The organism is Saccharopolyspora kobensis (assembly GCF_900108315.1).
GTDB lineage: Bacteria > Actinomycetota > Actinomycetes > Mycobacteriales > Pseudonocardiaceae > Saccharopolyspora > Saccharopolyspora kobensis.
Window position 1 is genome coordinate 677,630 of the sequence record NZ_FNVB01000003.1, and the last position, 56,528, is coordinate 734,157.

53 protein-coding genes (2 of these 53 running past the window's edge) are annotated in these 56,528 nt (G+C 71.4%); 21 read left to right on the forward strand and 32 right to left on the reverse strand.

All coding sequences use genetic code 11. The annotated features are described in order from the left end of the window. On the reverse strand, positions 1-464 hold the beginning of the coding sequence (locus C4T78_RS11650; RefSeq protein ID WP_093356817.1) for an SDR family NAD(P)-dependent oxidoreductase. The gene continues 511 nt to the left of window position 1, outside the view; the window shows 464 of its 975 coding nt (coding positions 1-464); the start codon lies at positions 462-464; its stop codon lies beyond the left edge, outside the window. Between the two features lie 78 nt (positions 465-542). Here C4T78_RS11650 and C4T78_RS11655 point away from each other — a divergent pair, with 78 nt between their 5' ends. Beyond that, the gene (locus tag C4T78_RS11655; protein WP_093356819.1) at positions 543-1,148 is read left to right on the forward strand and encodes a TetR/AcrR family transcriptional regulator; all 606 of its coding nucleotides are present in this window, start codon (positions 543-545) and stop codon (positions 1,146-1,148) included. Here the strand turns inward: C4T78_RS11655 and C4T78_RS11660 are convergent. Both C4T78_RS11660 and C4T78_RS11665 read right to left on the reverse strand, forming a co-directional pair. Continuing rightward, the gene (locus tag C4T78_RS11660) at positions 1,141-2,523 is read right to left on the reverse strand and encodes an MFS transporter (protein ID WP_093356820.1); all 1,383 of its coding nucleotides are present in this window, start codon (positions 2,521-2,523) and stop codon (positions 1,141-1,143) included. The genes C4T78_RS11655 and C4T78_RS11660 overlap by 8 nt on opposite strands. Then, positions 2,520-3,389 (reverse strand): alpha/beta fold hydrolase, encoded by an 870-nt coding sequence (locus tag C4T78_RS11665; protein WP_093356822.1) that lies wholly within the window; start codon positions 3,387-3,389, stop codon positions 2,520-2,522. The genes C4T78_RS11660 and C4T78_RS11665 overlap by 4 nt, the downstream gene beginning before the upstream one ends. A 119-nt stretch (positions 3,390-3,508) precedes the next feature. Here C4T78_RS11665 and C4T78_RS11670 point away from each other — a divergent pair, with 119 nt between their 5' ends. Continuing rightward, on the forward strand, positions 3,509-4,432 hold the full coding sequence (locus tag C4T78_RS11670) for a LysR family transcriptional regulator (protein ID WP_093356823.1): 924 nt from the start codon (positions 3,509-3,511) through the stop codon (positions 4,430-4,432). A gap of 99 nt (positions 4,433-4,531) precedes the next feature. Here C4T78_RS11670 and aztD read toward each other — a convergent pair whose 3' ends face one another. The 4 genes from aztD to aztB all read right to left on the reverse strand — a co-directional run bounded on the left by aztD (position 4,532) and on the right by aztB (position 8,715). Further along, positions 4,532-5,692 carry a zinc metallochaperone AztD gene (gene aztD, locus C4T78_RS11675; RefSeq protein ID WP_374703869.1) on the reverse strand — a complete coding sequence of 387 codons (1,161 nt, stop codon included), beginning with the start codon at positions 5,690-5,692 and terminating at the stop codon, positions 4,532-4,534. Between the two features lie 31 nt (positions 5,693-5,723). Then, positions 5,724-6,659 carry a zinc ABC transporter substrate-binding protein AztC gene (aztC, locus tag C4T78_RS11680; protein WP_093356824.1) on the reverse strand — a complete coding sequence of 312 codons (936 nt, stop codon included), beginning with the start codon at positions 6,657-6,659 and terminating at the stop codon, positions 5,724-5,726. Next, positions 6,656-7,762, reverse strand: a complete 1,107-nt coding sequence (locus C4T78_RS11685; protein WP_235863775.1) for a hypothetical protein — start codon at positions 7,760-7,762, stop codon at positions 6,656-6,658. Before C4T78_RS11685 ends, aztC begins: the two co-directional genes overlap by 4 nt. A 77-nt stretch (positions 7,763-7,839) precedes the next feature. Then, positions 7,840-8,715, reverse strand: a complete 876-nt coding sequence (gene aztB, locus C4T78_RS11690) for a zinc ABC transporter permease AztB (protein ID WP_093356910.1) — start codon at positions 8,713-8,715, stop codon at positions 7,840-7,842. Between the two features lie 76 nt (positions 8,716-8,791). Here aztB and aztA point away from each other — a divergent pair, with 76 nt between their 5' ends. Next, the gene (aztA, locus tag C4T78_RS11695; protein WP_235863776.1) at positions 8,792-9,505 is read left to right on the forward strand and encodes a zinc ABC transporter ATP-binding protein AztA; all 714 of its coding nucleotides are present in this window, start codon (positions 8,792-8,794) and stop codon (positions 9,503-9,505) included. A gap of 11 nt (positions 9,506-9,516) precedes the next feature. Here aztA and C4T78_RS11700 read toward each other — a convergent pair whose 3' ends face one another. From C4T78_RS11700 to C4T78_RS11745, 10 genes are all read right to left on the reverse strand, one after another. Beyond that, the gene (locus tag C4T78_RS11700; protein WP_093356827.1) at positions 9,517-10,485 is read right to left on the reverse strand and encodes a 3-hydroxybutyryl-CoA dehydrogenase; all 969 of its coding nucleotides are present in this window, start codon (positions 10,483-10,485) and stop codon (positions 9,517-9,519) included. Further along, positions 10,482-11,588, reverse strand: a complete 1,107-nt coding sequence (locus C4T78_RS11705) for an NAD/NADP-dependent octopine/nopaline dehydrogenase family protein (protein WP_093356828.1) — start codon at positions 11,586-11,588, stop codon at positions 10,482-10,484. Before C4T78_RS11705 ends, C4T78_RS11700 begins: the two co-directional genes overlap by 4 nt. A gap of 27 nt (positions 11,589-11,615) precedes the next feature. Further along, positions 11,616-12,986 (reverse strand): spinster family MFS transporter, encoded by a 1,371-nt coding sequence (locus C4T78_RS11710; protein ID WP_177247745.1) that lies wholly within the window; start codon positions 12,984-12,986, stop codon positions 11,616-11,618. A 594-nt stretch (positions 12,987-13,580) separates the two neighbouring features. Next, complete coding sequence (locus tag C4T78_RS11715) at positions 13,581-14,990, reverse strand: aspartate ammonia-lyase (RefSeq protein WP_093356830.1); 1,410 nt, start codon at positions 14,988-14,990, stop codon at positions 13,581-13,583. Positions 14,991-15,004: 14 nt separating this feature from the next. After that, entirely contained in the window at positions 15,005-16,138 is a 1,134-nt protein-coding gene (locus tag C4T78_RS11720; protein ID WP_093356831.1) for a M20 family metallopeptidase, read from the reverse strand. Between the two features lie 10 nt (positions 16,139-16,148). After that, positions 16,149-16,814 carry a DUF1028 domain-containing protein gene (locus tag C4T78_RS11725; protein WP_093356832.1) on the reverse strand — a complete coding sequence of 222 codons (666 nt, stop codon included), beginning with the start codon at positions 16,812-16,814 and terminating at the stop codon, positions 16,149-16,151. 172 nt (positions 16,815-16,986) lie between these two features. Beyond that, positions 16,987-17,409 carry a RidA family protein gene (locus C4T78_RS11730; protein ID WP_093146208.1) on the reverse strand — a complete coding sequence of 141 codons (423 nt, stop codon included), beginning with the start codon at positions 17,407-17,409 and terminating at the stop codon, positions 16,987-16,989. Further along, positions 17,409-18,683, reverse strand: a complete 1,275-nt coding sequence (locus C4T78_RS11735; RefSeq protein WP_093356833.1) for a flavin-containing monooxygenase — start codon at positions 18,681-18,683, stop codon at positions 17,409-17,411. The genes C4T78_RS11730 and C4T78_RS11735 overlap by 1 nt, the downstream gene beginning before the upstream one ends. A gap of 168 nt (positions 18,684-18,851) precedes the next feature. Then, a complete protein-coding gene (locus C4T78_RS11740) occupies positions 18,852-20,237 on the reverse strand; it encodes an MFS transporter (protein ID WP_093356835.1) in 1,386 nt (461 codons plus the stop codon). 185 nt (positions 20,238-20,422) lie between these two features. Continuing rightward, positions 20,423-21,361 (reverse strand): LysR family transcriptional regulator, encoded by a 939-nt coding sequence (locus tag C4T78_RS11745; protein ID WP_093356914.1) that lies wholly within the window; start codon positions 21,359-21,361, stop codon positions 20,423-20,425. Between the two features lie 245 nt (positions 21,362-21,606). On the opposite strand from C4T78_RS11745, the gene C4T78_RS11750 reads away from it, so the two are divergent. Then, entirely contained in the window at positions 21,607-23,463 is a 1,857-nt protein-coding gene (locus C4T78_RS11750) for an eCIS core domain-containing protein (protein ID WP_093356836.1), read from the forward strand. Between the two features lie 45 nt (positions 23,464-23,508). Here the strand turns inward: C4T78_RS11750 and C4T78_RS11755 are convergent, their stop codons facing one another. Further along, positions 23,509-24,498 carry a GlxA family transcriptional regulator gene (locus C4T78_RS11755; RefSeq protein WP_093356837.1) on the reverse strand — a complete coding sequence of 330 codons (990 nt, stop codon included), beginning with the start codon at positions 24,496-24,498 and terminating at the stop codon, positions 23,509-23,511. An 89-nt stretch (positions 24,499-24,587) separates the two neighbouring features. Between C4T78_RS11755 and C4T78_RS11760 the strand changes: the two genes are divergently transcribed. Together C4T78_RS11760 and C4T78_RS11765 are read left to right on the forward strand one after the other, a co-directional pair. Beyond that, positions 24,588-25,841, forward strand: coding sequence for an MFS transporter (locus tag C4T78_RS11760; protein ID WP_103908111.1), 1,254 nt, complete (start codon positions 24,588-24,590; stop codon positions 25,839-25,841). 56 nt (positions 25,842-25,897) lie between these two features. Further along, entirely contained in the window at positions 25,898-26,449 is a 552-nt protein-coding gene (locus C4T78_RS11765) for a hypothetical protein (RefSeq protein WP_143185993.1), read from the forward strand. 44 nt (positions 26,450-26,493) lie between these two features. On the opposite strand, the gene C4T78_RS11770 is transcribed toward C4T78_RS11765, so the two are convergent. Further along, positions 26,494-27,417, reverse strand: coding sequence for an NAD-dependent epimerase/dehydratase family protein (locus C4T78_RS11770; protein ID WP_093356841.1), 924 nt, complete (start codon positions 27,415-27,417; stop codon positions 26,494-26,496). Between the two features lie 14 nt (positions 27,418-27,431). Beyond that, the gene (locus C4T78_RS11775) at positions 27,432-27,851 is read right to left on the reverse strand and encodes a hypothetical protein (protein ID WP_258958340.1); all 420 of its coding nucleotides are present in this window, start codon (positions 27,849-27,851) and stop codon (positions 27,432-27,434) included. Between the two features lie 149 nt (positions 27,852-28,000). Between C4T78_RS11775 and C4T78_RS11780 the strand changes: the two genes are divergently transcribed. Continuing rightward, positions 28,001-28,714, forward strand: coding sequence for a DJ-1/PfpI family protein (locus tag C4T78_RS11780; protein ID WP_093356842.1), 714 nt, complete (start codon positions 28,001-28,003; stop codon positions 28,712-28,714). On the opposite strand, the gene C4T78_RS11785 is transcribed toward C4T78_RS11780, so the two are convergent. Beyond that, positions 28,703-29,998, reverse strand: coding sequence for a hypothetical protein (locus C4T78_RS11785; RefSeq protein WP_093356844.1), 1,296 nt, complete (start codon positions 29,996-29,998; stop codon positions 28,703-28,705). The genes C4T78_RS11780 and C4T78_RS11785 overlap by 12 nt on opposite strands. Before the next feature lie 86 nt (positions 29,999-30,084). Continuing rightward, entirely contained in the window at positions 30,085-30,705 is a 621-nt protein-coding gene (locus tag C4T78_RS11790) for a TetR/AcrR family transcriptional regulator (RefSeq protein WP_093356845.1), read from the reverse strand. A 108-nt stretch (positions 30,706-30,813) separates the two neighbouring features. On the opposite strand from C4T78_RS11790, the gene C4T78_RS11795 reads away from it, so the two are divergent. The 4 genes from C4T78_RS11795 (at position 30,814) to C4T78_RS11810 (ending at position 33,788) form a co-directional block, all read left to right on the forward strand. Further along, positions 30,814-31,818: an LLM class oxidoreductase gene (locus C4T78_RS11795; RefSeq protein WP_093356846.1), complete on the forward strand. Its 1,005-nt coding sequence runs from the start codon at positions 30,814-30,816 to the stop codon at positions 31,816-31,818. Beyond that, complete coding sequence (locus C4T78_RS11800) at positions 31,815-32,318, forward strand: flavin reductase family protein (RefSeq protein WP_103908112.1); 504 nt, start codon at positions 31,815-31,817, stop codon at positions 32,316-32,318. The genes C4T78_RS11795 and C4T78_RS11800 overlap by 4 nt, the downstream gene beginning before the upstream one ends. A gap of 382 nt (positions 32,319-32,700) precedes the next feature. After that, positions 32,701-32,967: a hypothetical protein gene (locus C4T78_RS11805; protein WP_093356849.1), complete on the forward strand. Its 267-nt coding sequence runs from the start codon at positions 32,701-32,703 to the stop codon at positions 32,965-32,967. Between the two features lie 71 nt (positions 32,968-33,038). Then, positions 33,039-33,788 carry an enoyl-CoA hydratase-related protein gene (locus tag C4T78_RS11810; RefSeq protein ID WP_093356916.1) on the forward strand — a complete coding sequence of 250 codons (750 nt, stop codon included), beginning with the start codon at positions 33,039-33,041 and terminating at the stop codon, positions 33,786-33,788. A 14-nt stretch (positions 33,789-33,802) separates the two neighbouring features. Here the strand turns inward: C4T78_RS11810 and C4T78_RS11815 are convergent, their stop codons facing one another. Continuing rightward, complete coding sequence (locus C4T78_RS11815) at positions 33,803-35,197, reverse strand: MFS transporter (protein ID WP_093356850.1); 1,395 nt, start codon at positions 35,195-35,197, stop codon at positions 33,803-33,805. 419 nt (positions 35,198-35,616) lie between these two features. Here C4T78_RS11815 and C4T78_RS11820 point away from each other — a divergent pair, with 419 nt between their 5' ends. From C4T78_RS11820 to C4T78_RS11845, 7 genes are read left to right on the forward strand one after another with little or no spacing between them, the layout of a single operon-like run. Then, positions 35,617-36,753 carry a protein phosphatase 2C domain-containing protein gene (locus C4T78_RS11820; protein ID WP_181138257.1) on the forward strand — a complete coding sequence of 379 codons (1,137 nt, stop codon included), beginning with the start codon at positions 35,617-35,619 and terminating at the stop codon, positions 36,751-36,753. Then, on the forward strand, positions 36,750-37,829 hold the full coding sequence (locus C4T78_RS11825; RefSeq protein ID WP_093356853.1) for a hypothetical protein: 1,080 nt from the start codon (positions 36,750-36,752) through the stop codon (positions 37,827-37,829). The genes C4T78_RS11820 and C4T78_RS11825 overlap by 4 nt, the downstream gene beginning before the upstream one ends. Before the next feature lie 12 nt (positions 37,830-37,841). Further along, positions 37,842-38,513, forward strand: coding sequence for a vWA domain-containing protein (locus C4T78_RS11830; RefSeq protein WP_093356855.1), 672 nt, complete (start codon positions 37,842-37,844; stop codon positions 38,511-38,513). Between the two features lie 5 nt (positions 38,514-38,518). After that, positions 38,519-38,689 (forward strand): hypothetical protein, encoded by a 171-nt coding sequence (locus C4T78_RS36370; RefSeq protein WP_177247747.1) that lies wholly within the window; start codon positions 38,519-38,521, stop codon positions 38,687-38,689. Further along, positions 38,686-40,251 carry an AbeC-like domain-containing protein gene (locus C4T78_RS11835; protein ID WP_093356856.1) on the forward strand — a complete coding sequence of 522 codons (1,566 nt, stop codon included), beginning with the start codon at positions 38,686-38,688 and terminating at the stop codon, positions 40,249-40,251. The genes C4T78_RS36370 and C4T78_RS11835 overlap by 4 nt, the downstream gene beginning before the upstream one ends. 3 nt (positions 40,252-40,254) lie before the next feature. After that, positions 40,255-40,605 carry a hypothetical protein gene (locus C4T78_RS11840; RefSeq protein WP_093356857.1) on the forward strand — a complete coding sequence of 117 codons (351 nt, stop codon included), beginning with the start codon at positions 40,255-40,257 and terminating at the stop codon, positions 40,603-40,605. A gap of 15 nt (positions 40,606-40,620) precedes the next feature. Beyond that, the gene (locus tag C4T78_RS11845; RefSeq protein ID WP_093356858.1) at positions 40,621-42,078 is read left to right on the forward strand and encodes a protein kinase domain-containing protein; all 1,458 of its coding nucleotides are present in this window, start codon (positions 40,621-40,623) and stop codon (positions 42,076-42,078) included. A 9-nt stretch (positions 42,079-42,087) separates the two neighbouring features. Here C4T78_RS11845 and C4T78_RS11850 read toward each other — a convergent pair whose 3' ends face one another. From C4T78_RS11850 to C4T78_RS11890, 9 genes are all read right to left on the reverse strand, one after another. Continuing rightward, positions 42,088-42,543: a carboxymuconolactone decarboxylase family protein gene (locus C4T78_RS11850; protein ID WP_093356859.1), complete on the reverse strand. Its 456-nt coding sequence runs from the start codon at positions 42,541-42,543 to the stop codon at positions 42,088-42,090. Further along, positions 42,540-44,129, reverse strand: coding sequence for a class I adenylate-forming enzyme family protein (locus C4T78_RS11855; RefSeq protein WP_093356861.1), 1,590 nt, complete (start codon positions 44,127-44,129; stop codon positions 42,540-42,542). The genes C4T78_RS11850 and C4T78_RS11855 overlap by 4 nt, the downstream gene beginning before the upstream one ends. Next, positions 44,126-45,772, reverse strand: a complete 1,647-nt coding sequence (locus tag C4T78_RS11860) for a CoA transferase (protein ID WP_235863778.1) — start codon at positions 45,770-45,772, stop codon at positions 44,126-44,128. The genes C4T78_RS11855 and C4T78_RS11860 overlap by 4 nt, the downstream gene beginning before the upstream one ends. Positions 45,773-45,777: 5 nt before the next feature. Beyond that, a complete protein-coding gene (locus C4T78_RS11865) occupies positions 45,778-46,587 on the reverse strand; it encodes a class I SAM-dependent methyltransferase (RefSeq protein ID WP_093356862.1) in 810 nt (269 codons plus the stop codon). 231 nt (positions 46,588-46,818) lie between these two features. Further along, positions 46,819-48,387 (reverse strand): class I adenylate-forming enzyme family protein, encoded by a 1,569-nt coding sequence (locus C4T78_RS11870; protein ID WP_093356863.1) that lies wholly within the window; start codon positions 48,385-48,387, stop codon positions 46,819-46,821. An 11-nt stretch (positions 48,388-48,398) separates the two neighbouring features. Next, positions 48,399-49,760, reverse strand: coding sequence for a protoporphyrinogen/coproporphyrinogen oxidase (locus C4T78_RS11875; RefSeq protein ID WP_235863777.1), 1,362 nt, complete (start codon positions 49,758-49,760; stop codon positions 48,399-48,401). 161 nt (positions 49,761-49,921) lie between these two features. Then, a complete protein-coding gene (locus tag C4T78_RS11880) occupies positions 49,922-50,899 on the reverse strand; it encodes a UbiA family prenyltransferase (RefSeq protein ID WP_093356865.1) in 978 nt (325 codons plus the stop codon). Next, a complete protein-coding gene (locus C4T78_RS11885; protein WP_093356866.1) occupies positions 50,889-52,034 on the reverse strand; it encodes a DegT/DnrJ/EryC1/StrS family aminotransferase in 1,146 nt (381 codons plus the stop codon). Before C4T78_RS11885 ends, C4T78_RS11880 begins: the two co-directional genes overlap by 11 nt. After that, positions 52,034-53,245 carry a DegT/DnrJ/EryC1/StrS family aminotransferase gene (locus C4T78_RS11890; protein ID WP_374703870.1) on the reverse strand — a complete coding sequence of 404 codons (1,212 nt, stop codon included), beginning with the start codon at positions 53,243-53,245 and terminating at the stop codon, positions 52,034-52,036. Before C4T78_RS11890 ends, C4T78_RS11885 begins: the two co-directional genes overlap by 1 nt. 243 nt (positions 53,246-53,488) lie before the next feature. On the opposite strand from C4T78_RS11890, the gene C4T78_RS11895 reads away from it, so the two are divergent. The 3 genes in view from C4T78_RS11895 to C4T78_RS11905 are tightly spaced (each overlapping or abutting the next) and all read left to right on the forward strand, a layout consistent with a single transcriptional unit that may run on beyond the window. Then, positions 53,489-54,490, forward strand: coding sequence for a Gfo/Idh/MocA family protein (locus tag C4T78_RS11895; protein WP_093356868.1), 1,002 nt, complete (start codon positions 53,489-53,491; stop codon positions 54,488-54,490). Then, complete coding sequence (locus C4T78_RS11900) at positions 54,480-55,343, forward strand: sugar phosphate isomerase/epimerase family protein (RefSeq protein ID WP_093356869.1); 864 nt, start codon at positions 54,480-54,482, stop codon at positions 55,341-55,343. The genes C4T78_RS11895 and C4T78_RS11900 overlap by 11 nt, the downstream gene beginning before the upstream one ends. Then, positions 55,343-56,528, forward strand: the 5' portion of a protein-coding gene (locus tag C4T78_RS11905) for a M20/M25/M40 family metallo-hydrolase (protein WP_093356871.1). 119 nt of this gene lie beyond the right edge of the window; only the first 1,186 of its 1,305 coding nucleotides appear in the window; it begins with the start codon at positions 55,343-55,345; its stop codon lies beyond the right edge, outside the window. The genes C4T78_RS11900 and C4T78_RS11905 overlap by 1 nt, the downstream gene beginning before the upstream one ends.

Consider the following 56,528-nt stretch of genomic DNA (forward strand, 5'->3'; position numbering starts at 1 on the left):
GTGTTGACGACCGACCGGTCGACGCGCGCTCCCCGCTCGTACTCGCGCCGCCAGTGCGCGGCGGCCCAGCGGGTGACCGCGAACGTGCCCTTCAGCTTGACCGCCACCACGTCGTCGAACTCGGCCTCGCCCAACCGCTCCACGCCCTTGTTCACCTCGACGGTGGCGTTGTTGACCACCGCGTGCAGGTCGCCGAACTCGGCGACGGCCAGCTCCACCATGCGCTGGGCCGCCGCCCAGTCGGCGACGCTGCCGGTGTCGGCGATCGCGCGGCCGCCCGCAGCGCGGATCTCCTCGACGACCGCGGCCGCGACGCCGTCGTCACCCCCGGAACCGTCCGCTTCGACGCCGGGATCGTTCACCACGACGTTCGCTCCGGCCGCGGCCAGGTACAGGGCTTCGGCTCGCCCGATGCCCCGGCCCGCTCCCGTCACCAGAACCGTTCGTCCCGCCAGCTCCGCCACCGCACCCTCCTCAATCAGTTCACCTGGTGCATTTTTATACCTGGTGAATTCAGGGCTCGGCAAGGTAGGGTCCGGTGCGTGGAAGCCGGCCGACGCGAACGGAAGAAGCAGCTCACCCGCCGAGCACTGGTGACAGCGGCGATCCGCCTGTTCGACGAGCGCGGCTACGACCGGACGACGGTCGCGGAGATCGCCGAGGCCGCCGACGTCAGCAAGCGCACCTTCTTCCTGCACTTCCCCACCAAGGAGGACGTGCTGCTGGCCGATGCCGAGGTCAGGACCGGGCTCGCCCTGCGGGCGATCGAGGACCGCGGCCCGGCGGCGTCCGTCCGCGAGGTGCTCGCCGCCGCGGCCGACAGCATGATCGCCAACGTCTCGGCCACCGAACTGCCCAGCGGCTTGGCGGCGCTGCGCGCCGAGCTCGTGGTCACGAACCCGGCGGTGCAGGCGCGGATGCTGCACGTGCTGTTCAGCGCCCAGACCAGGCTGGCCGACGCGCTGCACCGCGCCTACCCGGATCTGCTCGACGCGACATCGGCGGCAGCGACCGTCGGCGCGCTCATCGGAGCGATCAACGCTGCGACGATCACGAGCCTCAGCCTCGGCCAGACACCGCGGGAAACCCGCCGGGCGATGCAACGCGCAGCCGAAACGGTCCTGCGCGCAACGGAGCCCCTCAGCTGACCGACGAGCTCTTCGAGGATGTCGGCGCTGCTTCCCGTCGACAGCGGGTTCTCGCTCCGGTCAGCCTCGTGGCGCAGATCGCCGCCAGCGCGAACACCGTTGCCTCGTAAGCCATCGCGTGCCACATCGCGTTCTCCGCCGCCGAGTACGCGATGCCCGCGAGCGTGACGCCCACGGTCCCGCCCAGCTGCTGCGCCGTCGGGAGCAGGCCGGAGATCGAGGTGGCGGCTTCGGCGCCGACCCGGGTGATGATCTGGGTGAACGCCGAAGCCGTGAACACGCCGAAGCCGATTCCGCTGAGGCACAGCGCGAACCAGTACGGCCACCGCGGACCGTCGATGGTCGCCGCCACGACGATGGCCATCAGTCCCATCGCGAGCGCCGACGCGGCGAGGACCCGCGGCCCGAAGCGCCTGCCGAGGACGTTCGCGAATCCGCTGCCGACCAGTGCTCCGACCGCGTACGGGATGATGCCCAGCCCCGTCTGGAGCGGACCCCAGCCCTGCTCGCCCTGCAGGTGCATCGACAGCAGCAGGGTGAAGGACGGCACGCCCGCGTTGAAGACGAGGACGATCGCCAGCCCCCACCTCGTCGCGGGATCGGCCAGGGTGGCCGGGTGGACGAGCGGATCCGCCACCTTTCGCTGGGACACCGCGAAACCGGTCAGCAGCACCACCGCCGAGGCCAGGCTCAGCCACGTCCACATCGGCCAGCCGGCGTCCCGGCCCGCGGTCAGCGGCAGCACCAGCAGGACGAGCCCGGTCAAGCTCAGGCCCGCGCCGACCGGGTCGATGCGCTGCGCCCCGCGCGTCGGCTGGACGTGCGGCAGCACCGGCGAGAGCACCAGGGCGAGGACGCCCACCGGCACCACCAGCAACATCGCGGCCCGCCAGCCCAGCGGGTGGAGGTGCATCAGCACACCGCCCAGCACCGGGCCGGCCATGGAAGCCGCCGCCATGGTCGCGCCGAACGCGCTCAACGCGGCAGGACGGCGGCTCGCGGGCAGCGCCGACTGGATGATCGAGAGGATCTGCGGCGCCATGAGCCCGCTGCCCACGCCCTGCACGAGACGGCCCACCACCAGCAGCCAGGCGCTCGGCGCCACAGCCGCTCCGAGGGAGGCGGCGGTGAACAACGCCATGCCGGCGACGAACATCCGCCGGTAGCCGTACCGATCCCCCAGCCGTGCCGAGACGATCAGCGAGCAGGCGTAGGTGAGGGTGTACCCGGCGAGCACGAGCTGGCTCTCCCCCGCACCCGCGCCGAGGTCCCGCCGCACGTCCACCACCGCCACCTGCATCACCGTCACGCTGAACAGCTGGACGAAGGTGCCGGACAGGATGACCGGCACCAGGAGCCTGCTCGCGATCGTCACGGCAGGGTCCGCGCCAGCGCGATCTCGGTGAGCACCGCCGCCAGTTCTGCGGGCCTGGTCGCGAACGGCGAGTGACCGCCGGGCAGGGAGCGCACCTGGATCGGGTTGTCCGGCACCACCTGGTTCGCTTCGGCGATCATCAGGTCCTGCGTCACGGGCGGCAGGGCCAGGTCCTCGGTCAGCCTGATGAAGGTGCGCGGGAGCCGCCCCCAGCGTCCGGCGGTGACCGGGACCGGCGTGGTCATGCTGGAGAACGGGTGGTCCGGGTGCAGGAACTGGCGCCAGGAATCCGGGCTGGAGGCGGGCAGGTCGTTCAGGAAGGCCCGCCGGATGAGCTCGATCGCGGCCGGGTCCGGGGAGAGCGGGTTGATCCGGACCGCACCGAGCTCGGCCGGATCGCCGAGCGGCGGGATCCGGACCGCGTCGGCGTTCTCCTCCGCTTCGATGTAGTCGGCGAAGCGGGGCCGGCCCGCGGGCACGAACGCGGAGAGGTACACCAGGTGATCGAGGAGTTCCGGGGCCTGCTCGGCAGCGGCGGACGCGGCGGAACCTCCGGCGCTGTGCGCGACGAGGACCACGTTCCGGTACCGGGTGCGGGCGCCGGCCAGCGCATCGAGCACAGCGTTTGCGGAATCCTGCGTCGTCACGTCGCTGAGCGCCGACTTCTCGCTGGTCAGCCCGGGCTGGCCGGGCTGGAGGTATCCAGTGGGAACCGGTGCGTCGAGGCCACTGCCGGGCAGGTCGATGGCGATGCTGGCCAGGCCGTGGCGGGCGAGGGCGCGCTGCGTCGAGGTCCAGTGCAGCGCGTTGTGCCAGGCACCGTGCACCAGCAGGACGACGGTTTCGGAGGAGGACGGGCGGTTCACGTGGAGCCCTTCTGGAGTGGTGATCGGGTGACCTGATCAGGTCACACCCGCAGCCCGGCGTCATCCACCGCCATATCTGACGAAGCCTCCCGCGATATCTCTGAAGTATCGTCGGTGTCGTGGAAGCCCGTCATCTCCGCTATGCGCTCGCCCTCGCCGAGCATCAGCACTTCGGCCGCGCCGCCACCTCGTTGGGCATCGCGCAGCCGCCGCTGTCGACCCAGATCGCCGCCTTGGAGCGGGAGGTCGGCGAGCGGCTCTTCGACCGCACCTCGCGGGGTGTTTTCCCCACCGCCGCAGGAGAAGCGTTCCTCGCCCGGGCCCGCTCGGCGCTCGCGGAGATGAACCGGGCGCGCGTCGACGCGAGCCGGGCGGCGCGCGGTGAGACCGGGCGGCTGCGGATCGGGTTCATCGGCTCCGCGCTGCTCCAGCCGCTGCCGGGAGTGCTCGGCCGCTTCCGCCGGACGCACCCGGACGTCCGGCTCGCGCTGCAGGAACTGGACAGCCCCACCTCCGCGGCCGCGCTGCTCGCGGGCGAACTGGACGTCGCGGTCGGCCGGGGCGGCCCTCGCGGCGCCGGAGCGGAGAACCTGATCATCGTGCCGATCGGTGCGGACCACCTGGTGGCCGTGGCCTCGAAGGCGCACCCCTTCGCCGGGCGCCGGTCCGTCGACGTCGAGCAGCTGGTCCAGGAACCGCTGATCGCCAGCGCGGACGCCGCGAGCTCCTACCTGAGACCGCTGTTCGAGCAGGCCCCGGACGCCCTCGACGGCGCCGCGATGGCCCGCGACGTGCACACCATCGCCGGACTCGCCGCCTGCTGCGCCGGAGTGGGCCTCGGCCCCGACCGGATGCGGCTCATCGCCCGCGACGACATCTGGTTCTGCGACGTCACGCCCCGCTTCCGGCTGCCGGACCTGCAGATGTCGTTCCGCGCCACCGATTCCTCACCGGTGCTCGCGGCATTCCTCTCGGTGGTGCGCCAGAACTGCGCGGACGTCGGCACCCGCCTGGACGGCCTGCTCGCCCGCCACTCCTCGTGATCCCGCCCGGCGGCAGCCACCGGGCGGGATCGACTGGGCGTCGAAGCCGCCAGTGGCACCGGCCGGAACCCGGGAGTCCGCCCGGGTTCCGGCCGGGTTTCAGTCCTGCACCCCGCTGAGTTCGTTCGGGGTGGCGGGCAGGCTCCCGGTGGCCAGGCGCTCGCCCGAGGCCAGGTCGATCGCGTGGATCTCCTTCTTGCCCGGGTCGGTGACGTAGGCGGTGCCGCCGCGGACGAAGATCGCAGGCCGCGGCTGCTGCCACTCCAGCGGTTCCTGCCAGGCGTCCAGGACCGGGATGGTGCGGGTCACCTGGGCGGTCACCGGGTCGATCTGGTGGATCCGGCCGTCGGTGCCCAGGACCAGCGCCTCGCCCGCCGCTCCTCTGGCGAGGGAGCGGAAGGTGTAGCTGGTGCCGATGTCGACCAGCCGCAGCGTGCCGTTGGTGGTGTCGATGAGCGAGACCTGCTCGGGGCGCTCGAGTTCGGCGTGCTCGTCCTGCTTGTAGTCGCCCAGCACGATCGGCGAGGCGTCGGAACCGGCCTGGTTGCCGATCCGGCCGTACTCCGTGGGGCTGGTGACCTTCGTGATCTCGCCGTCGCGGTAGATCAGCGCGCCGTTCTCGCAGCCGACCACGACGGTCTCGCCCTGCGCGGTGGCCTCACCGTGCACACCGGGGCAGTCCTCGTTGCGCGCGATCTCCTTCCGCGCCGCGTCGAGCACCGCGATGCCGCGCCGCTCCTCCTCGTTGCCCACGGTGATCACGAGTTCGCCGTTCGCCAGCTCGATCGCGACGCCGTGGTGCGGCTCCGGTGCCCGGTACACCTCGGTCGGCGGCAGGCCGTCGCCGAGCTCCGCGGGGTCGAACGTGGTGGCTTCGCCGGTGCCGTCGGCGAAGAGCACCGTCTTGCCCGCGTGCCGCACGACGTGGCCGGGCTTGGCACCGGCGAACTCGGCGTCGGTCAGCACCGCACCGGCCGCGTCGAGAACGCGGAAACCCGTTGCCGTGGACACCAGCACGTGCCGGTCGTCGCCGGCCGGGTTGAGGCGGTTGAACCCGGCCAGCGGCAGATCCTCGGCGACCTGGAGGGTCTTGCCGTCGAGGACGTAGACGCCACCGTCGTAGGTGACGGTAATGGGTTCGGCGACCACCGCGGCCCGTTCCGGCGGAGGGGCGGTGGTGCCGCAGGCCCCCAGCACGACTGCCAGGGAAGCGGCGAGGCCTCCTGCCGTGATCTTCTCGCGTGAACTGCTGCTCATCATCACCATTCCACTGTGGAGGGACAGATCGGGGTCAGCTCCGGCCGAGCCCGCGGACGATGGATTCGGTGTTGGACCGCATCATCTCCAGGTAGTCGCCCGCGCCCCGTCCCGGTCGGCTCAGCGATTCGGAGAACAGCGGCACCACCTCGACCCGCAGCCCGACCTGGTCGGCGAGGACCTGCGCGAGGCGGTCCGGCTGGGAGGAGTCGGCGAAGATCGCGGGCACACCCGCCGCGCGGATGGTGTCCGCGAGGGACTTCAGGTCCGATGCGCTGGGCGAGGCGAGCGTCGTCCCGCTGGGCACCACCGCGCCGATGACCTCGAAGCCGTACCGCTGGGCCAGGTAGCCGAACACGTGGTGGTTGGTCACCAGCTTGCGCCGCTCGGCCGGGATGCCGGCGAACCGCTGGGCCATCTCCGCGTCGAGCCGGTCGACCGCCTCCCGGTACTGCGCGGCGTTGGCGCGCACGACCTGCGGGTCCACGCCGTCGACGTGGGCGATGACCTGCTCGGCGATCACGTCGACGGCCCTGCTCACCCGCCGCGGATCGGTCCAGAAGTGCGGGTCGAGCTGCCCACCGGCGCCCGCCGCGGTGTAGCCGAGCGGATCCACCCGCTCGCCCACGGCAACGGCCGGGATCCCGGCGGATTCGGCGGCCTGGACGTTGCGCGCGATGCCCTCCTCCAGTCCCAGTCCGTTGTGGACGACGAGGCCCGCCTGCTCCAGCTTCGCGGCCTCCTGCGCCGAGATCCCGAACGAGTGCGGGTCCGCGTCGGGCTTCATCAGCACCGTCACCTCGGCTTCGCCGCCGACGATGCGCCGGGTGATGTCGCCGAGGATGTTGGTCGTGACGACCACGCCGGGCCTGTCCTGCCCTGCGGCGCTGCAGCCGGTGAGGACCAGCAGGACCGCAACACCCAGAGCGATGAGCAGTCGTCGCCCGCTGCGGTGGCCTGCCGCGCTCATCGGCCGGTCTCCACCATGTGCGCGATCCGGCCGCCGAGTTCGAAGGTGCGGGCGCGGCGGAGGGAGTCGTTGTAGTCGATCTCGTGGACGACGCCCCCGTCGTTGACGTAGGCCCGCGTGGTGTCGACCTCGATCGTCGGAGCGGCAGCGCCGGGCGTGCTCAGCAGCGGGATCGCTGCCGTTTCCGACCCGGTTCCACCGTCGAACGCGCGCAGCGCTCCGTCCGCTGTCACGGCGAGCAGCGGTCCACCGGCACCGACCGCGCTGACCGCCAGCGCCGGGCCGGTGTCGACGAACGTCCACGCGCGGTGCGCGATGTCCAGCGACCAGGCACCGGTTTCCCCGGCCTTCGCCGCCAGCACGTCGCTTCCCGGCCGGTGGTCGAACTCCCGCGCCCGCTCCGCATCGGACACCGGTCGCGGATACGGGATCTTCGCACCGCGGAACGCTCCGCCGTCCGACGTGACGAGGAGTGCGCCGTCAGCGCAGCCGAACACGACGCCTCGCCGGGTGACCGAAGCACCGGCCGGGCTCGGGCACGGCTGGTCGACGGCAGTCACCGGTCGCCCGTCCCGGCTGCGAACCTGGACCTGTCCCGGCTGCTCCACCGGCACGAGCAGGTGACCGTCGTAGGGCACCACCGCCGCGTCCGGCGCGACGTCCTCGATCGTGCCGGTTTCGGCGATCCTGCCCGCGTCGAGCTCTGCTCGGTCCAGCAGCTCGGCGCGGCCGTCGCCGAAGGACACCGCCACGACCGCGGTATCGCTGTGCGCGCCCGTCAACCCAGGGCCCGGGATCGCGCCGACCTCGCGAACGGCGGCGCGGTAGTAGTGCACGTGATCGCCGTGGTCGACCATCCAGGCCCCGCTGTCGACGATCCGCACCTCCCCGCCGGTGGCCAGGTAGGCGAACCTCCCGTCACCGGCGGACTCCTCCACGCCGGACGTCCGCCCGACGTCCGTCACCTCCCCGGTGATCAGGTCCAGCACTCGCGCGGCGCCGCTGTCCACATCGGACAACACCAGACGAGACTGCGCCTCCGCGGCTTCCTCCGCACCCTCGACGTAGCCGTGCGGTAACTCCTCGGCGGGCGGGTCCGGCACGCTGCTCGCGCATCCTCCGATGAGGACGAACACGGCCGAAACGCCCATTGCAACAACGGACTTCTTGCTGATCCGGTTCACATCAACCTTTCGATTCCGGCTTCCACCCGCCCGCGCGAGGCGGTCGAGAGGCGCTGCGCGCGGTGGCGGATCTCCGCGGCCAGCGCGGAGAGGAAGAACAGCCCGACCGCGATCGCTGAGATCGTCGCCCCGGCGGCGGTGCCCCAGTGCCACGAAGCCACCAGCCCGATGACCGTCGCGGTCGCGCCGAGCAGTGCCGCGCCGAGCATGATCGCGGGAATCCGGTCCACCCAGAGGGCGGCCGCGGCGGGTGGTGCGATCAGGAGGCTGAACACCAGCAGCGTTCCGACGACGTGGAACGAGGCGACGATCGCCAGCGTGACCAGGCCCAGCAGGCAGGCGTGCGCGAACCGGGGCCGCAGGCCGAGGGTGTGCGCCTTCCGCGGATCGAAGGCCAGCGCGACGAACGACCGGTGGCCGAGCGCGGACACCACCAGCGCGACGGCCAGCGCCGCCGCGAGGAAACCGAGGTCCTGCTGGCGCACCGCCAGCACGTCGCCGAAGAGGAACCCGGTCAGGTCGACCGCGAAGGACTGCGAGTGCGAAACCACGATCACGCCCAGCGACAGCATGCCGACGAACAGCAGCCCGATCGCGGTGTCCTGCGAGAGCCGCGAAGACCTGCTGAGCGCGGTCACGCCCAGCGTCATCACACCGGCGCTCAGCGCCGCCCCGAGCAGCAGGTTCCCGCCCAGGAGCGAGGCCAGCGCGACGCCCGGGAGCATCCCGTGGGACATCGCGTCACCGAGGAAGGCCATGCCGCGCAGGACGACCCAGGTACCGGCCAGCGCGCAGACCGACGAGACCAGCACTCCGGCCCACAGCGCCCGCGCCACGAAGGACACCTCGAACGGGACGAACAGCCAATCCATGACCGAGGACACTATCGAAAATGATTTTCGATGTCGATAAGATGGCCGTGACGTCGAACACCACGTGAGGAGTGCAGTGACGATCACCAGCGATCGAACGGAGATCACCATCCGCGACGTGACCGTCGGCTACACGCGCGAACCGGTGCTGCGCGGTCTCAGCGCGGCGCTCCCGCGCGGGCGGACGACCGCCGTCGTCGGGCCGAACGGATCCGGGAAATCGACCTTGCTCAGCGCGATCGCGGGCGTGCTCCGCCCCGCTGCGGGCGCGGTCGAAGGCGTGAGCGGCCAGCGGCCCGCGTTCGTCGCGCAGCGGAGCGCGGTGTCGGATTCGCTGCCCATCAGCGTCCGCGACACCGTCTCCATGGGACGGTGGGCGCATCGCGGGCCGTGGCGGCGGCTGACCGCCCACGACCGCGCGGTCGTCGAGGAATGCCTGGCCCGCCTGGAACTCCGCCCGCTGGCCACCCGCAGGCTCGGCTCGCTGTCAGGCGGCCAGCGGCAGCGCGCGCTGCTGGCGCAAGGACTCGCGCAGGAATCCGGGCTCCTCCTGCTCGACGAACCGGGAACCGGGCTGGACGCGGAGGCGCGAGAGCTGATCGCCGAAGCGCTGGAGCAGGCCAAAGCGCGCGGAACGACCGTGGTCCAGGTGACCCACGACTTCACCGAAGCCAGGCGCGCGGACCACTGCCTCGTGCTCAGCGCCGGGCGGCTGATCGCCGAGGGCCCTCCCGACGACGTCCTGACCCCGCAGGTGCTTCAGGAGGTCTGGGGAATCCGACCGCTCTGAGGCGTTGCCGGTCAGTCCTCCTGCTTGGTGGGCACCGGGGTTCCGTTGCGCAGGTGCGGTTCGCGGAGGCCGAAGATCGCCTCGAACTCGCGCATCCGCGCTGCCCGGTACTCCGGGACGCCATCGGGGTCGAAGTCGTAGAAGCCGGTGCCGTCCTGCAGGCCTCGGCGGCTGGTCGACATGTTCCGCTCGATCACGTCCGGGTGCTGGAAGCGCTCGCCCAGCTCGGAGGTCAGGTAGCGGGAGGCGTAGTAGAGGATGTCGCAACCGCCCCAGTCGATGAACTCCAGCGGGCCGAGCACCGAGAAGCGCGGGCCGAGGCCCGCCCGGACCGCCAGATCGATGTCGGCCGCGCTGGCCACGCCCTCCTCGACCATGCGGGCGGCTTCGTTCATCACCAGCGCCTGCAGCCGCGGCACGATGTAGCCCGCCGCCGGGCCGCACACCACCGGGACCTTGCCGATGCGCTCGAGCAGCCCGGTCAGCGCCTCGACCGCCTCCGGGTCGGTCTCGTCGCTGCGGCTGACCTCCACCAGCGGCATCAGGTCGGCGGGGTTGAGCCAGTGCGCGTTGACCACCCGGCCCGGCCGGTCGACCAGCTTCGCGATCTCGGTGACCAGGAACGTCGAGGTGGTCGAGGCGATCACGGCGGACTCGCCGACCTGGGTGCAGACCCACGCCAGCGCCTCGCGCTTGATCTCGATGACCTCGGGCACCGCCTCGAACACCACGACCGCATCGGCCAGCCGCGCCGCTTCCCGGCCGCACACCGTCAAACCGGCCAGCGCCGCGTCGTCACCGAGCTTCGCGCGCAGCTGCTCGGCCAGGCGGTCGCGGACGCGCCGGCAGTAGGCGCTGCGCTCCTCCTCGGTGCGGTCCTTGACGTCGGCCAGCACCACCGGCAGGCCTGCGGCCAGGCACGTCAGCGCGATGCCCTCGCCCATCCGGCCGGCACCGACCACCGCGATCTCGTCGGTCACGACTCGAACCCCTCCACCAGCAGCTGCGCCAACTCTTCCCGGGACAACTCCGCCAGGCCCAGGCTCTCCAGCGTGCGCCCCTCCGCGTAGAGATCGCGGCCGGTGATCGCCGAGGCGATGCTCAGCAGGCCGTGCGCCACCGGGGTCGGCACGCCCGCCCACCGGCCGACCGAGACCAGCAGGGACAGGCCCAGCCGGGTGTCCTCCAGCATGTAGCGGTGGCTGAGCAGGTCGATCTTCTCCCGCCAGTCGCCGCTGTCGGTCAGCTTCTCATGCGCGGCGCGGCCGTACATCCACTCCTCGCCGTCGGTGGCGTAGTGGTCGGCCAGCGGGAAGTGCGGGGCGCGGTAGCCGAGCGCTTCGCGCAGCGCGACGCGCTCGGCGTCCAGCGCGTCGGTGACGCGGCGGATCGACTGCTGGGTGCCCTCGTTGTGGATGTCCCAGGCGTCGAAGTGCTCCAGCGGCCCGGCGTTCATCATGATCAGCGGCGGGTGGATGATCGGCCCGGCGTTCATCAGCGCCCCGCTGAGCCCGTCCTCGGCGACCTCGACGCTCGGGTAGGCCTCGCGCAGCACGCCGAACGCCTTGTCCGCCAGCCGGCTCGGGAACACCCCGGTCGGCAGGCGCGTCGCGTAGCAGCTGATAACGATCTCGGTGTCGCCGTGCCTGCGGGCCAGGTAGGGCAGCGTGCCCGTCTCGGCGAACGCGACCTCGGCGGAGTTGCCCGCGTCGGCCATCGCCCTGCCGAACAGCACGGAGCCGAGCGTGCCCGGCGGCAGGAAGACGACCTGGCCGTCGGTGAGCAGCGGGGCCAGCCGCCCGGCCAGGTCCTGGTGGGTGGTCGAGGGCAGCGGGACGACGATCAGCGCGGCCTCGCGCACCGCCTCGGCGAGGTCGGTGACCGGCCGGATCGCGCCGTCGGCGTCGCCCACCGGCACCTGCCGGGTGCCGCGGTGGTCGCGGACGGTGACAGCACCCGCCGCGCGGAGGGCCTCGTGCGCTTCGGCGTCGCGCCGCCACCACCGCACGTCGTGACCGTGCTCGGCGAGTTCCGCTGCTGCGGCCCAGCACCCGTGCCCGCCTCCGAGGACTGCGATTCTCAACTCGTCGAACCCTTCTCGCGTCGGAACTCAGCCGGCCTGCACCGTCTCGCGCTGCTCGGTGAGCAGCCTTTCACGCGAGAGGCTCTGCCGGAAGTGCTTGCAGCCGCGCCACAGCAGCGCGATGGTCACCACCGAGGCGATCCCGTAGACGATGGACAGCGACGAGCCGACCATCTTCTCGTCCCCGAAGACCCGGTCGGTGACCAGCGCGACCAGCGTGGTGCCCAGCGCCAGGCCGATCAGGTTCGAGATCAGCAGGAACATCGCCGAGACCTGGGCACGCATCTGGTTCGGGCTGAGCACCTGCATGGCGGCGGTGGAGGCGGGCATCGGGAACGAGGCGAAGAACATCGCCACCGCCAGCAGCACCAGCGACGCCCACAGGTTCCCGACCTGCGTGAACGCGATGACCGGGACCGTCATGCCCACCGCGCCGATCACCCCGGCGCGCATCGCGGCGTCGGAGTGCCCGCGCTTGGCCAGCAGATCGATCAGCCAGCCGCCGAAGAGCACCCCGCTGCCGTTGGCCACCAGCACCACGACACCCAGCAGGTAGCCGGCCTCGGTGGAGGTCAGGCCGAAGGCGCGGATGTAGAACGCCGGGGTCCAGGCCATCATGCCCAGCAGCACCAGGGCGTAGAGCGAGAAGCCCAGGTAGTGCATGGCGAAGGTCTTGCGGTGGCTCCACAGGAAGCCGAACACGTTGCGCAGCGCGACCTTCTGCACTCCCCCGTCGGCGTCGTGCTTGAGGCCGCGGCGGCCCGGGTCGCGCACGGTCAGGAACACCAGCAGCGCCAGCAGCAGACCGGGCAGCCCGACGATCAGGAACGTCAGCTGCCAGGCGCGCACCTCACCGGCCAGCGGCAGCACGACGGCGTCCACGGAGTTGAGCAGGTTGATGACGTAGCCGCCGATGATGAACGCGGCCGCCCCGCCGATGAACGAGCCCAGCGAGTAGATCCCGTAGGCCCGCCCGAGCTTGTTCTTCGGGAACATGTCGCTGAACATCGAGTACGCCGCGGGGGACAGCGCCGCCTCGCCGACGCCCACCCCGATCCGCGCCAGGAACATGTGCACGAATCCCTTGCTGAGTCCGGAGAGCGCGGTGGCCAGGCTCCAGAACGCGATGCCGATGGAGATGATCAGCGGCCGGGAGCGCTTGTCCGCGAGGATCGCGATCGGCAGCCCCATGAACGAGTACAGCAGGGAGAAGGCCAGCCCGTTGAGCAGGCTGAACTGGGTGTCGGTGAGGCCGAGGTCGCGCTTGATCGGCTCGATCATCAGCGACAGGATCTGCCGGTCGACGAAGGAGAAGACGTAGGCGATCATGCAGACCGCCACCACGTACCACTGGTAGCGGTACGACTTCCGCGCTTCGGGGAGCATTTCGTCGGTCATCGGCAAGCGCCCTCTGCAGTTCGGTGATCTCGTCGGGCCCGCCGGGGATCGGCGAAGGACCGGGCCGCCGGTCGTCGGCGTGCCCGGTACGCTAATTTCGCGTGACCGGGGCAACAACTGGGGGTTCCCCTCCCGGAACGCAGCGATTCCCCCACGCGGCTAAGGAAATCCCCTACGCGGCGTTGCGGCAGTGCAGCGTCCACGACCACCCCCGGGTCGTGAATCCGGCTACTTCGCGCGGGGGTGAACCTCTGCGATTTCACTTGAAATCGGCTCGCCGCGGCACTGGAGGGTGTGTCGAGAACGGTGCCGATTTCAATTGAGATCGCTACACACCTCAAGCAACCACCCACCGCTTCGAACCGGACCCGGCCCCGTGCCTCGCCGCACCGGATCTCGTGACGTTCGAGCCCGCGTCACCGCCGGATGGTTCGGTGGTGACGCCGGGGAGACCTGATCACCGGCCGTGGGGTGGCGCTGGGCCCGGGTTCAAAGCGGTTCACCCCGGGTGGGCGGCGATTTCAATTGAAATCGGATTTCCCGCGTTATCGACGGCACGTGCGGTGCGGCGAAGCCAGTTTCAAATCGCGCTGGTCAGGAGCGCTCCCGGCCGGTCAGCGCTTCGGGGGCGAGCAGCGCGGTGAGCTGCTGCTCGGTGAGGGCGGTGCGTTCGCGCACCAGGTCGAGCGCCGGGCGGCCGTCGCGGTGCGCTTCCACCGCGATCGCGCACGCCGTCTCGTAGCCGAGCGCCGGGCTCAACGCCGTCACCAGCGCCGCCGAGCTCGCCACGATCGCCGAGAGGTGCTCCCGGCGGGCCTCGATCCCCGCCACGCACTGCTCGGCCAGCACTCGCAGCCCGGCGGCGAGGTGGCCCATCCCGGCGCTGAGCACCCGGGCGATGACCGGTTCGAACGGGTTGAGCTGGAGCTGGCCGCCCTCGGCCGCGAGGGTCACCGTGACGTCGTTCCCGATGATGTCGAAGGCGATCTGGTTGACCACCTCCGGGATCACCGGGTTCACCTTGCCCGGCATGATCGACGATCCCGCCTGCCGCGCGGGCAGCGCGATCTCGCCGAAACCGGCCTGCGGTCCGGAGGACAGCAGGCGCAGGTCGTTGCAGATCTTCGAGACCTTGACCGCCGTCCGCTTCAGGACGCCGGACAGCTGCACGAAAACCCCGACGTCCTGGGTGGCCTCGACGAGGTCGGTGGCCGAGACGAGCGTGCCGATCCCGGTGATGTCGCGCAGCCGCGCCAGCGCGGCCTCCCGGTAGCCCGGGCGGGCGTTGAGGCCGGTGCCGATGGCCGTGCCGCCGAGGTTGAGCTCGTGCAGCAGCAGCCGGACCTCCGACAGCCGCAGCTCGTCCTCGCCGAGCGTCACCGCGAACGCGCCGAACTCCTGGCCGAGCGTCATCGGAACGGCGTCCTGGAGCTGGGTCCGCCCCATCTTAAGGACGTCGGCGAACTCCGCGGCCTTGGCCTCGAACGCGGCACGCAGGACCGACAGCGCGGCCAGCAGCTCGCCGAGGTGCGCGTCCAGGGCCAGCTTGACCGCCGTCGGGTAGACGTCGTTGGTGCTCTGCCCGAGGTTCACGTGGTCGAGCGGGTGCACCGTCGCGTAGTCGCCGCGCGGCCGGCCCAGGATCTCCAGGGCGCGGTTGGCGATCACCTCGTTGGCGTTCATGTTCGTCGAGGTGCCCGCCCCGCCCTGGACCAGGTCGACGACGAACTGGTCGTGCAGCCGTCCGGCCCGGATCTCCTCGCACGCCGCGACGATCGCCGAGCCGATCCGCTCGGGCAGCGCCCCGACCTCGGTGTTCGCCGCCGCCGCGGCCTGCTTGACCGCGGCGAGCGCGACGACCAGGTGCGGCCGGGCGGCCAGGGTTTCGCCGCTGATCGGGAAGTTGACCAGGGCCCGCGCGGTGTGCACGCCGTAGTAGGCCTCGGCCGGCACGGCCGCGGTGCCGAGCATGTCGTGCTCGGTCCGCGCTTTCGGATCGGACATGGAGATCTCCCGGGTCAGGAGCCGTCGCGGGCCCGGTCGACGCCGGTCCAGGCCAGCGCGACCGCACCGTCGAGCAGAGCGCGTTCGGCCTGCCGGCCGACGCAGTGCGCGGCGAACTCGCGCTGGTGGTTGGTGGCGGGCAGCGATCCGATCCCGATGTAGGGGTGGATGGCGGGCACCACCTGCGAGACGTTGCCCATGTCGGTCGACGCCCGGTTCATCCGGCCCGCCAGCCCGTCGGGGGCGAACTCGCGCCCGAGCCGCAGTGCGTTGGCCCGGTAGGCCGCGAGGGTGCGCTCGTCGGTGCGGAACTCGGCGTAGGGCTTGCTCTCCGCCTCGACCTCCAGCGAGGTTCCGGTCGCCAGCGCGCCCGCTTCGAAGCAGCGCATCACCTTCGGCTCGATCTCGGCCAGCTCGGCCAGGGTCTCCGCGCGCACGTACCACCGGCCCGACGAGGACTCCGGGATCGCGTTGGGCGCCGAACCGGCGGAGGTGACGATGCCGTGCACCCGCGAACTCGGCGGGAGCTGCTGGCGCAGCAGGCCGATGGCGACCTGGGCGACGGTGAACGCGTCCGCGGCGTTCACGCCGTCCTCGGGGTAGGCCGCGGCGTGCGCGGAGCGGCCGGTGTAGGAGACCCGGGAGTGGCTGACCGCGAAGGGCCGCGCCTCGGCGACGTCGACCGGTGCCGGGTGGACCATCATGGCCAGGTCGACGTCGCGGAACGCGCCGCGGTCCAGCATCTCGATCTTGCCGCCGCCGCCCTCCTCGGCCGGTGTGCCGTAAACCTCGACGGTCAGGCCGAGATCGTCGGCGACCTCGGCGAGTCCGAGCGCGGCACCGACCGACGACGACGCGATCAGGTTGTGCCCGCAGGCGTGCCCGAGCCCGGGCAGCGCGTCGTACTCGGCGCACAGCGCGATCCGCAGCGGGCCCGAGCCGCAGCTGGCGAGGAACGCGGTCTCCAGGCCCAGGTAGGCCGGGGTCACGGTGAAGCCGCGGCGTTCGAGCAGCTGCGGAACCGTCGCGGCGGCGAAGTGCTCCTCCCAGGCGGTCTCCGGCCGGGCGTGCAGCGTCGTCGACAGCTCCACCAGGTCGTCGGCCGCCCGGTCCACCGCGGCGCGGACCGCGTCCTTCTCGCTCAGCATGCGTTTCCTCCTACAGGTCGCCGGGGACGCCGTACGACGGCGCGGCCGAGGGCTGCAGCCCGCGGCGGACGTAGTCGTCGCGCTGCGGCAGCCAGATCTCCAGTGCTTCGGCCAGGCGGTCGATCGGGTCCTCGGCCCAGTCGACGCGCAGATCGGTCACCGGCCACTCCACGTCGGCCACAACGGCGAGGCCCGCGGAGTGCACCGGTCCTTCCTCGCCGCCCGCTGCGACAGCCGCTTGCATCGCGGTGAGCAGGCGCTCTTCGAGCTCGCCCGTCGCGGATTCGAAGGCGGCGACCATGATCGCCGGGATTTCGGTGCTGCTGAGCAGGTTTCCCGCGGCCACCGAGTGCGCACCGACGGCGGCGCCGTGGGTGCCGAGGGTGTGCTCACCGCTGAACCACGCGGCCGGCCCGGTCGGCCCGACCGCGGACAGCTGGCGGTAGGCGAGATCGGTCGCGTCACCGCCGACTTCGCGCAGGGCGCGCGGAGCGTCGCCGTGGGCGGCCAGCCGGTCGAGGATGCGCCCGCCGAGGCGGGGATCGGTGATGTTCTGCGAGGCGGCGGCACCGACGTTCGGCCGCAGGTGCAGGCAGCGCGCGGCCACCGCGGGGCTCGATGAGCTGACGGCCATGCCGAAGCGGCCGTCCTGCCTGGCTGCGATGGAGAAGGTCACTGTCCCGCCTCTCCGCGATTGTCAGTGGTGGTTGCGTCCGGGATCGATCTCGCGTTTCGCGGTTTCTTGTGGCTGGGTCGCATCACGTTCCCTTGGGGTGCGGTTGAGCAGGACTCCGGTGGACACAAGGGGTGTCAACGGTTGGCCGGGACTCCGGTTGGCACGGAGGGTGTCATCGTTCGTCTTCCGGGATCACGGCGATGGCGTCGATCTCGCACAGCCACTCCGGGCGGGCCAGCGCGGAGACCACGACGCCGGTGGAGATCGGGTGCACGCCCCGGGTCCAGCGGCCGACGGTCCGGTAGACGGTCTCCCGGTAGCGCGGGTCGACCAGGTAGATGGTCAGCTTGACCAGGTGCTCCATCCGGCTGCCCGCCTCGCGCAGCAGCATGTCGATGTTGGCCATCGCCTGCTCGGCCTGGGCACCGACGTCGCCGATGCCGACCGACTCGCTGGTGTCGAGGTCCTGGCCGATCTGGCCCCGGACGTAGACCGTGTTGCCCGCGACCACGGCCTGGCACAGGTCGTTGTCGAGGTTCTGCTCGGGATAGGTGTCGCGGGTGTTGAACGGGCGGATGCGGGTGTGCGTCGGCATCAGGCGGCTCCGGTCGTCTCGGTCGGTTCGGTGCGGTAGGAGAGGTAGCTGCGCTGGATCGAGATGTGCTCGGCCACGTACGCGGCGTCGTGCCAGACGCCCCAGATGAAACTCGACCCGCGCCGCGACAGCCACGGCAGGCCGAGGAAGTAGATCCCCGGTTCGGCGGACACGCCGCGGGTGTGCTGCGGCTTGCCGTCCTCGCCGAAGGCCTCGACCTGCAGCCAGTCGTAGTCGGGCCGGAAACCGGTCGCCCAGATGATCGAGGTGATCCCGGCGCCGGCGAGGTCGAGCTCGGTGATCGGGTCGGTCACGCACTCCGGGTCGGGGGCGAAGGTGCGGGCCTGCGGTTCCTCGGGCAGGTCGAGCCCGTTGCGCGCGATGTACTCGTCGGCCTCGTCGAGCATCTTCAGGTAGTTGGCATCGCCGTTGGCGATGTTCTGGCGCAGATCATCGGCGAAGCGGATCCGCCCGTCGGCGAACGTGCGGGTCATGCCGAGGAGGGTGATGCCGTCGGCGGCGAGCGCCCGGAAGTCGACGGTGCGGCCGCCCTGCGCGCCGCTGACGGCGATCGTGACGTGCTCCGCGCCGCGCGGCGGCGCTGCCGCGTCCCACTTGTTGAGCACGCCGAGCCACCAGCAGAAGTCGCGGCCCCGGTAGCGGCGCGGCGGCCGGTCGTGCGGACCGACCGACAGGTAGACCTGCCTGCCGGAGCGCCGCAGCTCGTCGGCGATCTGGACGCCCGACGACCCGGCGCCGACCACGAGCACCGCGCCTTCGGGCAGCTGCTGCGGGTTGCGGTAGGAGCTGGAGTGCAGCTGGGTCACGTCCGCGTCCTCGGGGACGACGGGCGGGATCACCGGGGTCTGGAACGGTCCGGTCGCGGCCACCACGTACCGGGCGTCGATCACGCCGTCCGAGGTCTCCGCGCGGAAGCCGGGGCGCCCGGCGTTCTTCCGCACGCTCCGGACGTCCACGCCGCAGCGGATCGGCGCGCCGATCTTCTCCGCGTAGGCGACGAAGTAGTCCGCGACCTGCTCCTTCGAGGCGAAGCCGTCGGGGTCGACGTCGGCGAACTCCATGCCCGGGAAGCGGTCGTGCCAGGCCGGGCCGTTGGCGACCAGCGAGTCCCAGCGCCCGGTGCGCCAGCGCTCGGCGATGCGGTCGCGCTCCAGCACCAGGTGCGGGATGCCGCGTGCGCCGAGGTGCTCGCTCATGGCCACCCCGGCCTGTCCTGCGCCGACCACGAGGACCTCGGTCTCGTGCTGCGACATGTGAACCTCCGTTCCACTGGTCCCGGCGTGCTCGCCCCGGCGGATCGCCGACGATCCGAGTCTGGGCGAACCCGCTGCAACTGACCAGAACATCTTTTTGAAGAACTGCATCGAAATGGCAGATGCAAGGGACCGCGCGGGCGCGCGGCAGGCGCGCGCCCGCGATCGTCAGGAATCGCCCTTGGCCGCGAACGTTCCGGCCGGCTGCTCCGCGGCGTCGATGTCCTGCGCCTGCAGCAGGCTGCTCCCGGCGGTCTCCCGCATGCTCAGCGCCGCGACGAGTCCGATCGCCGCGGCGACCATGAGGTAGGGCCCGGGGACCAGCAGGCTGCCGGTGGCCGAGATCAGCACGGTCATCAGGAACGGCACGGTGCCGGCGAAGAGCGCGGCGGTGATGTTGTAGGCGATGGACAACCCGCTCTGCCGCGTGCGGGTCGGGAAGATCTCCGCGGCCCACACGGCGTAGCTGCCGAGGATCGCCGAGAGGATCACCGCCAGCACGAGCCCGGCGACGACGGTGCCGAGCATCCCCGTCTGCATCAGCAGGTAGGCGGGCGTGGCCACGACCAGCAGCGCGGCGGCGGCGCCGACTAGGACGGGCTTGCGGCCGATCCGGTCGGACATGCGGCCGAACACCGGCACCAGCACGAGGCCGAGCAGGGAGATGAAGGTCGACAGCAGCGCGGCGCTCTCGGCGGAGTGGCCCAGGTGGTCGGTCTGGTAGGTCACCAGGTAGGTCAGCACCGCGTAGAAGGGCACGTGCATCAGCGTCATGAGCCCGGCGGCCTGCAGCAGCTGCCGCCAGTTGACGCGGAAGAGCTCCTTGACCGGGCTGCGCGACACCGAGTCCGTCGCCTCCAGCACCCGGTACTCCGGGGTGTCCTCGATCTTCGTGCGGATGACGTAGCCGATCACGCCCATCGGCGCGGCGATCAGGAACGGGATCCGCCAGCCCCAGTCGGTGATCTGCTCCGGGGTCAGCGACACCGACAGCAGGTAGAAGGCGAACGATCCGGACAGGAAGCCGAGCAGCGAGCCGACTTCCAGCCAGCTGACGCCGAAACCGCGCCGAGCGCGCGGCGAGTACTCGGCCAGGAAGCTGGCGGCGCTGCCGAACTCGCCGCCCGCCGCGAACCCCTGCACCAGCCGGATCGCGACGAGCAGGACAGGCGCGGCCATCCCGATCGTCCCGTACCCGGGCAGCAGGCCGATCGCGAGCGTGGCCAGCGACATCACGATGATGACGATGGACAGCGTCCGGCGGCGGCCGATGCGGTCGCCGAGCGGCCCGAACACCAGCGCGCCGAGCGGGCGGATGGCGAAGGACACCGCGAACACGGCGAACACCGACAGCACGCCGGCGACCTCGTTCTCGGCGGGGAAGAACACCGTCGCGATGGTGGTGGCGAGGTAGGCGTAGACGGCCCAGTCGAACCAGTGGACGAAAACGCCGATCGCGCCGGCGGCGACGCTGCGGCGCAGCGTCGCGGGATCGGCCTGGACGGCCGCGTCGAGCGCGGCATCGGCGGCGGAACGTGGTGCGGGTCCGGACACGGGGCCTCCAGCGGTCGTCGCGGGGACGGCGGCAGACAGCGCCCTGCGCCCCTGCCGTGAACAGCACCGATGTCCTCGGCGTGTTGGGAGGGGACGCTATGACCTCAGCAGAGATCACTCAAACAGAGATAACAGGTCCAAGGCATCACCAAATCCGATGCAACCCGGGAAGCGCGGTTCGCGCCCTACTTGCCCAACCGCCCGTTCGCCGCGCGAAGCCGTTCGACGACCGTGCGCGCGCTGTCGGTGACCGCACGGGCCCGAGCGGTGCGGCGCACCGACTCCATCCACGCCACCACCACCGACAGCGACGGCACGTCGTCGGCGATGGCGCGCGATTCGACGCGCCCGCCGCCGTAAGTGCCGTCCAGCCCCGGACGCTGGTTCAGCAGCGAGAAGCCCAGCCCCTGGGCGACCATCCCGCGAACCGCCTCGACGTTGTGCGACCGGTAGGCGATGCGGGGCGGCGCACCGGCGGCGGCCAGCAGCTCGCGGAAGTACTCGCGGCTGTGCGGCAGGTCGAGCAGCACCATCGGTTCATCGGCCAGGTCGCGCAGCCGGACCTCCGGCAGCGCGGCGAGCCGGTGCCCGGGCGGCAGGATCACGTACGGCGGCGCCTCGGCGATGACCTCCCGCACCACGCCTTGCCCGAGCCCCAGGTCGTAGGTGACCGCGACCTCGACCGTGCCGCTGCGAAGCGCGTTGCTCACCGCGGCGGCCTCCAGTTCGAGCACCTCGACGTCGAGCCCGGGATGGACCGAGCTCAGCTCCGCGAGCAGTTCGGGCATCACGAACGGGACGAGCGTGACCATGCACGCGAGCCGGATGTGCCCGCGCACGTCGTCACCACGGCCCCGCGCGGCGTCCAGCACCTCGCCGAGGTGCGCGAGCAGCCCGCGAACGTCCCGCAGGAACTCCTCCCCCGCCGCGGTCAGCACGAGCCCCCGCGCGTGCTGCCGGATGAACAGCGGCGTGCCCACCTGCTTCTCCAGCTGGGCAACGGCCGTCGACACGGCTGACTGAGCGACCCGCAGCTCCTCGGCGGCCTTGGTCATGCTCAGCAAGGAAGCGGCCTGCACGAAGTACCGCAGCTGCGTGAGCGTCACATCCGGCTGCCTGCTCACCACAACACCGCCTTCGCGCGTCCGATCATCAGCGGAACAGTTGCCGATCCCGAGAGAACCATTACACCAGATCCAAGATGCGCGTCGGTCCCGGCGAAGCGGCCCGCACATGGCTTCGGCTTCTCCGAATGCGTTGCCTGTAGGGGCAGGAATGCCGGGTGCTGATCGTGCCCTCCCACGCCTTCTCCCGATGCCGCACCGGCGGGGAATGTCGGGGACTACCGGCAGAACGCTCAAGGAGTGCCATGCGCGCGCACGACCGGAATTCGGCAAAGCAGCCTCCGACGCCCGAGCACCGACCGACCGAACTCGCGGAGAACTCCCCCTGCCCGGCCTCGGGCGGCCCCCTGCCACCGCGGGATGTCGTGGCCCTGCAGCGGGCGATCGGCAACGCCGCCACCGCCCACCTGCTCACCACACGTGGCGAAGCACCCGACGAACCGGCACAGCGCTCCACCGTGCCTGATGTGCTGCGCCAGCCCGGCGCACCGCTCGGCGACCAGCTGCGAGACGAGATGGAAGGTCGGTTCGGCACGGATTTTTCAGCGGTGCGCCTGCACACCGATACCGTCGCTCAGCGGTCGGCCACCGAAATCGGAGCACGCGCCTACACCTCCGGCCAGCACATCGTCACCGGCACCGGCAGCATCGACAAGCACACGCTGGCCCACGAACTCACCCACGTCATCCAGCAGCGCTCGGGGCCGGTATCCGGCACCGACCACGGAGACGGCTTGCGCATCTCCGATCCCGGCGATCGGTTCGAGCAGGAAGCCGAGGCCACCGCCACCCGCGTAATGACCGGCGCACCCCTCGACCATCCACATCGGATAGATGCAGCCCATCGCACGGACACGCCTGCGATTCAGCGGCAGGTCGGACTCGAAGAACCGGTGCTGGAGAAGTTGCACGAGATGAAGTCGGGCGAGAAAGCAGGCCTCGAACTCTTCAAACTCCTGCTGCGCGAGACCGACAACGACAGCAACGCGGACAACCAAGAAGCGCTGAAGCTCGCAAAAAGCAAATTTGACAAGTCCGAACCATTCCTCCTCATCGCCGCCCTGATCCGTAATTGGAGAGAAACCGAACCCGAAAAGCGCAGAAGCGAAATCGAGAACATCGTGGACCACATCAACGAGTATGCGAAGCTCTTCGAGTCCAGACTCGGCTACATGGCCCAAGTCCCCATCGGCAGCGAGTTCACATTCACCAACGCGCCCTTAAAGGCGGTCAGACCCAAGAGCAAGAAGCCGGAGGACATCCTCGAAGCCCACAAAGAGCACTACGAGCAGGCCCAGGAACGCTGGCGGCAGGCAATCCAAACTCTCGGCAATCGGCGCGACAACAAGGCCGGAGATATTCCGGAACGGAAAGAGACCAGAGGAAAGTTCAACGAAGTCGCATACAAATACACCTTCAAGGAAGGGCCCCGCCCCGGCGGGAGATTGGAAAAGAGCTTCTCCTACGAGGTGACACTCGACCACAATGTCATCGAAATCGTCACATCACCTTATCCTGCCAGCGGAACGCAGGACGGGCAGACCCTGGCAAAAATATTCGACCAGTACATCTTCGGGGTCGCAAGACAGGCCGGCCTGGAGGCCGACGTGGACTACGGCAGCGGGCACATAAACCTGGACCTCGCGCACACCACCGGAGACGACGCCCAGCTGCTGATGAGATTCATCGACGCATATTTCGACGATGCGGATTACTTCAAATCCGAAGACCCGGACAAATCAAACGCACCGTTCATGGACGAATTTGACGAGAAGCAGCAAAATGAAATGAGCGGGGCGTACGACGCCATCAAGAAAGAATTCCAGAAATCCGTCGGCGATCAAAATCCCTGGAGCGCCCAGCGGCTGGCCAAGGAACTCACCACACGCGTCTTCAAGCACAACATCGCCGACGAGCCCAAGGAATTCAGCAGTCACTACCAAGCACTGAACATCGAGCACGTTGACGAGCGGGACAAAGAAGCGCGCAGATTAGAGATCCGGCGCCTACCCGCCCAGCGAGATCGCCAACACCTGATCGAACATCTGGAAAAGATCCAAGAACTCCTCCGCCGCGCTCAAGGAGGCAGGCCGATCGCCTAGACCGAAGGACTTCCTTCCCGAAGCCTCGAATGCGGTTCCGGGGTGTCAGCGCGGAGTGGTGGAGATCGTGGGCAGGTTCGCCGTCAGGCGTTGGCGGGTCGGGTTCGCTCCGTAGCGGTCGCGGAAGGCCTGGCGGAGGGTTTCCGTCGTGCCGAAGCCGCAGCGGCGGGCGATCGTGTCCAGCGGCAGGTCGCTGGAGGTCAGCAGCTGGGCCACCGCTTCGGTCCGGGCCGCTCGGACGTAGCGGCCCGGCGTGGTGTCCAGCTGGTTGACGAACAACCTGCGCAGGTGGCGGACGCTGATGCCCGCGCGGGAGGCCAGCGCCGGGGCCGAGAGATCCGCCGCGAGGTTGCCCGCGATGTAGCCCAGGAGATCCCGCACCACGCGGTCACCGGGCGGCGTCGCGGCCAGGAACATGCTGATCTGCGCCTGGTCCCCGCGCCGGTGCAGGTAGGTGACGAGGGTCTGGGCGACTTTCCGGGCCAGCGTCGGGCCGTGGTCGTCGGCGATCAGGCTGAGGCTCAGGTCCAGCGCGCTGGTCACCCCGGCCGAGGTGTGCAGGCGACCGTCCGAGATGTACAGCGGCACCGGATCCACCACCACGGCCGGGAACCGGGCCGCGATCTGGGCCGCGTGCTGCCAGTGCGTGGCCACCCGCTTGCCGTCGACCAGGCCCGCGGCGGCGAGCAGCGAGACGCCGGTGCAGATCGACACGATTCTCCTGCTGTCCCTGGCGATCCGGCTGATCTGCGCCACGATCCGCCGGTCCTCGCTGGCGGCGATGTGCCCGTGCCCGCCCGCGACGATCAGCGTGTCCACCGGACCCGCGACCTGCTCCAGCGCTCGCTGCGCGACCAGCGCGATGCCGCAGGAGCTCCGGATCGTCGCCCCGCGCGAGGTAACCAGCTCCACGGAATAGGGCGGCGCCGCACCGGCCCGGTTGGCCGAGGCGAAGGCGTCGCCCGGGCAGGCCACGTCCAGCAGCTCGACGTCGGGATAGCCGACGATGACGACGCGGCGGTCTGCGGTGCTCATCTGACCAGTTCCTCCCGGAGGGACGTGTCGCACAGGATTGCGGACGTCGTCGGGCCCCCGGCTGCGCGGTCTCGCGCAGAGTGGGCCGCATGACTGTGGTGGACAAGGGAAGTGAAGCGCCGCCGATCGGCTACCGGTTGCTGGCGACGCTCTACACCGCTCAGTTCCTCGGCACCGCGTTCTTCGCCACCGCGCTCGCGTCCATCCTGCGCGATCGCGGCGTGGGCCTGGAGGAACTCGGCCTGCTGCAAGTGGTTTCGATGCTCTCGGCGATGCGGGTGCTGTGGGCGCCGCTGGTGGACCGCTTCGGTTCCACCCGGCGCGGGCACTACCGGTCGTGGCTGCTCGTCCTGCAGCCGGCACTCGCGCTCGCGCTGCTGAGCCTGCTCGTGCTCGACCCGGTCGCCGATCTCGGGCTCGTGCTGTTCGCCGCGCTCGCCACCGGAGTCCTCTCCGCCACCCAGGACATCGCCGTCGACGCGCTCACGGTCCGCTTGCTGCGCCCCGAGCAGCACGGGATCGCCAACGGGATCCAGGTCGCGGGCGGCTACGTCGGCAGCCTCATCGGGGGCGGTGTCTCGCTGCTCGTCTACGACGAGTTCGGCTGGGCTCCGGCGGTGCTGGCACTGGCGATGCTGAGCGCTTTGCCCGCCGTGCAGCTGCTCTGGCTCGCCGAGCCCGCCGAGCAGATCGCGCGGCCGCGCTTGCGGCACCGCTACACCGCGCTGCTCGGCGTGCTGACCGAGCGCTCGAAGGCGCGCTGGACGCTGGTGGTGCAGCCGTGCTTCTTCGCCGGGATCTTCGCCGCCTACGCGCTGGTCGCCCCGATGCTGGTGGACGCGGGCTGGTCGCTGTCCAGCATCGGTCTGGTCGTCAACCTGCTCGGCGACACCTCGGCGATGCTCGGCGCGGTGCTCGCCGGCGCCCTGGTGGCGCGGCTCGGGACTCGTGCGTGCTTGATCCTGCTCGGGCTCGTCATGCTCGGCACCGTGCTGGCGCTGCTGCCGCTGGCTTCCGGTTCCGCCCCGGCGGTGGCGACGGGCGCGGCCATCCTGCTGTTCAAGATCGCCTACGCGGCATCGGCGACGGTGATCGCAACGGTGACGATGCGGCTGTCCAGACCGGCCACCGCGGGTGCGGACTACAGCGCCATGTCCAGCGTCGGCTCGGTGATCGCCTTCGGCGCGGGCACCGCCGCGCTGGCGCTCGCCGGTGCCGTCGGCTACCCGGCCGCGATGTCCGCGGCCGCCGCGCTCGTCGGTGCCGGCGTGCTGGCCGTGCGGTTGCTGCCCGCGCGGGAAGGGGCTGTCACACCCGCGGCCGCTGCTTCGTCCGATGAGTGAACACGAGCGGCGGCGGGCACCGCCTGCACGCCGCACCGACCGATGAGGATGTGCCGATGTCAGAGGTCCTGGAGAAGTTCGTACCGCAGCCGCTGGGCGCCGAGCGCCACGAGCTGCACATCCGGCAGAGCCCGGAAGTCGTGTGGAACGCGCTGAACACCTTCTCACCCGGTGACCTCCCCGTGGTTCGGCTGCTCATGGGCATCCGGTCGCTGCCGGACGCGGGTCCGGCGACCGCCGGTTCGTCGAGCATGATCGGGACCATGCTCCAGCGGGGCTGGTTCGAGCTGGCCACCGAGCCGCAGCGCTACGTCGTGCTCGGCTCGATCAGCCAGTTCTGGCGGCTGCGGCCAGGGGACTTCCGCCGCACCTGCCCGGCCGAGCAGTTCCGCGACCACGACGAGCCGGGCTTCGCCAAGTCCGCGTCGGTGTTCGAGCTCGTCCCGATCGGTGGCGGCACCCTGCTGCGCACCGAAACCCGGATCACCGCCGGATCCGCGACCGCTCGCCGGAAGATGCTGTCCTACTGGCGGTTCATCCGGCCGTTCAGCGGGCTGATCCGGCGGGTCATGCTGCGCGCCGTGGCCCGCAAGGCCGCCGCTGCGTGAGCCGGAGCGGGGCATCCCGGCCGCGGCCGGGATGCCCCGGTGGCTCAGGCCAGCCCGAGCCCGCTGCGCAGATCCGGGAACCGCGGTTTCCAGCCGAGCTCGCGGGTCGCCTTCTCGTGGGAGACCCGCAGCGTCGTGTCGATCATCTGGCAACCGAGGTAGGGCACCATGCGCCGGAACGCCCAGGCGGGCAACGAGATCGGCCGCGGCGTGCCGTGCGCCTCGGCCACGGTGCCGATGAAGTCCCGCCACCCGACGGGCGCGTCGTCCACGACGTTGTAGGCGTTGCCCGGCTCGCCGCGCTCCATCGCCGCGACCGCCGCCTCCGCGGCGTCCTGCACGTGGATCAGGCAGGTGCCGCCGGTCTTGCCCCTCGGCAGCAGCGGAACCCGCTTGCGGAGCAGGTCGGCGAACATGTCGCTGAACGCCTCCGGGCCGTAGAAGAGCCCGTAGCGCAAGGCGATTCCCTCGATGCCCTCGGCGTTGAACGTCTGCTGCTCGGTGGCCACGCTGGTCTCCACCACGGGATCGCCCGCGTTGCCGAACAGCCGGCCGAACTCGTCGTCCTCGGTGAGCACCCGGTCGCTGAAGTCGTGGTAGCCGTAGCCGGTGATCAACGACTGGGTGACGAACCGCCGAGCGCCCACCACCCTCGCCGCGGCCAGCAGGTGCTCGGTTCCCGGGCCGCGCAGCGCCTTCGTCGGATCGTCCTCGCGGATCCGCAGCCCGGCGTTGCGCATGGCCGTGGCCTGGTGCATCACCACGTCCAGCCGCATGCCCTCCACGGCCCGCAGCAGACCTCCGCGATCCATCACGTCCGCGACCACCGGGACGGCACCGCGCTGACGCACCACGCCGCGGTTGGCCGGGTTCCGGATGATCGCGGTGACCTCGTGCCCGGCATCGGCGAGCGCGGTCAGCAGCGGTTTCCCGATGGCGCCGGTGGCGCCGGCGAGCAGAACCTTCATGTCGTGCTTCCCCTTCAGACGTTCCGCGCGCTCTCGCGGGTGCGCACCGCTTTGAGCTGCCTGCGGTGCGCCACGAGCCCGGCCAGCGCGAGCAGCGAGACGAGCCCGAGCTGCCACCAGGTGTCCGGGCTGCCGCCGAGTTCGAGATCGGTGGCGTGGTTGATCGCGTGCAGCGTGTTGGTGACGATGAAGCCGCCCAGCGCGATCGACAGCACGTCGCGCCACACCAGGGCGGACAGCATCATCAGGCCGATGCCGATCTGGAAGACCCCGGCGTCGTGCAGGAAGTGCGTGTGGTTGGGGAACTGCGCGAACTCCGCGAAGCTCGGCGGGTCGATCCGCATCCATGCCCCGAAGACCAGCATGGTCAGCGCGCTCACCGCGGTGGCCGAGCCGACGAGCAGCTTGGCGGACCGGCTGTGACCGTCCATCATGTCCTGCTTCCCTTCCCGAGGGTGTGTTCGCCGATAGGACGAAGCGGCGGCCGGACCTGTGACAGCGCGACCGGCGCAGCGGTGACGCGCATCGCAGGTTTTCGGACACGGCGACGCCGGGAACCCGGCGTGCGCAGCACGATGAGCGCATGGCTGAAGAGAAGACGATCGCGTTCGTGCTCTACCCCGGCTGCACGATCCTCGACCTGGTGGGGCCGCTGCAGGTCCTGTCCATGTTCTCCGCGATGCGGCCGGAGTTCCGCGTCACCGTGGTCGCCGAAGGTCTGGAGACCTGCGGCACCGACACGCCGTTGCAGGTGGGCGCCGACCGCACCTTCGCCGACGTGCCCGCACCGGACGTCGTGGTGGTGCCGGGCGGTGGCACGCCGACGCTGCGCGCGGCGATCCACGAGCCCCTGCTCGCCTACCTGCGCGGCGTCGCGCCCGGTGCCGACCTGGTGGCGTCGGTGTGCACCGGCTCCCTGATCCTGGGCGCCGCAGGCCTGCTGGAAGGACGGCGGGCCACCACGCACTGGGCGGTGCTCGACGTGCTGGCCGAGTTCGGCGCCACCCCGGTCGGCGAGCGCTGGGTGCAGGACGGGCCGGTGCTCACCGCTGCCGGTGTTTCGGCGGGCATCGACATGGCGCTGCACCTGGTCGAGGAGCTGGCCGGGGCGGAGGTGGCGCGGACCGTGCAGTTCGGCATCGAGTACGACCCGGAACCGCCGCACGGCGGGCTGGAGTGGTCCGAGGCGCCGAGGGCGTTGTACGCGACTGTCGCCGAGCAGTGGCTGCAGGAGGGCCTCGGAACGCACCCGCTCGCCGAACGCCTCGCGGCGCGGCTGAACGGGTCAGCCGGCTGAGACCAGCACGATGGCGATCCCGGTGTAGACCACCATGAGCGTGACCATCGGGTACTGCCCGGAGCGCAGGTCGTCCGCGCGCACCACGCGCAACGCGCGGTCGTGCGCGGACACCACGCCGATCACGTGCCCGAGCACGATCGCGCCGACCTGCACCGCCGAGATCACCGCCGGGCCCGGCACCGCGTGGTCGACCGAGGCACCGCTGACGCCGAGCAGGTCCCAGCCCCGGCCGAACGGGTCGGTGGCCAGCAGCCAGCCCAGCTGCCCCTCGAAGACGGCGAACGAGAAGTAGTGCGCCACGCCGTAGCCGACCATGATCGGCACCATCGGGAACGTGAACTCGTCGTCCGCATTGGACACACCTGGGCGCAGGTACGCGCCGGTCGTCCTGATCGCCTCCCGGTAGGCGCGGAAGTTCAGGAGGAGCAGGACCAGCAGCGCCGCGGTGGCGAGCAGCGAGGTGACCGGCTGCCGGAGCAGGCCGGTGAGATCGGTCCACAGCGGCAGCCCGCTGAAGCCGTCGAACATCGCCCCGCCCAGCACCACGAGCACCAGCGCGGTGTGGCCGGGCGCGGCGCGACCGCCGCGCAGTCCGGTCAGCGGATTCCGCAGCACCAACCGCCCAGCGGAGCCGCGGCCGAACGGCGACATCGCGGCGATCAGCCCGGAGTAGATCTCGAAGGAGTCCGCCTGCGCGAACCACCGCGGCCCGAACAGCGTGCCGCCGATCGCGTGCACCACGACGTAGATCGTCGCGAAAACCGCGACAGCGCGCGGTGAACCCGGGTGCGCGGAAGCAAGTTCCAACCACAGGAACGCGATCATCCCGCCGACCGCCACCACGTTGCCCGCGGCATCGGAGCGCAACTCGCGCCGCACGCCGCGCGGCAGGCAGCGGCGGAGGATCGCGGCCAGCGGGCGCACCGGGTTCACCAGCCGCCAGAACGGGCCGAAGAGCAGCGAGGCGGGGATCAGGCCGACCCAGAACCACACGTAGAACCAGACCGGCGCCGGGTTGTGCGAATCGTCGGCGCCGAACCACGCCACCGCCAGCAGCACGCCGAGCGCGATCAGGCCCGCGATCCTCAGCAGCGCGCGAGTGATCCGAGCGTCTGCCAGGCCCGCCAGTGGAAGCGGCACTTCGCGCCCGGCGCGCGGCTTCGGCCTCAGCGCGGAGACCGCGAAGAAGGCGATCAGCACCGCTGCCGCCGCGGCGTAGAGCGCCAGCCAGAGCGGCACCGGCAAGTCCGATCGCTCGCCGAGCCCGTGCGCCAAGTTCATAGCCGTCCCTCTCCCGTCGCCTGCCGAAGAGCAGACGAGGGAGATCGGCCATGTGTGACAGCCGCGTCCACAGCGGACCGGCGGGACTACTCCGCGCCGGTCGATCGCTCCTGCAGGCGCACGAGCTGGGCCAGGTGCTGGGCGGCCGTGCGCAGCGGCTGGTCGCTGGCCGACACGCGGCACAGCAGCTCGGCGCCTTCCATCGTGCTGATGATCGTGCACGCCAGCGCGCGGGCGGGTTCCTCCGCGATGCCACCGGAGGTGAGCTTGTTCGCGAGCAGGCTCTGCCAGTGCTGCAGCGACTCGTCGGAGGCGCGCTGGATTTCCGGCGAAGCGCCGATCGTCTCCAGCGCCGCCGCCGCGACGGGACAGCCGTCGGTCCACTCCGACTCGCGCAGGCTGTCGGCGAGCAGGAGGGCGCAGGCCGCTACCGCGTCGGCGGGATCCGGTGTGCTGTCCAGGCCTGATCGGAGCAGCTCGGTGAACTCCTCCGCGCCGTAGCGCAGGGCCTCGGCGGCGAGCTGCTCCTTGCCGCCCGGGAAGAAGTGGTACACCGAGCCCGGCGTGACCCCGGCTTCCGCGCCGATCCGCTTGATCGAGGTGCCCTCGTAGCCCTGGCGCTGCAGGAACAGGGCGGTGGCACGCACGATCCGGGTTCGGGTGTCGACGACCTCGGCCGCCTCGGTCTTCTTCGCCTGCGCTCGCACCCCGCCAGCCTACTCGATTGAACGTTCACTCCAGAAGATCCCGGTTGAACGTTCATTCAAGAGGGCGCTAGGCTCCCGGTTGAACGTTCGTTCAAGTGGAGGTTTCCCATGCCTGAAACAGACCTGCTGGCCGAGCACCCCGGGTTCCGGACCATGTTCGCGCCCGGCGAGCTGACGGTCGGGCTATTCCTGCCGCTGTGGCCCTACACCGGCGACATGGCGGGGATGGCCGGGCAGGGCGAGGCGATCCGGCAGGCCGACGAGGCCGGGTTCGCGGCCATCTGGGTGCGCGATGTCCCGCTGTTCGACCCCGGATTCGGCGACGTCGGACAGGTCTACGACCCCTGGACCTACCTGGCCTGGCTGGCCGCGCACACCCGCAAGGCCGCGCTGGCCGCGGGCAGCGCCATCTTCTCGCTGCGCCACCCGATCGACCTGGCCAAGCAGGCGGCGTCCCTGGACCACCTCTCCGGCGGCCGGCTGGTGCTGGGCATCGCCTCCGGCGACCGCCCGGTCGAGTTCCCCGCCTACGGCGTCGACTTCGAGTCGCGAGGCGCGCGCTACCGGGAAGCGGTGCAGATGTTCCGGACGCTGCTGGAGTCGACCAAACCCACGATCTCCTCGCCGCTGGGCCAGCTGCGCGGCAGCGCCGACCTGCTGCCCAAGCCCGTCACCGGGCGGATCCCGCTGCTGGTCACGGGCTCCTCCCGGCAGACACCGGAATGGATCGCCGAGCACTCCGACGGCTGGCTGGTCTACCCCGGCGCGGCCAACGCCGCGGGCGCGACCGAGCTCGGTCGGCGGGTCGCGGCCTGGCGCGAGCTCGTGCCCGGCGGGCAGTTCAAGCCGGTGGCCACCAACGAGTGGATCGACCTGGTGGAAGACCCGAAGCACCCGCCGACCCCGCTGCGCGGCGGCTTCGTGCTGCAGACCGGCACCGAAGGCCTGCTGGACATGCTGCACCGCTGGCAGGAGGCGGGGATCAACCACGGTGCGCTCGGCGTTCAGCACGGCAGGCGCCCGGCGGCGGAGGCCGTCGCGCAGCTGGCCGAGGAGGTCGTGCCGCACTTCCCGGCGCTGGCCGCGCCCGCGCCGAAGGACCCGGTCTGGTGACACCGCAGCCCGCAGCCGTGGACGGGGAGGTGTTCCGGCAGGCGATGCGCCGCCTGCCGACCGGCGTCGCCGTCCTCACCACCCGAGGCCCGCACGGCATGACGATCAACTCCGCGCTGTCGGTCTCGCTGGATCCGCCGCTCCTGCTCGTGGCGATCGGGCACCGCACCCGCACGCACGGCCTGCTGGCGCACGCCGAGTCGTTCACCGTGAACGTCCTCGGGGCCGGTCAGCGCGCGCTGGCGGCGCGCTTCGCCGGGCGGCGGGCGGTGGGCGAGTTCGGCGGCGTGGACTGGCACCCCTCCCCCGTCACCGGAGATCCGGTGCTGGTGGGCAGCCCGGTCAGCATCGACTGCCGGATCGACCGGCGTATCGAGGCCGCGGACCACACCCTGTTCCTCGGCGCCGTCCGCCACGTGCACAGCACCGGAGGCGCCAGCGATCCGCTGGTCTTCGCCGACCGCGACTACCGGCGGCTGGCGGAGGAGCCGGTGCCATGACGGTCCCGCCGCCGCGATTCACAGCGGCAGTTGCGTTTCGGAATTGATCTCACGTTTCGCTGTTTCTCGTGGCTGGGTTGCGCCGCGGCCCCCTGCGGTGCGGCTGAGCGGAACTCGCGCCCGTGACGCAGGGGACCGCGGCAACGCCTGGGAGCCGAGCCGCCCGGTGTGCAGCTGAGCCACCGGGAGCACTCCGGCCGGCGGGGCCAGCGTGCACGGCCAACCGGATCGGGGTGCACCGCCGGGGACGTGGGTGACGTCCACGTCCCCGGGACTACTCAGGGGGCGGGAGCCGCGTGATTGAGTAGTTCAGCCCGTCCGCCGGAACAGTGGCGCCCGTCACAGTGGAGGCGGCTCACGAGGCATTCGACGGATCGGGGTCTTGACCATGTTCCCTCTGCAGCAACAGCCCGAGGTGCCGCTGGTGTCCTGTCTCCTGGACGAGCTCGACCGCCGCGCCAAACTCGCCGAGCTCTGCATGAACCACGCGCTCGAACAGCAGCGTTGGGACCTGGTGCGGCGGCACCGCCGCGAAGTGCTCGTCGTCCAGGCCGAGATCCGCCGCAGGCTGGACGCGCTGGAGGACTCCCCCGGCCACGTCGGCACCCGACTGGGTGAGCGAAGGGGCGACGCCGTCGGCTTCTGCTGATCCCGCCAGCACCTAGAATCCCGGCTTGACCGCCTGCGGTGACCGACAGCGCCGAGCCGAGGAGCGAGATCGTGGCAGTGCGAGTGGAACGGGAGGGCGCGGTCCAAGTCCTCACCATGGACCGGCCGGAGCGGCGCAACGCCTTCGACGGCGCGATGACCCAGGCCCTCGACGCGGCGCTGAACGAGTTCGAGGACGACGACTCGGTGCGCGCGGCCGTGCTCACCGGCGGCCCGGACTTCTTCTCCGCCGGCACCGACATCCGCGTCTGGGCCGGTGAGCCCACCGAGCGCGGCGGCCCGTACGGGATCGCCAAGCGCCGGCTGGGCAAGCCGCTGATCGCCGCGGTCGAAGGCGCAGCCGTCGGCGGCGGGTTCGAGATCGCGCTGGCCAGCACGATGATCGTCGCTTCGCGAACGGCGTACTTCTCGTTCCCGGAGACCGGCCTCGGGCTGGTCGCCGAGTGCGGCGGCCTGTTCCGGGCTCCGCGCGCGCTCCCACTGAACGTGGCCAGGGAAATGCTGCTCACCGGTGAGCAGCTGCCCGCCCAGCGCGCCTACGACCTGGGCCTGGTCAACCGCCTGACCGAACCCGGCGCGGCGGTCGCCGAAGCCCTCGCCATCGCCGAGCGGATCGCCGGTCACGCTCCGATCGCCGTCCGCGAGACCCTGCGCGCGGTCGAAGCCGCCTACCCCGCCAACGACGACCGCCGCTGGATCGACACCGCCACCGCCAAGGAAGGCGCCAGGGCATCGGCCGACGCGGCCGAAGGCGTCGCCGCCTTCCTGGCCAAGCGACCGCCGCGCTGGAGCGGCCGCTGAGCACAGCGGACCGATCACCGGGTGAGCTCCTCCAGCGAGCGGGACCTGCTCTCCGGGCCGAAGACCAGCACGATCACCGCGGCGAGCGCGAAGAGCGCGGCGAAGGCGACGAAAGTTCCCGTGTAGCCCCACATTCCGACGATCAGCGGTACCGAGATGGGCGCCACGACCGCCGCGGCCCGGCCCAGGGTCTGCGAGGTGCCGACGCCGGTCGCGCGTACCTCGGTCGGGAAGAGCTCGGGCGTGTAGGTGTTCAGGGCGGTGGCGATGCTCTGCAGGCCCATCTGCATCACCGCGCCGAAGGCGACGACCACCCAGAACCCGGTGGCGTAGCCGTAAGCGAGCGCGCCGGCGGTCACCAGGACAAGGGCAGCGGCGAGCGTGAGCTTGCGCCCGATGCGGTCCATGAGCCGGCCCGCCAGGTAGATCGACGGCAGCGCGGCCAGGCCCATCAGCGCACCGGCCGCGATCGAGCTCGCGACGCTCATCCCCCGGTCCACCAGCAACTTCCCCACCCAGGTGCTGATGCCGAAGAACGGGAGCATCACCATCAGCCACATCGCCCACCCGAACGCGGTGCGGCGCAGGTTGCCCCGGCTGAACAGCGCTCTGAACCCGGGCTCGGCGGGCGGTGCCGGCTCTTCGGCGACGCGAGGTCCGGGATCGGGCAGCGGCGCCCCGTGCGCGGCCTCGACCTGCTGCTCGAACCGGCTCATGGCGGCATCGGCCCGCGCGCGGTCGCCGCGGCTTTCGTACCAGCGCGGCGATTCCGGGAAGCTGCGGCGGACGTACAGCGCCAGTCCGGCGACGGCGAACATGACGCCGAACATCAGCCGCCACCCCAGACTCGGGCCCGCGGCCGACACCACGCCCCACGCGATGAAGTTCGACACCACCACCCCGAACGCGCCGAGGATGACCAGCTGGCTGTTGGCCCGGGCCCGGCGCGCCGCCGGGACGAACTCGGCGAGCAGCGTGAAGGCCACCGGCAATTCGGCGCCCAGCCCGATGCCGGTGATCAACCGCAGGACGACGAAAGACCCCATGTCCCAGGCGAAAGCCGTCAGCAGGCTGGCGACGCCCCAGACGAACATGCTGGTGACCAGCACCGTCCGCCGCCCGACCCGGTCGGCGATCGCGCCCGCCGCGGTGGCCCCGACCGCCATGCCGACGAACACCGAGCCGGCCACGAGCCCGGCCTGCGCACCGGTCAGCCCCAGGTCCTGGCTCACCGGCGCGAGCAGGAACGACTGCATGCTGAGGTCGACGGCGTCCACCAGGTAGCACAGCGCGAGGACCCGGACCAGCTTCTTCTGGTAGCCCGTGAAGGGCAGCCGCTCGAAGCGGTCGCCGATCGAAACGCCAGGCGCCTCGTTCGGCGCCCCGCTTCGCGAGGGGAAGGATGTCACGGTCCGCACCTTTCGTCGTTCGGACGTTGTCCCGCTGGTCGGGCAGAAGCGATGCGCGAGCTCATCGCCGAGTATCGGGGCCCGGCGCGGTCGATCTCGATCGCGGTGCGGCAGCGGATGTGCCGTCGTTCCTCCAGGTCCGGTCGGCTCGACGGGGAAACCGGTGCCGCACGACGGCCCAACCGATCTGCCCGAACGGACCAGCCGGTCTGCCCCCGCGGGCGAACCCGGATGCCTCGCACCGCGGCAGACGCCCTCGTCAGCCACCGACCACAGTGGACTCGCACGGGATGACGAGCAGGCGCCGAACCGATTAGGCCGAATGAAGGAACATCGCGAAAGACGCACTCGGCCGCCGATGGCCGTCCACTACCATGTGATCTTCATCTCGTGGGGATCAGATGCGGACTGGGACGAGAATGGGCCGAACCATCAGGATGTCTCGCGCCTGGTCGGCGGTGCTGGTGATCGGCGCGGCCCTCCTCGAGCTGTACTTCCTCCCGGAGCAGTGGCTCTTCCGGCTGGTCGTCGCCGTGCTGGCGCTGTCCGGGGCGATCCTGGGCGGGCTCGCCCTGTGGGGCGGTTCCGGCAAGGTCCGGGAGATCGTGGTGCCCGAGCGGATTCCCCCTGCACCGCAACCACCACCGCCGCGAGCCCCGGTGCGCGAGCAGCCGCCAGTGCACGTCCCGGACGGCCCGGCACCACCGAAGTTCGGCAGGGGCTCGAAGGCCCAGGCGCTCCCGTGGCTGCTGCCCGCGCACGCGGTCTACCCCGGGATCGCCGCGGACGAGGCGCAGCTCGGCGACCTCGCGGTGCGCGCGGCGTCCGTCGTCGGGCCGGGGCACCGCTGCGAGGAGCCCGTGGTGCCCCGCCAGGACGCCTACCGGCTCGGCCGGGACGACGACGGGCGGTACCTCATCGCCGCGGTCGCCGACGGGGTGTCCAGCAGTCGGTCGGCGGAGCTGGGCGCGACCGTGGCCGTCAGCGCGGCCATCACCGTGCTGCGCGAACGGCTGAACACCGCCCGGGACCTCGAAACCCCGGCCGCGGCGGAGATCTTCAGCGCAGTGGCCGCGCGGATGACGGACACCGCCACGTCCCGGAACCTGCGCGACTCCGACGTCTGCGCGGCCCTGGTGCTCGCCGTGATCCCGGCTCACCCGGCTCCCGGCGAGCGGGAGATGTGGGTCGCGTGGGTTGGGGACGCATCGGTGTGGACGCTGCGGGACGGCGCGTGGTCCTTCGCGGCAGGCGACGACAAGCGCACCACCGACGGCGTGGAGTCCAACGCGCTGGCGCACGTCCTCCCGGACAACCCGATGACGGTCGCCAGCAGGAGGATCCAGCTGCGCACCGGCGACGTGGTGGCGCTGATGACCGACGGTGTCGGTGACGCGCTGGCCACGCTGGGCGAAGCGAACCGGTACTTCGCGAGGAAGTGGGCCGCTCCGCCGTCGGCGACCTCGTTCGCCGACGACGTCGGCTACGACGCGGAGCGGTTCATCGACGACCGCACCGCGGTGACGGTCTGGGTGGGCGCCCGGGAGGAGCGATGACGAGCTCCTGGCCGCTGTCCACCGTGATCGGCCTCGACGAGCTGGCACCGCTGCGGCGGACGATCAGCGACGGAGCGGGCCAGAGCACCGGCATCCACCCCATCGGCGACCACCCCGGCTGGCTGGCCAAGCTCTACCGGACGCCCGGCGGTCACGACGAGGTGACCCGGCTGGACGAGCTCATCGCGCTGCCCGGGACCATCGGCGCCGACGACGCCGCGACGCTGCGCACCAGCACGTCCTGGCCGGTGGCCCGCATCACCGACGGGGATCAGCCGGTGCACGGGTGCGTGATCCCGGCCGCACCGGACAGATTCCGCCAGGGCGGCGACGGGGAGTTCCGCGAGATCGACACGCTGGCCCGGACGGCCGACTCGTTCGCGCGGCACGGCCTCCGGGCGCCGAGCAGAGCCGACCGGCTCCGGATCTGCCGGAACCTGGTGCGCGTGGCGGAGGTGCTCGAGCGCCACGGGCTCGTCTACTCCGACTGGTCCTACTCCAACGCCTTCTGGTGCCACGACGACGCATCGGTGTTCGTCATCGACATCGACGGGTGCGGCACCGGCTCGGTCCCCAACATCGCCCAGCCCAACTGGGACGACCCGCTCACACCGCGCCCGGCCGAGGCCGACGCCTGCACCGACCGGTTCCGCGTGGCGCTGCTCGTCACCCGCTGCCTCACCGGGCAACGGGAAATGACCGCGGCGCTCAACGATCTGGCCGAGTCGGACGGGCTGGGAAACCGCGGGTTGCGGGAGGTCCTGCTGGACATGCTGCTCAGCGAGGACCGCGAGCGGCGGCCCTCGCTGACCGAGCTCGGCACCGTCCTCGCCGGCGGCCTGTACGCCCGCTTCGGGTCGCCTCCGGCGCGCAACCCGATCCCGGAGCGGCCCGCGCCACCACCTCCGGTCACCGTCGTGAGCGCCACTCCGGGGACGAACGTCGACTGGAAGACCCCTGCCGCGACACCGAGCGCGAGCAACGGCGGGCCGCAGCGGGAAACCCTGTTCCTCGGCATCTTCTTCGGAGTGGTGGTGCTGCTGCTCCTGATCGTGATCATCGCGAACAACGCGTAGGAGGAGACGTCCATGGCCGAAGGCCCGTACACGATGAAGCAGAAGTGCCTGCCGACCTACGTCGTGATCGACGCCTCCTACTCGATGACGCCGTACCAGGACACCCTGAACCAGACGCTCGCGCGGCTGCACCGGAAGCTGGCGGGCAGCCCCCGGGTCTCCGAGTTCGCGCTCATGTCGATCATCGCGTTCTCCTCGTCGGCTCAGGTCGTGATCGAGATGACCGACATGGAGAAGATCCCGGTCATGCCCGACGTGGTGTGCAACGGCAAGACCGACTACCGCGCGGCTTTCGACCTGGTGCGCAGGCGGATCGACGTGGACGTCCCGGCGCTCAACGCGCAGGGCAAGGCGGTGCTGCGGCCCGCGATGTTCTTCCTCACCGACGGCCAGCCCACCGAGCCGGGCTGGGAGGCGGCCTTCCGCGAGCTGGTGGACCCGGCCTGGAAGCGCCATCCGCACGTGATCACCTACGGGTTCGGCTCGGTGCAGAGCGAGGTGCTGAGCAAGGTCGCCACCAAGGCCGCCTTCTACGCCGAGCCGGGCACGCGCAACGACGAAGCACTCGGCCAGGCGATCAACAGCCTGCTGAACTCGCTGGTCGCCTCCTCCCGCAGCGAGGAGATGCAGATCCCGACCGTGGCCGAGGGATACCGGACCATCCCCGTCGAGTACATGGACTGATGCCGATGACCAGCTGGGACCGCTCCGCCGTGCTGCTCGGCGCGGCATCGGTCTGCGTGGCGGCCGCGGCGGTCGTGTCGATCGCCGCGCGGCTGCCCGCCACCGAGGAACCGCCGCCCGCGCGCGAAGTGCAGCAGCACGCGCCGCAAGCTCCCGACACGGAGGTGACCAGGTGAAGTGCCATCACTGCGGCCTCGACAACGACCCCAACTTCCTGCTGTGCGCGCACTGCGGTCACAAGCGGGTCATCGACCTCTCCGGTGGCGCGCAGCCGACCACCACCGCACCCGGCACGACGCCGAGTGCCGCGGCCGGGCCCGGCGCGACCGGTACCGACGCGACGCGCTACCTCTGCGCCGCCCTCCAGCTGGACGCGGGGCTCAACGACAAGGCCCTCCAGAAGGTCCTCGACGAGCAGTACCGGGCGGTGGTGTCCTCCCCCGGAGTCGACCTCGCCACGGTGCTCAAGTACGGGCTGGCCGCGCGACGGCGGCAGCGGATCCGCGACGTGCTGATCGTGCTCCTCGCACTGATCGGGCTCGGGTTGCTGTTCAGCGAGGAGCCGCAGTGGTTCGCGCTGGCGCTCTTCGCCGGGTGGGCGGTCATGTTCATCGAAACCCTCTCGGCCCGCTACGGGTTCCTCTCCGCGCAGCTGCGGCGCGACACCTTCGACCCGGCGAACGCACCCGTGCCGAGCAACCGGCACACCGCGACGCGGCTGGCTGAGATAGCGGACCAGGACCGGGGAAATCTCACGGTCTTCGCCGACTACGCACCGTTCGCCGGCTACGGGGGCACCGTCGACACCTGGTCGTTCACCCTCAACGTGGCCAAAGCCGTGGAGGGCGAAGACGTCGTCGAGTTCACCGTGCAGGAGTTGCACGACTTCATCGCGAGCTCGGTCCGCGATCTCGGCCTGCCCGGCGTGCTGGTCGAGGACCGGGTGTTCGTCAGCGGCCTCGACCTGCTGCACGAGCTCGAACCGCCGGTGCGGCAGGCCATCCTGCCCGATGAACTGGCCGCCCCGGCCTCGCACGTCGACGACGCTCTGCTCGCACGGCTGCGCGAGGATCCCGAGTGCCGGGCCCGCCCGTACCTGACCGTGCGCGTGACCGGCTGGAACGGCGATCTGGTCGTGACGATGTTCCTGCGGTTCGTGCTGTCGTCGCAGAAGGACCTGCTGTTCGTCGAGGCCAACTACTCGCTGCTGCCGCCGGTGAAGCGGCGCTACCAGCAGATCGACCAGCTGCTGCGCAGCCCGACGGCCAGGCAGTTGGGCCGGCTCGCGGCGCTGAGCCTGGTCAAGATCGTGCCGGCCGTCTTCGAGGGCGTGCAGCGCATTCTGGGGATTCTCGGCTCGCCGCTGGCGCAGATCTTCAAGTCCCTGCGCGAGCGGCGCGAGATCACGCAGGAGCGGACCTTCAACTACGGGGCGACGATGAGCCTGCGCGAAGCCGCCGCCGACAACCGCTACCACCGGTACTTCCAGCAGCTCGACAAGGAGATGTACGCCAAGCTCGCCGAGCGCCGGGTGATGGACTCGCTGGAGCGGTTCCTGGCCGACCACAACGTCGACACCAGCGATCTCAACGAGCGCCAGACGACGATCCTGAACAACGGCGTGTACGTGACGGGGCAGGGGAAGCTGAACGCGATGAGCGTCGCCGCGGGCAACAACGCGATCGCCAGGACGGTCCAGGCCGTCCGGAACGCGGCACCGAACAACCGGCAGGGGTGAGCGATGGGCGACAACTACGGGATCCAGATCGGCGGCTCGGGCCGCCTCCGGGCCGAGTCGGTGGCCGCCGGTGAAGGGGCGCAGGCCTTTTCCACGGGCGGCTCGGAGGAACTGCGGGAGCAGGTGCGCGCGCTGCTCGCGGCACTGCGGAGCGCGCGCGACGACGGCGAGCTCGACAGCGACGACGTGCTGGCCGACGCCGAACTGCTCGACGCGGAGGTCAACGACGACAGCCCCGACAAGTCGAAGGTCCTGGGGCTGCTGAGCAGGCTCTCATCCGCCGTGGCGCAGTTCGGCGACCTCGCCACCGCGGTGCGGACCGCGCGGGACGCCGTGGATTCGTTGTCGGCCTGACCGGGAAGGGGCAGCATGGCGCATCAGGCGGAGCCGGGCGATCTCGTCGGTGGGCGCTACCGGCTCGTGCTCGGCTCCGGCCACCGCTGGCGCGCACGAGCCGAGGACAGCGGCGCGGAGGTGTCCCTGGAGCGGATCCGGTTTTCCTCGGCGGAGGAAGCGGCCGAGTACGCCGCCCGGTTCGAGCGGGAGCGCACCGAACGCGAACAGCACCAGGCCGCCGCGCTGCGCGCCTGCCCCGACCTCGTCTTCGTCGATGACCTGATCGCCGACGACGACGTCCTGTGGTCGGTGACCCGGCTGGTCGAGGGCCGCACGCTCACCGAGGACGTGTCGGCCTACGGGCCGATGGCGACCGAGACCGTCAGAACGATCGCCCGTGATCTCCTGAAAGCACTCGCGGCCGCGCACGGAGCCGGGATCGTGCACGGCGCGCTCTCCCCCGCAGCCGTGCGGCTGACCGGCGATGGCAAGGCGCTGCTCACCGGCTTCGGCACATCCGCCGACGAGCAGGCCTACCGCGCGCCGGAGCAGGACCACGAGCAGCACGGAGATCTCTTCTCGCTCGGCGCGACGCTGCACTTCGCGCTCACCGGCGCACCACCCGCGCCTCCCGGCAGCGACATGGGTGTGCTCAGACCGCTGATCGCACGGCTGCTCGCCGAAGATCCGCGGCAGCGGCCGACCGCGGCCGAAGCACTGGCGCTGCTCGAACCCCCTCCGGCTCCGGCCCATCACATCGCACCGCCGGCAGCCGGCCCGGCCCCGCCGAAGCCGTACTCGGTGGCGCCCGTGGTGGGTCTCGTCCTGGTCGTCGGCATGCTCATCGCGGTCATCATCGGCCTCGGCCGGTCCGAGTCCTCCAGCGACGCGGGCTCCGATTCGAGTGCGGAGAGCACCTACAGCGAAGAGGAGACCACCAGCTACGACGAGACCAGCGACTACGAAACGAGCGAGGAGGAGACCACCGACGCGGAGGAGACCACTCCGGAGTACGACCCCACGGAGGAGGCGTTCGAGGAAGTCGAGGCCGGGCAGTGCCTTCCGATCTACCGGGACACCGACGGTGAGTGGGTCCCACCGGAGCCGCCGGGCCCGGTCGCGTGCAACGAGCGCCACGCCGGCGTGTTCCTGGTCGTGAGCACCACCATGAGCGCCGACGACTGCGAGTCCACATCGGACGACTACACCTGGTGGAGCTACGCGGGGAGTTCGGGCACGACGACGCTGTGCCTGGACCGGGTCTGGGTGCCGCGATACTGCATCCCGGTCACGTTCAACAGCGACGACACCTTCTACTACGGCAAGGACTACACCGTCGAGTGCAACGGCAGCGACCTTCCCGAGGGATACGACAGCACCCTCCTCGTCGTCAGCGTCCGCGGCGCCTCGGAAGGCTGCCCCCACAGCCCCAGCTGGTCCTTCATCGCGGACGAGGGCAGCAGCCGGGTGTGCCTGGCACGTCCGGCGTAGCCCGGCGCATCACGCGGTGGGCACCATCGAGATCGCCAGCCGGTTGTAGGTGTTGATCAGAGAGACCGTCCACACCAGGCAGACGATCTGGTCGCGGTCGAAGTGCTCGGTCGCCGGGAGGTAGTCCGCGTCGGGCACTCCGCCGCTGAGCCGGGTGATCGATTCGGCCAGCCGCAGCGCGGCCCGCTCCGCCCCGGTGAAGTGCTCCGACTCCGCCCAGTTCGCCAGCTCGCGCAACCGGAGTTCGGACTCCCCGCCCTCGAGCGCCTGCTTGGAGTGCAGCTGCTGGCAGTACCCGCAGCCGTTGATCTGCGAGGCGCGCAGCCGCACCAGCTCGATCAGCCGGGCGTCCAGTCCCGCCTGCCGGGCGAGGTCCTCGGCGTCGCGGTTGAGCTGGTACAGCGCGGTGAACGTCGTCGGCGTCGTGCCGCCGATGTCGAACCGGAGGCTGGTCACATCTGTCATCGTGCGGTCTCCTTCTCGAGTTCGGCCGCCATGGCGGTGACCGTGCGGCGGCACACCTTGCCGGTCGGGGCCAGCGGTAGTTCCGGGAGCCTGAGCAGGTATTCCGGCAGTTTGCGCGGTTCCAGACCGCGCTCGGTGGCCAGGAAGTCGGTGATGTCGGCCAGCGTGAGCTCCGGTGCGGCCGCCGCCTGGCTGATGCACGCGCACATCCGCTCGCCCAGGTCCGCGTCCGGCACCGGGACGCACGCCACGTCCACGATCGCGGGGTGCGCGCTGAGCTCGCGCTCGACCTCCGCCGGGCTGATCTGGTAACCGCCCCGGGACACCACCTGCTTCAGCCTGCCGAGCACGTGCAGCCTGCCGTGCCGGTCGAAGGTGCCGAGGTCACCGCTGCGCACCCAGCCGTCCGCGGTGCGGTAGCGGGCGTCGAGCTCGGCGTCGGCGACGTAGCTCAGCGGTGTCATCGGGCCCCGCGCCCAGATCTCCCCGGCCGGCGCGTCGGCCCCGTGCTCGTCGACGATGCGGATGTCGGCGACCGCGGGATCCGGCGTGCCGGTTCCGGGCACCTCGCCGGTCCTGGCGGTGTGGCAGTTGATGCCGTCCGACGAACCGTAGATGGTGATCACCTGGCAACCGAAGCGCTGCCGGCAGGCGGCGGCCGTCACCTCGGGCAGCGGCGCGCCGCTGGACACGACGGCCTGGAGGCTGGAGAGGTCCTCCTCCGGCGCTGCGGGCTGCTCGGCCAGCCGCCGCAGCATGGTCGGCACTCCGAACAGGTGCGACGGGCGGTGCCGCGCGACCACGCGCAGCACCTCGGCCGCGTCGAAGCGGTCGGCCAGGATCAGCGTGGAGCCGAGCGCGGCGAGGCTCACCACCGCGCACGAACCGTAGGACGTCGCCGTCTTCACCAGCAGGAGGCCGCGCATCGGGTCGTCACCGCGGTGCAGGGCGCGGACGTAGTTCGCCCGGCCGCCGCCCATCGCGTTGTGCGAGTAGGCGATCATCTTCGGTTCCGCCTGCGAACCGGAGGTCACCAGGATGCGCGCCGGGGCCTCGGGGTCGATCGGCGACGGCTCCCAGCTGTGCTCGTACGGGGCTTCGTCCAGCGATCCCGAGCCGAAGGTGAAGACTTCGCGCAGGTGCGGCAGTTCGGCGGCCACCGCGGCATCCTCCTGGTCGGCGAAGATCGCCCCGGTGGCGCGGGAGCGGCCGAGCAAACTCCTTGTGTCGCGGCTGCCCGGCCCCGCCGGGTACGGGAGCGCGACCGCGCCGACGGCCACGACCGCGAGTTCGGCCACGAGCGCGCGCCAGCCGTTGGGCAGCCTGATCCCGACGATGTCACCGGGCCCGAGCCCCGCGCCGGACAGTGCGGCGGCGATCCGGCGCACCTCGCGGTCCAGCCCGGCGTAGTCGAGCGTGCGCTCGTCGTCGATGACCGCTTCCCGCCCGGGGTGGGCGCGGACGCGTTCGCGCAGCAGCGCGTAGAGGTCGCGGTCCGGGCAGTCGCCGCGCTCGACCCACCGGCGGCGCAGGTCCGCGGGCACCAGGTCGCGGATCTCGATGCCGTTGCGGGAAATCCAGGTCACGAGAACTCCCAGGGAGCGAGCGGGAAGGCGTGGGTGTCGCGGCCGAGCGCGGCGGCGAAGCGCGGGTCGGCGGCCAGCTCGCGCAGATCGGTGCACACCGGCGTCACCACGGCCTCCGCCGCGGAGAGCTCCGCTGCCCAGAAGCCGCTGGGCCGCTGCCGCAGGCGCTCCGGGATGCTGTCCGGTGCGGTTCCCAGAACCGCGGCGAGCCGCTCCGGATCCGTCCCGGACAGCACGGCGTAGCCGTCCGAAGTCCGCACCGGCTGATCCAGCACCGGGCGTCGCGGTGACCGGGGTACGACACCGGCGCTGGAGAACAGCGAGCTGTCCACCCGCACTCCCTCCCCGGTGCGCTGCCGGTGCAGCAGCGCGGCCAGGACGCCCATCGCGCTCACCGCGCCACCGAGCACGTCGGTCAACGTCATCAACGACGGCGCACTCGGTTCGTCCGCGGGCTGCACGGCGGCGGCCAGCCCGCTGTGCGCCTGCACCAGGAAATCCGTGCCCACCGGCGGTTCCGGCCACCGCAAGGGTTCCCAGCCCGACGACCACGCGTAGACCAGGCCGGGGCTGACCCGGGCCAGGTCCTCGGCGTCGAGGGCCAGCTGCGCGGCCTTGCCCGGCGCCCAGTTGTGCACGAAAGCGTCCGCGTCGGCGACGAGTTCGCACAGCTCGCGACGACCGCTCGGGCTCTTGACGTCCAGCTCGACGATTCGCTTGCCGTCGTTGAGCGCCCGGAACCGCGCCGAGCAGTCGCCGGACATCGGCGGAACGCCGCGCATCGCGTCGCCGCCCGGCGGTTCGACCCGGATGACCTCAGCACCCAGCATCCGCAGCAGGTGCCCGACCAGCGGCCCCTGGATCCGCCTGGTGGACTCCACCACGACGATGCCGTCCAGCGGTGCCGCACCGCGCCGCTCCGCGAACCGCGCCGTGCCCGGCAGAGCGCGGAACGCGCACGCGGGCACCTCGGCGGGCGGAGCCGGATCGTCCCGCACCGGCAGCACGCTCACCCCGGTGAACGCGGCCACCGACGCCACGGTTCGGTAGTCCACCTCTCGCAACGCCCGGTGCAGCGGCTCCGGCAGATTCGCCGCAGCGGTCGCGAAGCGCTGCTGGAACGGCCACCAGCCGTCGGCGACGGCACCCGAATCCGCGCCCAGCTCCGCCCAGAACCGGAGCCAGCCCTCGGCGTGCAGCACTTCCAGCTCGAAGCGGACGCCGTCCCGGCTGGTGAACGGCGGGCGCCCACCGGCCTGCCAGGTCTCGACCCAGTCGTCGTCGGTGGTGGCGACCGCGAGGTACTGCTGCACGGACAGCAGCGCGGCCTCCGCCACCGAAGTCCGCACGGAGGTCAATCGCGCCCCGCGTGCCCGCGCCAGTGACGCGGCCAGAACGCCTTGCGCCGCGAGCACTCCGGCCAAGGTGCCGGCGTAGTCGACGCCGAGGCGCCGCGGACGGCCCGCGGCACGCCCGTGGACGTGCATGATCCCGCACGCGGCCTGCACGGCCTGCTCATCGGGCAGCTCGCGCTCGACCGGCCCGGCCCAGTCGATGTCGCACGCCAGCGGTTCGGGATCTCCGGGCAGGGCCCGCAGCTGTTCGGCCGCGACGCGGGCCGCCACCTCCGGCCCCGTCCGCACCGCCGTCAACGGTGCTGTTCCTTCCGGCCCTGCACCGAGTAGATGACGCTGGAGGACGCGCGGAAGGACGGATCGCGCATCACCTCGCGGACCGCGTGCAGCTCATCGCCGGTCATGCCGACCGACAGCAGCCCGTCCCACAGGTGGTAGGTGTGGTGCAGCTGGAGACCGATGTCGGGTGAGCCCGCGTGCCGCGGCCGGGCGCTGGGCAGCGGGTCGACGTCGACGAGCCCGGCGGCGCGCATCGCGCGGGCCACCTTCCGCCCCCAGGACGGGTCGCCGCCGTTGCGGCGCATGAGCTCGCTCTTGGCCGCGAGGAACTTCTCGTACAGCCGCGCGGATTCGTCGTCGGGCGCGAGCAGCACCGGCTCGTAGGAGGTGTCGAACTCGTCGATCTGCAGCCAGCCGCCGGGCTTGAGGGCCCGGACGAGCTTGGCCAGCACCGCGTCCCGCTCGGCGAGGTGCTGCAGGACGAGGCGGGCCACGATCAGGTCGAAGTGGTCCTCCGGCAGCGGATCGGCGGTGATGTCGTGCTCCGCGGTGGACATGTTCGGATGTGCCGGGATGTCGGTCAGCTTCACGTCGGTGGCCAGCACGCTCCCGGTCGGCCCGACCCGGTCGGCGAGCCACCGCGCCACGCTCCCGCCGCCGCAGCCCACCTCCAGGCAGTGCCAGCCCTCGCCGACGCCGGTGGCGGCGAGCCGCTCGGTCGTCAGCGGGTCGTACGCGGCGGCCAGGCACCGGTGCTGCTCGCCGCTGTGCGGGTTGTGGTTGTCGAAGACGTAGCCGCCGGGGGCGGTCCGGACGTGCGTCACTGCAGTTCCCCTCAGAGCTTGGTGGTCAATGGCTTGCTCGGGTGGTCGCTTGGCGGAACCTGAGTGCTTCCCCGGACTGCGGGCGCCCCTCCTGGTGCATGAACGAATGCACGGCGGAGGGGCCGTCCTCGCCAGGAAAGCGCTCAGAACCCGCGGGTGGTCGCCCTGCGTACGTACTCAAAGCGGCTGCCGCCGCTTGCAAAGGCGAGGACGGCCACGCCGGCAGTGCCCTCAAGTCCATCGGCCGGTGCCGCACGTGGCGGTGCTGCCGGTCAGCTGTTCGCGCAGGTCCATGCGGCGCACCTTGGCGGTGCCGGTGCGGGGCACTTCGTCCCAGCGCAACGACACCGGCTCCCGCATCCGCGGCAGTCGCCGGGACGCGCGCCGCCACGCGGCGGGTGAAAGGGTCCCGTCGGCGGTGATGATCACGGGCAGCGGTGGCTTCCCCGGTTCGGCGAGCAGCACGCACTCCAGCGCTTCCGGCAACCGGTCCTCGAGGGCGTCCTCGATCTCCAGGCAGCTGCCGTCGGGCGTGCGGTCGACCTCGCGGTCCAGCAGCCGCACGCTGCCGTCCCACCGGCGAACGCCGAGGTCGCCGGTGATCCACCACTCGCCCACCTGCTTGTCCGCCCAGCGCTGGGTCTCGCCGAGGTAGTCCAGGCAGCGGGCCGCGGTGCGGGCCAGCACGAGCCCGGGCCGCCCGGGGCGCACCGGGCGGAAGGTGTCCGGATCGACCAGCCGCAGCCGGGTCTTGACCGGGATCGGGCGTCCGACGTCGTGCGCCGCCTGGCGGCGGGCCAGCGACCGGCGGGTGTGGAAGCGGAAGGTGAGCGGCCCGGTCTCGGTCTGCCCCCAGCCGTCCATCCACAGCGGGTTCCGCTGCCGGCTGGCGGTCAGGTAGGCGCGGATCGTCGGCGGGTGCACCGCGTCGTAGGTGCTGATGTAGAGCCTGACCCGGCGGAACGGGTTGTCGAGGCGTTCGGTCAGCGGCCGGAACCGCACGTAGGACGCGGGCAGGCCCTCCATGATCGTGGGCGGGTGCGCTCGCAGCACCGGGTCGGCGCGGTTCGGGTCCTGGCCGGTCAGGATCACGACCTCGCGAGGCGCCATGCTCATCACCACGGCGGTCCAGCAGAACGTGCGGCCGTGCGCGTAGGAGCTGGCGGTGGCCACGACGTCATCGCCCCGGACGCCGATCTTGGGCATCCGCCGCGCCTCGAACCGGGCCAGCTCGCCGATGATCGTGCGGGTCGAGTGGACCACGAGCTTCGGCACGCCGGTGGTGCCGGAGGTGTGGTCGATCACCAGCGGCTCGTCCTCGCCGCGCCGCTGCGGAGCCGGCACCCGGCCCCCGCGCACCTGATCGAGGTGCACCGCGCCGGGCGCCGCGACGTCCGAGGTCACCGTGACGCGGGCGAGGGAGGTCAGGTCGGTTCCCGCCGCGCGGCACCGCTCCAGCTGACCGGCGGTGGTCATCAGCACCGCAGGTGAGAGTCGTTCGAGCAGGATCGCCAACGCCTCCGGGGACAGCTGGGCGGACAGCTGCGCAGGCACCGCACCGACCCGCGTCGCGGCGCAGGCGAGCAGGTCGTAGTCCCAGTGGTTGTCCTTCAGGATCGCCACCCGGTCACCGCGCCCCGCACCGGCGGCCGACAGCCAGCCGGCGGCGTCGCGGACGAGCCCGGCCAGCGCCGCCGCGCCGTACTCCGTGCCCCCGTCCGGGGCGATGTCGAACGGCCGGTCCAGGTGCACGGTGGTGGCGGTGCGGCGCGCGGCGCACTCGTCGAAGAGCACACCCATGTCATGCGGTCTCAACGGGAGTTCTCCAGGTCCTCGGTCCGGATCGGCAGGCGCTTGCTGAACACCGGTCGCACCAGCGGGCGGAGCCTGCTGAGGACTCGCGACGCGGCGAGCGCTCCGGCGCGCACCGCGCCTTCGCTCGCCGGGCGCAGCATGACCCAGTCACCCGCGTAGTCGACCGGGCCGACCGGGCGGGCCATGAACCGGGCCCGCCGGTGCACTGCGGCCGGGGAGGCCTCGGGCAGCCCGAAGCGGTGGCGGTGCACGAAGTTCTGCCGGTTGACCGCCTCGAAGCCCGGGAGGTAGCGCGGCACCGCACGGGTCAGCCGGTCGATGATCTCCGCGTCCGGGGCCGACAGCAGGTCCGGGATCGTCGCGGCGTTGGCCATCAGCGTCAGCAGGCCCTTGCCCGCCGGTGCCCGGCCGGGGTGCTTCTCGTGGTCGAGCACGATCGCCGACAGCACCTGTTCCTCCACCGCGGGCGTGAGCAGCACGTACGGCCGGTCGCCGCCGGGCACGGACAGCGGCGCGTCCAGCAGGCAGCTCACCTTCAGCGCCGGGGTGAAGCTGCACGCGGCGAGGAACTCGGCTTCTTCCGCCGGTGGGTTCGCGTGCAGCTCGGCGGCGACGGGAGCCGGTACGCACAGCAGCACCGAGCGGGCGGTGACCACGTCCTCACCGGTCTGCAGGCGGGCGCCGCCGTCGTCGGCGATGACCTGGTGCACCTGCTGCCGGGTCGCGACGTCCAGCTCGGCGGCCAGCAGGCGGGCCGGCGTGTCCATGCCGTCGCGGTAGGTGCACCAGGTGCCCGCGGTGCCCACCGACAGCAGCAGGTTCACCATGACCGCCGCCGACGATCGCTCCGTGTTCCAGCCGAAGAAGCTCCCGGCGACCGGCTGGAAGAGGTAGTCGTGCAGGTCCGGGTGGTAGCGGCGGGCGAAGTCGGCGACGGTCTCGGCGGCCAGCAGGCTGCGCTCGGGTCGGTCGTCGTCGAAGTCCCCGCGGTGCCGGAACGCCCACGCCTGGAAGCGGATCAGGTCGAGGTGCGCGCGGCAGGACAGGCCGGCGCCGCTGAGCAGCGCGCGCGCCTCGGCGACTCCGGCGTGCGCCTGCCCGTCGCGCCAGACCGCCAGCGGCCGTCCGATGCGCGGCACCTCGTCCTCGGTCAGCCCGAGCCGGGAGATCAGCTCCCAGGTCGCCCGGTAGCCGCTCGGGGAGATCTGCTCGGCCCCGGTGTCGATGGTCCAGCCGTCGTGACGCGCGCTGGTCATCCGCCCGCCGACCTGCGGCGCGGCTTCGAACACCCGCACCGACAGACCGGCCCGCCGCAGTTCGTGCGCCGCCGTCAGCCCGGCGAGACCGGCGCCGACCACCGCGACGTCCAGGTCTGTCCCGCCTCTCCGCGATTCACTGTGGTGGTCGCGTTCGGGACTGCTCTCGCGTATCGCGGTTTCTGGTGGCTGAGCTGCGTCACGGTCCCCTGGGGTGCGGTCGGGCGGAACTGGAGTTGGCACAGGACGCCCCTCATGGTTGCTCACGCGAGGATCCCCGTTCCGATCAGCAGGTTCGCCAGGACCAGCAGCGCGACGTAGGTGCGGTGCACGGTGAAGCCGAGCTTGCGGGCGCGCATGATGTCACCGCGGCCGAAGCCCAGGTAGTACTGGCGGGCGCGCAGGATGGTCGCGGGCAGCATGAGCAGGACGAACCACGCGGGCGCCACTCCGGTCAGCGATGCCGCCGCGACGAGCACGAACTCGCCCGCCGAGAGCGCGCCGATGAAGATCGCGTTGCCGCGCGGCGAGGTCAGCGCGGCCACCGTCGGCCGCCCGACCGCCCGATCGCCCTCGACGTCGTTGGTGTTGGAGTACACCCCGAACATCAGCGGCCCCATGCCGAACAGCACCGCCTGCACCAGCAGGAAGCCGGAGAACTCCCCGGTCGCCAGGCCGTAGGGCCCGAACACCAGCGCCACCCCGAGCGCGACCAGGAACGCCTCCTGGAACCCGTGGTAGCTCAGCTTCATCCCGTAGGAGTACTGCAGCGAGATGACGTAGGTGGCGGCGATCAGCACCACGGTCCACATCGGACGGTGGGGTGCCACCGCGATCGCACCGGCCCACAGCAGCGCACCGGCGCAGGCCGTGATCCAGGCGAACCGCATCGCCTCGGCCTCGGTCAGCGTCCCGGCCACCAGCGGCTTGCGCAGCTTCTTGCGCAGCGGATTGTTGGGGCCGTAGTTCTCGATGTCGCTGCCGTCGCGGTAGCCGGTCACGTCGTCGAGGGCGACCATCGCGACGATGGTGCAGACCTCGCCCGCCAGGAACAGCAGCAGCATCGGCACGGTGCCGGGCGCCACCGCCGCGACCGGCAGCAGCACCGCGGCGGAGACCACCAGGATGCCGATGTAGTAGTCGAACACGTCGAGCTTGCCCAGCCGCAGGTAGCTGCGGAACTTGCTCTCCTGCCGGGCCTCCGGGCCCGTGCCGCGGACGAGGTTGACGTCACTGGTCATGGTTGGCGTTCCTCCGTCGGTCGCCGAATTCGCAGACGGCGTCGGCGATGCGCGCGACGTCCGCGTCGGTGAGGTGCGGGTAGATCGGCAGCGCCAGGATCCGCTCGCTCGCGTGCTCGGCGTTCGGCCAGCACCCGCCGGCCGGGGCGTGCGGGGCGAACGCGGCCTGGCGCGGGAGCGGCTGCGGGTAGTAGACGTGCGAGGCGATGCCGCGCTCCGCGAGGTGCTCGCGCAGTTCGTCGCGCCCTTCGACCTGCAGGCAGTAGACGTAGTAGCAGCGCCCCTCCCGGCCTGGCGGTGGTGCGACGATGCCGCGGTCGGCCAGCGGTGCGAACCGCGCGGTGTAGTGGTCGGCGATCGCGGCCCGGCGCTCCAACCGTTCCGGGAAGGCTGCGAACCGGTGCAGCTGGAAGGCCGCCTGGATCTCGTCGAACCGGCTGTTGGTGCCGATGACCTGGTGCACGAACCGCTGCCCGTCCTGGCCGTGGTTGCGCAGCACCCGCACCCGGTGCCCGAGCTCGGCGTCCCGGGTCACCACCGCGCCGCCCTCGCCCGGCATGCCGAAGGACTTCACCTGCACGAAGGAGAAGACGCCCGCCTCGCCCCACATCCCGGCGGGCGTGCCGTCCAGCACCGCGCCCTGCGCGACGGCGGAGTCCTCCAGCAACCGCACGCCGTGCCGCTCGGCCACCGCCGCCAGCCGCGGCATGTCGGCCATCACCGAGAACATGTGCGCCGGCATGATCGCCCTGGTGCGGTGGTTGATCAGCCGCTCGACGGAGTCCGGGTCGACGACCATGGTGCGCCGGTCGATGTCGGCGAACGCGGGCTGCGCGCCGACCTCCAGCACCGCCGAGGCCAGCGGCGCGCAGCCGAACGCGGGCACCACGACCTCGTCGCCCGGGCCGATCTCCATCGCGCGCAGCACGAGGCCGAGCGCGGCGGTGCCGCTGCCGCAGGCCACCACGTCGGCGGCACCGAGCGACTCGCGCAGCACCTCCTCGAAGCGCCGGGTGTGCTCGCCGAGGATGAACTTCTGCTCGGGCGCGGTGGCGATCTCGCGGATGAGGTCGAGCATGACCTTGCGGTCGCCTTCGAACAGGTCCGGCGGGAAGAAGGGGATCGCGGGTTCCATCAGGCGCACCTCCGGGCACCGAAGTCGCTGATCGCCGCGCACACCCGGTCCAGCTGGTCGAGGGTGAGGTCCGGGTACAGCGGCAGCGCCACCGCCCGCTCGCTCGCGGCCTCCGCGCGCGGGAAGTCGCCGCGCCGGTGGCCGTGCCCGGCGAAGCACGGCTGCAGGTGGAACGGCACCGGGTAGTAGCTCTCGGTGCCGATCCCGCACCGGTCCAGGTGGGCCACCAGCTCGTCGCGGTGCTCGACCTCGATCAGGTACACGTACCAGACGCCGGCGGAATCCGGTGCGGTGTCGGCGATCTCCGGCAACCGGACGACGCCGGGCACCCCGGTCAGCCGCCGCCGGTAGGCCGCGGCGAGCTCCGCGCGGCGAGCGATGTCGGCGTCCAGGCAGGTCAGCTTGGCCGACAGCACGGCGGCCTGGATGTCGTCCATCTTGCTGTTGGTGCCCACCATCCCGGTTTCGGTGGCGATGCCGGGGAAGTTGTCGATGGTGCGGCCGAACCGCCCGTGGTGGCGCAGCCCGGACACCAGCTCGGCGATCCGCGGGTCGTCGGTGAGCACCGCGCCCGCGTCGCCCAGCGCGCCCAGCGTCTTCGACGGGAAGAACGACAGGACGCCGCCAGCGCCGTGCAGCCCGGCGTGGACTCCGCGCTGCCGCATGCCGATGCCTTCCGCGCTGTCCTCCAGCACGGTCAGCCCCCGCCGCTCGGCGATCTCGGACAGCGCGGCCATGTCGGCCATCTGGCAGAACAGGTGCGCGGGCAGCACGAACCGGGTGCGCGGCCCGGCGACGCGGTCGACCTCGGCCGGGTCCAGCGCGTAGGTGACCGGGTCGACGTCGGCGAAGACCGGGCGACCGCCGGCCAGCACGACCGAGGTCGCCGTGGCGACGAAGGAGTAGACCGGGACGATCACCTCGTCACCCGGCTGCAGGCCTGCGGCGCGCAGCAGCAGGACCAGCGCGTCGGTTCCGCTGTTGACGCCCACCGCGAAGCGGGCGCCGGTGTAGTCGGCGAGGCCCCGCTCGAACTCGGCGACCTGGCGCCCGTGGGAGAACTTCCCGCTGTCGAAGACCTCCTCGACCCGCGCACCGATGTCCGGCCAGAGCCGGTCGAACGTGCGGGCCTGCGAGAAGAACGGGATCGGATCCGCCGCGCCCTCCTGCCGGAGCCCGGGGGTTTGCGTCCCGCGGGACAAGAAGACCACACTCCTGACTGGGTGCTGAACTGATCGAGACAGGCACGAAACTAGCCGAGGAGCAACTCAGATCACCAACTCTTCGGTTGATCACTCCACTTTTTCACCCATACCGGTTACGTATGTTGCGGAGATTATCCCCAGATTCGAAGCGATTTCAGCGATGGGTAGAGTTCCGGTCGCGATCGAAGTCATTTCGTCCTATGTAGACGAACATCGTCGCACCCCCACCTCCATCCACAAAGGACGTTCATGCTGCACGCACTCGTGCTCGGCCTCGGCCGCGCGGGCGCCGGCCTGCACCTGCGGGTTCTGACCAAGGCACGGGCCGCGGCCCCCGAACTGTTCCACCCGGGCCCGGTGGTCGGCTGCGATCCGGCACCGGGCGCGCGCCACGACCTGCGCGGCGCGATCACCACCGAATCCCTCGCAGCGGCGGCGGAAGTGCTGGATCCGCAGCGCACCGTCGTGCACGTCTGCACGCCGCCGGACACCCGCGCCGCCGTGCTCACCCGTTTGGCCCAACACGGTTTTCGCCGGGCCATCGTGGAGAAGCCGCTCGCCACCGGGCTCGGCGACCTCCGCGAGATCGACGCCCTGCGCCTGCGCCACGGGCTCGACCTCGTGGTGGTGTCGCACTGGACGGCCGCCGAGCTCACCGAGCGGATCACCGCGCTGGTCCGCGGTGGCGAACTCGGTGACCTGCGGTCGATCCGGTTCGTCCAGGACAAGCCCCGGTTCACCCGCTCCGCGACGACGCACGGGCACCCGACCGCCTTCGACGTCGAGCTGCCGCACTCGCTCGGCGTGGTGCTCCAGCTGGCCGGCCCCGCCGAGGTGGAACGAGCGGCGTGGACCGACATGCACGGCCCGGACGCCGTGCTGCCCGCCATGGGCAGCGCGCACCTGGTGCTGCGCCACACCAGCGGCGTCACAAGCGAGCTCTCCTCCGACCTCACCTCCCCCGTCCAGCAGCGGCGGATCACGGTGGAGCTCACCGGCGGCCAGGTCACCGGCCACTACCCGATCAGCGACCAGGACGACCACGCGCAGCTGCTGGTCGACGGGCAGCGGCAGGTGTTCCGCGACGACGCGCTGACCCGGTTCGTGCTGCGCGCCTACCGGCACTTCCAGGACCCGTCCCCGATCGAGCACCCCACGCTGCAGGTGCACCGCGACGTCGTCCGCCTGCTCGCCGAGGCCAAGCAGTGCTGTCTCCGGGCAGCCGAGAGGAGTTCCAGCCATGCGCGGTGAATCCGCGGTCAACCGGCTCGCCGGGATCGGCGACGAAGCGGCGGTCGGCCTGCCCGGCCAGATCGCCGCGATCCGCGAACTGGGCTGGTCCGCCGTCGAACTGCGGACCGTGGACGGCATCGCGCTCGGCGACCTCGACGCAGCGCAGTTCGCCGCGATGCGCTCGGCCCTCCGCGCCGCCGAGCTCGACGTGGTGTGCCTCGCATCCCGGATCGGCAACTGGGCACGACCGATCACCGCCCCCTTCGCCGACGACCTGCGCGAGCTCGACGTGCTCGCCGGGCAGTGCGCCGAGCTGGGAACCCGATTCGTCCGGATCATGTCCTACCCGAACGACGGCCTGCTCGAAGCCGACTGGCGCGACCGGGTGCTGGACCGCATCGCGCGGCTGGCCGAGCGCGCGGCCGAGCGCGGTGTCGTCCTGGTGCACGAGAACTGCGCCGGGTGGGCGGGTGAGGACGCCGAGCGGATGCTCCACCTGATCAGCGAGGTGAACAGCCCGTCGCTGCGGCTGCTCTTCGACGTCGGCAACGGCATCGACCACGGCTACGACGCCCACCAGCTGCTGGTGCGGATCCTGCCGCACGTGGTGCACGTCCACGTCAAGGACGCGATCGGGGCGCCCGGCCACGCCGAGTACGTGCTGCCGGGCGACGGCCACGCCCGGGTCACCGACTGCCTGCGGCAGCTGCTGGCCACCGGTTACACCGGTGCGCTGTCCATCGAGCCGCACTTCGCGACCCGCCCGCACGAAGGCCTGCGCGCGCACGGCTCGGCCGCGCAGCTGTTCGTCCAGGCCGGGCGACGTCTCGAACAGCTGCTGCGGACCTGTCCGGAAGCGGTCGCCTCCTGATGCGCGGCGACATCGATCAGGAACTGCTGCTGCACCTGCTGTCCATCCCCACCATCGGCCTGCTGGAAACGTCGGCGGGCGATCCGCCGCCGCAGCTCTGGGCGGCACAGCGCGCCTACGCCAGCGCTGCGGCGGGCATCGGGTTCCGAGTGGTGCGCCACGCGAGCCCGAGCCCCGAGTTCCTGGCCCGCGAGGACGTGCCGCTCACCGTGCGCCGCGCCGCCGAGGACCCGGAATTCCTCGCTGCGCAGCCGAGCCTGCTGCTGCGACTCGGCCCGGAACTGCCGCGCGCGGCCACCGTGATGTTCAACGTGCACCTGGACACCGTCGCCGGGCTGGAGCCCGTCGGCCGGAGCGGTGGACGGATCACTGGGCGCGGCGCGATCGATGCGAAAGGCCCGGCCGTGGCGCTGCTCGCCGGGATCCGGGACGCGGTGCGGCGCGATCCGGCGGTGGGCCGTGACGTGGCTGTGCTCGTGCAGGCCGTGTCGGGCGAGGAGGGCGGCGCGATGGGCACCTTCGGCACGCGTCCGCTCGTCGAGGCAGGGCACGTGGGGCGGCTGAACATCTTCTGCGAGCCGACCGGGATGCGCTACCTGCCCCGCAGCACGGCGTCGATGACCGCCCGCGTCCGGGTCGACGGCCGCGGCGCGATCGACGATCGGCCCGACGCCGGGCACAACGCCACGGTGCTGCTCGGCTTCCTCGCCCAGCACCTCGCCGCCGAACTCGACCCGCGGGACCGGCCCGGCAGGCTCTGCGTCGCGGGCCTGCACACCGGCCACCTGCACAACCGCGTCTACGGCAGCGGCGAACTGCTGCTCAACCTCTCCTACGGTTCCCGGGCCGAAGGTGCCGCCGCCGAGGCGGCGTTGGGCGAAGCCGTTCGCGGCGGGCTGCGGCGGTTCACCGAACTGTTCGCCGGGACCAGGGAGTTCGCGCGCACCGCGGCGGAGGCGATCGCCTGCACCGAGCTGGAGTGGCTCAAGCGCGGCCTGCCGAGCCTGGACAACGCCGACCCGTGGGCCGAAGAACTGCTCACCCGCGCGGGCGCGGCCCGCTGGCCCGACGACGAACCGGCCTTCACCTGCGACGCCATCTGGATGGCCGGGCAACCCGACGCTTACACGGCGGTGCTGGGGCCCGGATCGCTGGAGGGCAACAACGCGCACGCCGAGGGCGAGT

Bases quoted from the DNA above. Each gene is read 5' to 3' on its own strand.
- aztD (WP_374703869.1), bottom strand. From the start codon at position 5,692: ATGATGAGCAGCAGTTCACGCGAGAAGATCACGGCAGGAGGCCTCGCC.
- aztC (WP_093356824.1), bottom strand. From the start codon at position 6,659: ATGAGCGCGGCAGGCCACCGCAGCGGGCGACGACTGCTCATCGCTCTG.
- aztB (WP_093356910.1), bottom strand. From the start codon at position 8,715: ATGGATTGGCTGTTCGTCCCGTTCGAGGTGTCCTTCGTGGCGCGGGCG.
- C4T78_RS11710 (WP_177247745.1), bottom strand. From the start codon at position 12,986: ATGACCGACGAAATGCTCCCCGAAGCGCGGAAGTCGTACCGCTACCAG.
- C4T78_RS11715 (WP_093356830.1), bottom strand. From the start codon at position 14,990: ATGTCCGATCCGAAAGCGCGGACCGAGCACGACATGCTCGGCACCGCG.
- C4T78_RS11720 (WP_093356831.1), bottom strand. From the start codon at position 16,138: ATGCTGAGCGAGAAGGACGCGGTCCGCGCCGCGGTGGACCGGGCGGCC.
- C4T78_RS11730 (WP_093146208.1), bottom strand. From the start codon at position 17,409: ATGCCGACGCACACCCGCATCCGCCCGTTCAACACCCGCGACACCTAT.
- C4T78_RS11735 (WP_093356833.1), bottom strand. From the start codon at position 18,683: ATGTCGCAGCACGAGACCGAGGTCCTCGTGGTCGGCGCAGGACAGGCC.
- C4T78_RS11750 (WP_093356836.1), top strand. From the start codon at position 21,607: ATGCGCGCGCACGACCGGAATTCGGCAAAGCAGCCTCCGACGCCCGAG.
- C4T78_RS11755 (WP_093356837.1), bottom strand. From the start codon at position 24,498: ATGAGCACCGCAGACCGCCGCGTCGTCATCGTCGGCTATCCCGACGTC.
- C4T78_RS11760 (WP_103908111.1), top strand. From the start codon at position 24,588: ATGACTGTGGTGGACAAGGGAAGTGAAGCGCCGCCGATCGGCTACCGG.
- C4T78_RS11765 (WP_143185993.1), top strand. From the start codon at position 25,898: ATGTCAGAGGTCCTGGAGAAGTTCGTACCGCAGCCGCTGGGCGCCGAG.
- C4T78_RS11770 (WP_093356841.1), bottom strand. From the start codon at position 27,417: ATGAAGGTTCTGCTCGCCGGCGCCACCGGCGCCATCGGGAAACCGCTG.
- C4T78_RS11775 (WP_258958340.1), bottom strand. From the start codon at position 27,851: ATGATGGACGGTCACAGCCGGTCCGCCAAGCTGCTCGTCGGCTCGGCC.
- C4T78_RS11780 (WP_093356842.1), top strand. From the start codon at position 28,001: ATGGCTGAAGAGAAGACGATCGCGTTCGTGCTCTACCCCGGCTGCACG.
- C4T78_RS11785 (WP_093356844.1), bottom strand. From the start codon at position 29,998: ATGAACTTGGCGCACGGGCTCGGCGAGCGATCGGACTTGCCGGTGCCG.
- C4T78_RS11795 (WP_093356846.1), top strand. From the start codon at position 30,814: ATGCCTGAAACAGACCTGCTGGCCGAGCACCCCGGGTTCCGGACCATG.
- C4T78_RS11820 (WP_181138257.1), top strand. From the start codon at position 35,617: ATGGGCCGAACCATCAGGATGTCTCGCGCCTGGTCGGCGGTGCTGGTG.
- C4T78_RS11825 (WP_093356853.1), top strand. From the start codon at position 36,750: ATGACGAGCTCCTGGCCGCTGTCCACCGTGATCGGCCTCGACGAGCTG.
- C4T78_RS11830 (WP_093356855.1), top strand. From the start codon at position 37,842: ATGGCCGAAGGCCCGTACACGATGAAGCAGAAGTGCCTGCCGACCTAC.
- C4T78_RS36370 (WP_177247747.1), top strand. From the start codon at position 38,519: ATGACCAGCTGGGACCGCTCCGCCGTGCTGCTCGGCGCGGCATCGGTC.
- C4T78_RS11840 (WP_093356857.1), top strand. From the start codon at position 40,255: ATGGGCGACAACTACGGGATCCAGATCGGCGGCTCGGGCCGCCTCCGG.
- C4T78_RS11845 (WP_093356858.1), top strand. From the start codon at position 40,621: ATGGCGCATCAGGCGGAGCCGGGCGATCTCGTCGGTGGGCGCTACCGG.
- C4T78_RS11850 (WP_093356859.1), bottom strand. From the start codon at position 42,543: ATGACAGATGTGACCAGCCTCCGGTTCGACATCGGCGGCACGACGCCG.
- C4T78_RS11870 (WP_093356863.1), bottom strand. From the start codon at position 48,387: ATGGGTGTGCTCTTCGACGAGTGCGCCGCGCGCCGCACCGCCACCACC.
- C4T78_RS11880 (WP_093356865.1), bottom strand. From the start codon at position 50,899: ATGACCAGTGACGTCAACCTCGTCCGCGGCACGGGCCCGGAGGCCCGG.
- C4T78_RS11885 (WP_093356866.1), bottom strand. From the start codon at position 52,034: ATGGAACCCGCGATCCCCTTCTTCCCGCCGGACCTGTTCGAAGGCGAC.
- C4T78_RS11895 (WP_093356868.1), top strand. From the start codon at position 53,489: ATGCTGCACGCACTCGTGCTCGGCCTCGGCCGCGCGGGCGCCGGCCTG.
- C4T78_RS11900 (WP_093356869.1), top strand. From the start codon at position 54,480: ATGCGCGGTGAATCCGCGGTCAACCGGCTCGCCGGGATCGGCGACGAA.